Origin of the sequence: Sulfoacidibacillus ferrooxidans (genome assembly GCF_022606465.1) — a bacterium.
GTDB classification, from domain to species: domain Bacteria; phylum Bacillota; class Bacilli; order Alicyclobacillales; family SLC66; genus Sulfoacidibacillus; species Sulfoacidibacillus ferrooxidans.
In genome coordinates this window covers 57,672-115,342 of record NZ_JALBUF010000006.1, presented here as the reverse complement: position 1 = coordinate 115,342, position 57,671 = coordinate 57,672, and the positions used below count along the sequence as shown (strand labels likewise).

Annotated in this window: 53 protein-coding genes (2 of these 53 cut by a window edge); 36 read left to right on the top strand and 17 right to left on the bottom strand. The window is 43.1% G+C overall.

The features are described from left to right. A protein-coding gene (gene glmS, locus MM817_RS10365; protein WP_241714555.1) for a glutamine--fructose-6-phosphate transaminase (isomerizing) crosses the window boundary here: on the top strand, positions 1-1,055 show its 3' portion. Its footprint begins 775 nt before the window's first position; only the last 1,055 of its 1,830 coding nucleotides appear in the window; its start codon lies off the left edge, out of view; it ends in the stop codon at positions 1,053-1,055. Between the two features lie 153 nt (positions 1,056-1,208). Beyond that, a complete protein-coding gene (gene helD / locus MM817_RS10360) occupies positions 1,209-3,500 on the top strand; it encodes an RNA polymerase recycling motor HelD (RefSeq protein WP_241714545.1) in 2,292 nt (763 codons plus the stop codon). A gap of 19 nt (positions 3,501-3,519) precedes the next feature. On the opposite strand, the gene MM817_RS10355 is transcribed toward helD, so the two are convergent. The 5 genes from MM817_RS10355 to MM817_RS10335 form a co-directional block, all read right to left on the bottom strand. Continuing rightward, positions 3,520-4,152 (bottom strand): MarC family protein, encoded by a 633-nt coding sequence (locus tag MM817_RS10355; RefSeq protein ID WP_336605164.1) that lies wholly within the window; start codon positions 4,150-4,152, stop codon positions 3,520-3,522. A 16-nt stretch (positions 4,153-4,168) separates the two neighbouring features. Further along, on the bottom strand, positions 4,169-5,080 hold the full coding sequence (locus MM817_RS10350; RefSeq protein WP_241714543.1) for an acyl-ACP desaturase: 912 nt from the start codon (positions 5,078-5,080) through the stop codon (positions 4,169-4,171). Between the two features lie 270 nt (positions 5,081-5,350). Further along, the gene (gene msrB / locus MM817_RS10345; RefSeq protein WP_241714541.1) at positions 5,351-5,782 is read right to left on the bottom strand and encodes a peptide-methionine (R)-S-oxide reductase MsrB; all 432 of its coding nucleotides are present in this window, start codon (positions 5,780-5,782) and stop codon (positions 5,351-5,353) included. 52 nt (positions 5,783-5,834) lie between these two features. Further along, positions 5,835-6,845 carry an LLM class flavin-dependent oxidoreductase gene (locus MM817_RS10340; protein ID WP_241714539.1) on the bottom strand — a complete coding sequence of 337 codons (1,011 nt, stop codon included), beginning with the start codon at positions 6,843-6,845 and terminating at the stop codon, positions 5,835-5,837. 212 nt (positions 6,846-7,057) lie between these two features. Next, positions 7,058-9,061 (bottom strand): protease pro-enzyme activation domain-containing protein, encoded by a 2,004-nt coding sequence (locus MM817_RS10335; protein WP_241714537.1) that lies wholly within the window; start codon positions 9,059-9,061, stop codon positions 7,058-7,060. Between the two features lie 315 nt (positions 9,062-9,376). Between MM817_RS10335 and MM817_RS10330 the strand changes: the two genes are divergently transcribed. From MM817_RS10330 to MM817_RS10280, 11 genes are all read left to right on the top strand, one after another. Beyond that, the gene (locus MM817_RS10330; RefSeq protein ID WP_241714522.1) at positions 9,377-9,985 is read left to right on the top strand and encodes a type II secretion system protein GspG; all 609 of its coding nucleotides are present in this window, start codon (positions 9,377-9,379) and stop codon (positions 9,983-9,985) included. 117 nt (positions 9,986-10,102) lie between these two features. Beyond that, positions 10,103-10,840 (top strand): prepilin peptidase, encoded by a 738-nt coding sequence (locus tag MM817_RS10325; protein WP_241714513.1) that lies wholly within the window; start codon positions 10,103-10,105, stop codon positions 10,838-10,840. Positions 10,841-10,894: 54 nt separating this feature from the next. Beyond that, positions 10,895-11,920: a type IV pilus biogenesis protein PilM gene (pilM, locus tag MM817_RS10320; protein WP_241714511.1), complete on the top strand. Its 1,026-nt coding sequence runs from the start codon at positions 10,895-10,897 to the stop codon at positions 11,918-11,920. Continuing rightward, a complete protein-coding gene (locus MM817_RS10315) occupies positions 11,920-12,750 on the top strand; it encodes a PilN domain-containing protein (protein WP_241714509.1) in 831 nt (276 codons plus the stop codon). The genes pilM and MM817_RS10315 overlap by 1 nt, the downstream gene beginning before the upstream one ends. A gap of 11 nt (positions 12,751-12,761) precedes the next feature. Continuing rightward, positions 12,762-13,397 (top strand): hypothetical protein, encoded by a 636-nt coding sequence (locus MM817_RS10310; RefSeq protein ID WP_241714507.1) that lies wholly within the window; start codon positions 12,762-12,764, stop codon positions 13,395-13,397. Between the two features lie 27 nt (positions 13,398-13,424). Continuing rightward, positions 13,425-13,841 (top strand): prepilin-type N-terminal cleavage/methylation domain-containing protein, encoded by a 417-nt coding sequence (locus tag MM817_RS10305; protein WP_241714505.1) that lies wholly within the window; start codon positions 13,425-13,427, stop codon positions 13,839-13,841. A gap of 85 nt (positions 13,842-13,926) precedes the next feature. Next, positions 13,927-14,751: a PilW family protein gene (locus MM817_RS10300; RefSeq protein ID WP_241714503.1), complete on the top strand. Its 825-nt coding sequence runs from the start codon at positions 13,927-13,929 to the stop codon at positions 14,749-14,751. Positions 14,752-14,776: 25 nt separating this feature from the next. Continuing rightward, positions 14,777-15,310: a hypothetical protein gene (locus MM817_RS10295; RefSeq protein ID WP_241714502.1), complete on the top strand. Its 534-nt coding sequence runs from the start codon at positions 14,777-14,779 to the stop codon at positions 15,308-15,310. A gap of 95 nt (positions 15,311-15,405) precedes the next feature. After that, the gene (locus tag MM817_RS10290) at positions 15,406-17,061 is read left to right on the top strand and encodes a GspE/PulE family protein (protein WP_241714500.1); all 1,656 of its coding nucleotides are present in this window, start codon (positions 15,406-15,408) and stop codon (positions 17,059-17,061) included. Between the two features lie 45 nt (positions 17,062-17,106). After that, positions 17,107-18,159, top strand: a complete 1,053-nt coding sequence (locus MM817_RS10285; RefSeq protein WP_241714498.1) for a type IV pilus twitching motility protein PilT — start codon at positions 17,107-17,109, stop codon at positions 18,157-18,159. Positions 18,160-18,184: 25 nt separating this feature from the next. Then, positions 18,185-19,393: a type II secretion system F family protein gene (locus MM817_RS10280; RefSeq protein ID WP_241714496.1), complete on the top strand. Its 1,209-nt coding sequence runs from the start codon at positions 18,185-18,187 to the stop codon at positions 19,391-19,393. Between the two features lie 86 nt (positions 19,394-19,479). On the opposite strand, the gene MM817_RS10275 is transcribed toward MM817_RS10280, so the two are convergent. Then, on the bottom strand, positions 19,480-20,691 hold the full coding sequence (locus MM817_RS10275) for an NHL repeat-containing protein (RefSeq protein ID WP_241714486.1): 1,212 nt from the start codon (positions 20,689-20,691) through the stop codon (positions 19,480-19,482). 75 nt (positions 20,692-20,766) lie between these two features. Here MM817_RS10275 and MM817_RS10270 point away from each other — a divergent pair, with 75 nt between their 5' ends. Beyond that, positions 20,767-21,168 carry an outer membrane protein assembly factor BamB family protein gene (locus MM817_RS10270; protein WP_241714485.1) on the top strand — a complete coding sequence of 134 codons (402 nt, stop codon included), beginning with the start codon at positions 20,767-20,769 and terminating at the stop codon, positions 21,166-21,168. Positions 21,169-21,333: 165 nt separating this feature from the next. Beyond that, positions 21,334-21,636, top strand: a complete 303-nt coding sequence (locus tag MM817_RS10265; protein WP_241714483.1) for a rhodanese-like domain-containing protein — start codon at positions 21,334-21,336, stop codon at positions 21,634-21,636. 115 nt (positions 21,637-21,751) lie between these two features. Here MM817_RS10265 and MM817_RS10260 read toward each other — a convergent pair whose 3' ends face one another. Beyond that, positions 21,752-23,050, bottom strand: coding sequence for an MFS transporter (locus MM817_RS10260; RefSeq protein WP_241714481.1), 1,299 nt, complete (start codon positions 23,048-23,050; stop codon positions 21,752-21,754). A gap of 135 nt (positions 23,051-23,185) precedes the next feature. Here MM817_RS10260 and MM817_RS10255 point away from each other — a divergent pair, with 135 nt between their 5' ends. The 6 genes from MM817_RS10255 (at position 23,186) to MM817_RS10230 (ending at position 29,372) form a co-directional block, all read left to right on the top strand. Continuing rightward, complete coding sequence (locus tag MM817_RS10255; RefSeq protein ID WP_241714479.1) at positions 23,186-24,340, top strand: hypothetical protein; 1,155 nt, start codon at positions 23,186-23,188, stop codon at positions 24,338-24,340. Between the two features lie 173 nt (positions 24,341-24,513). Beyond that, positions 24,514-26,874: an AMP-binding protein gene (locus MM817_RS10250; RefSeq protein ID WP_241714477.1), complete on the top strand. Its 2,361-nt coding sequence runs from the start codon at positions 24,514-24,516 to the stop codon at positions 26,872-26,874. 41 nt (positions 26,875-26,915) lie between these two features. Beyond that, positions 26,916-27,425 carry a hypothetical protein gene (locus MM817_RS10245; RefSeq protein ID WP_241714475.1) on the top strand — a complete coding sequence of 170 codons (510 nt, stop codon included), beginning with the start codon at positions 26,916-26,918 and terminating at the stop codon, positions 27,423-27,425. Then, the gene (locus MM817_RS10240; RefSeq protein ID WP_241714473.1) at positions 27,422-27,937 is read left to right on the top strand and encodes a hypothetical protein; all 516 of its coding nucleotides are present in this window, start codon (positions 27,422-27,424) and stop codon (positions 27,935-27,937) included. The genes MM817_RS10245 and MM817_RS10240 overlap by 4 nt, the downstream gene beginning before the upstream one ends. A 13-nt stretch (positions 27,938-27,950) precedes the next feature. Continuing rightward, positions 27,951-28,811, top strand: coding sequence for a methyl-accepting chemotaxis protein (locus MM817_RS10235; RefSeq protein ID WP_241714471.1), 861 nt, complete (start codon positions 27,951-27,953; stop codon positions 28,809-28,811). Positions 28,812-28,814: 3 nt separating this feature from the next. Beyond that, entirely contained in the window at positions 28,815-29,372 is a 558-nt protein-coding gene (locus MM817_RS10230) for a hypothetical protein (protein ID WP_241714461.1), read from the top strand. Here the strand turns inward: MM817_RS10230 and MM817_RS10225 are convergent, their stop codons facing one another. Beyond that, positions 29,373-30,854 (bottom strand): bifunctional metallophosphatase/5'-nucleotidase, encoded by a 1,482-nt coding sequence (locus tag MM817_RS10225; RefSeq protein WP_241714459.1) that lies wholly within the window; start codon positions 30,852-30,854, stop codon positions 29,373-29,375. It abuts the gene before it with no gap. Positions 30,855-31,014: 160 nt separating this feature from the next. On the opposite strand from MM817_RS10225, the gene MM817_RS10220 reads away from it, so the two are divergent. The 6 genes from MM817_RS10220 to MM817_RS10195 all read left to right on the top strand — a co-directional run bounded on the left by MM817_RS10220 (position 31,015) and on the right by MM817_RS10195 (position 38,307). Beyond that, a complete protein-coding gene (locus MM817_RS10220) occupies positions 31,015-31,776 on the top strand; it encodes a 3-hydroxyacyl-CoA dehydrogenase (protein WP_241714457.1) in 762 nt (253 codons plus the stop codon). A gap of 24 nt (positions 31,777-31,800) precedes the next feature. Next, positions 31,801-32,784 carry an MBL fold metallo-hydrolase gene (locus tag MM817_RS10215; protein ID WP_241714456.1) on the top strand — a complete coding sequence of 328 codons (984 nt, stop codon included), beginning with the start codon at positions 31,801-31,803 and terminating at the stop codon, positions 32,782-32,784. 192 nt (positions 32,785-32,976) lie between these two features. Next, on the top strand, positions 32,977-33,555 hold the full coding sequence (locus tag MM817_RS10210; RefSeq protein WP_241714454.1) for a DUF4912 domain-containing protein: 579 nt from the start codon (positions 32,977-32,979) through the stop codon (positions 33,553-33,555). A 33-nt stretch (positions 33,556-33,588) separates the two neighbouring features. Then, positions 33,589-36,393, top strand: coding sequence for a 1,4-alpha-glucan branching protein domain-containing protein (locus MM817_RS17275; RefSeq protein WP_241714452.1), 2,805 nt, complete (start codon positions 33,589-33,591; stop codon positions 36,391-36,393). Then, on the top strand, positions 36,390-37,145 hold the full coding sequence (locus MM817_RS10200; protein WP_241714450.1) for a nucleotidyltransferase family protein: 756 nt from the start codon (positions 36,390-36,392) through the stop codon (positions 37,143-37,145). Before MM817_RS17275 ends, MM817_RS10200 begins: the two co-directional genes overlap by 4 nt. Before the next feature lie 151 nt (positions 37,146-37,296). Continuing rightward, entirely contained in the window at positions 37,297-38,307 is a 1,011-nt protein-coding gene (locus tag MM817_RS10195) for a glycoside hydrolase family 15 protein (RefSeq protein WP_241714442.1), read from the top strand. 84 nt (positions 38,308-38,391) lie between these two features. Here the strand turns inward: MM817_RS10195 and MM817_RS10190 are convergent, their stop codons facing one another. The 7 genes from MM817_RS10190 to MM817_RS10160 all read right to left on the bottom strand — a co-directional run bounded on the left by MM817_RS10190 (position 38,392) and on the right by MM817_RS10160 (position 47,523). Next, positions 38,392-41,601 carry a BTAD domain-containing putative transcriptional regulator gene (locus MM817_RS10190; protein WP_241714440.1) on the bottom strand — a complete coding sequence of 1,070 codons (3,210 nt, stop codon included), beginning with the start codon at positions 41,599-41,601 and terminating at the stop codon, positions 38,392-38,394. A gap of 121 nt (positions 41,602-41,722) precedes the next feature. Further along, positions 41,723-42,973, bottom strand: a complete 1,251-nt coding sequence (locus tag MM817_RS10185) for a prolyl oligopeptidase family serine peptidase (protein WP_241714438.1) — start codon at positions 42,971-42,973, stop codon at positions 41,723-41,725. Between the two features lie 2 nt (positions 42,974-42,975). After that, on the bottom strand, positions 42,976-43,833 hold the full coding sequence (locus MM817_RS10180) for a branched-chain amino acid ABC transporter permease (protein ID WP_241714436.1): 858 nt from the start codon (positions 43,831-43,833) through the stop codon (positions 42,976-42,978). Positions 43,834-43,928: 95 nt separating this feature from the next. Beyond that, positions 43,929-44,795 carry a branched-chain amino acid ABC transporter permease gene (locus MM817_RS10175; RefSeq protein WP_241714434.1) on the bottom strand — a complete coding sequence of 289 codons (867 nt, stop codon included), beginning with the start codon at positions 44,793-44,795 and terminating at the stop codon, positions 43,929-43,931. Beyond that, a complete protein-coding gene (locus tag MM817_RS10170) occupies positions 44,792-45,526 on the bottom strand; it encodes an ABC transporter ATP-binding protein (RefSeq protein ID WP_241714432.1) in 735 nt (244 codons plus the stop codon). Before MM817_RS10170 ends, MM817_RS10175 begins: the two co-directional genes overlap by 4 nt. Further along, positions 45,510-46,268, bottom strand: coding sequence for an ABC transporter ATP-binding protein (locus MM817_RS10165; protein ID WP_241714430.1), 759 nt, complete (start codon positions 46,266-46,268; stop codon positions 45,510-45,512). The genes MM817_RS10170 and MM817_RS10165 overlap by 17 nt, the downstream gene beginning before the upstream one ends. 25 nt (positions 46,269-46,293) lie before the next feature. Further along, positions 46,294-47,523 (bottom strand): substrate-binding domain-containing protein, encoded by a 1,230-nt coding sequence (locus tag MM817_RS10160; protein ID WP_241714429.1) that lies wholly within the window; start codon positions 47,521-47,523, stop codon positions 46,294-46,296. 372 nt (positions 47,524-47,895) lie between these two features. Here MM817_RS10160 and MM817_RS10155 point away from each other — a divergent pair, with 372 nt between their 5' ends. The 4 genes from MM817_RS10155 to MM817_RS10140 all read left to right on the top strand — a co-directional run bounded on the left by MM817_RS10155 (position 47,896) and on the right by MM817_RS10140 (position 50,880). Continuing rightward, positions 47,896-49,290, top strand: coding sequence for an MFS transporter (locus tag MM817_RS10155; RefSeq protein ID WP_241714427.1), 1,395 nt, complete (start codon positions 47,896-47,898; stop codon positions 49,288-49,290). A gap of 161 nt (positions 49,291-49,451) precedes the next feature. Next, positions 49,452-49,676 (top strand): aminopeptidase, encoded by a 225-nt coding sequence (locus tag MM817_RS10150; protein WP_241714425.1) that lies wholly within the window; start codon positions 49,452-49,454, stop codon positions 49,674-49,676. Positions 49,677-49,702: 26 nt separating this feature from the next. Further along, positions 49,703-49,882, top strand: coding sequence for an aminopeptidase (locus MM817_RS10145; RefSeq protein WP_419723385.1), 180 nt, complete (start codon positions 49,703-49,705; stop codon positions 49,880-49,882). Positions 49,883-50,013: 131 nt separating this feature from the next. Beyond that, positions 50,014-50,880, top strand: a complete 867-nt coding sequence (locus MM817_RS10140) for an aldo/keto reductase (protein WP_241714423.1) — start codon at positions 50,014-50,016, stop codon at positions 50,878-50,880. A gap of 100 nt (positions 50,881-50,980) precedes the next feature. On the opposite strand, the gene MM817_RS10135 is transcribed toward MM817_RS10140, so the two are convergent. Next, on the bottom strand, positions 50,981-52,579 hold the full coding sequence (locus tag MM817_RS10135) for a fatty acyl-CoA synthetase (RefSeq protein WP_241714421.1): 1,599 nt from the start codon (positions 52,577-52,579) through the stop codon (positions 50,981-50,983). A 122-nt stretch (positions 52,580-52,701) separates the two neighbouring features. On the opposite strand from MM817_RS10135, the gene MM817_RS10130 reads away from it, so the two are divergent. The 3 genes from MM817_RS10130 (at position 52,702) to MM817_RS10120 (ending at position 54,772) form a co-directional block, all read left to right on the top strand. Then, positions 52,702-53,625, top strand: a complete 924-nt coding sequence (locus tag MM817_RS10130) for a TIGR01777 family oxidoreductase (protein WP_241714419.1) — start codon at positions 52,702-52,704, stop codon at positions 53,623-53,625. Positions 53,626-53,692: 67 nt separating this feature from the next. Further along, positions 53,693-54,118: a rubrerythrin family protein gene (locus tag MM817_RS10125; protein WP_241714410.1), complete on the top strand. Its 426-nt coding sequence runs from the start codon at positions 53,693-53,695 to the stop codon at positions 54,116-54,118. A gap of 66 nt (positions 54,119-54,184) precedes the next feature. Then, the gene (locus MM817_RS10120) at positions 54,185-54,772 is read left to right on the top strand and encodes a DUF3501 family protein (RefSeq protein ID WP_241714408.1); all 588 of its coding nucleotides are present in this window, start codon (positions 54,185-54,187) and stop codon (positions 54,770-54,772) included. A gap of 73 nt (positions 54,773-54,845) precedes the next feature. On the opposite strand, the gene MM817_RS10115 is transcribed toward MM817_RS10120, so the two are convergent. Further along, complete coding sequence (locus MM817_RS10115; protein ID WP_241714406.1) at positions 54,846-56,384, bottom strand: phospholipase C; 1,539 nt, start codon at positions 56,382-56,384, stop codon at positions 54,846-54,848. Between the two features lie 224 nt (positions 56,385-56,608). Here MM817_RS10115 and MM817_RS10110 point away from each other — a divergent pair, with 224 nt between their 5' ends. After that, positions 56,609-57,256, top strand: coding sequence for a hypothetical protein (locus MM817_RS10110; RefSeq protein ID WP_241714403.1), 648 nt, complete (start codon positions 56,609-56,611; stop codon positions 57,254-57,256). Between the two features lie 20 nt (positions 57,257-57,276). Further along, positions 57,277-57,671: the 5' portion of a class D sortase gene (locus MM817_RS10105; protein WP_241714402.1), read on the top strand. The gene runs 208 nt beyond the window's last position; 395 of the gene's 603 nt are visible here — the first part of the coding sequence; the start codon lies at positions 57,277-57,279; the stop codon falls past the right edge of the window.

The window sequence follows — 57,671 nt, the reverse complement described above, 5'->3', positions numbered from 1 at the left end:
AACCAAAGGCAGTGCGCGATACACTCAGTGGTCGAGTGACAGAAGATAGCTCTCGTGTCGTTCTTTCTGAACTTGGATGGACAGAAAAAGAGATCAAACAAATTGATCGCATTCATATTGTTGCGTGTGGCACATCGTATCATGCTGGACTTGTTGGGAAAGCAGCAATTGAGAAGCTCGCACATATTCCTGTGGATGTTGAAGTGGCTTCTGAATACCGCTATCGAGATCCGATCATGACTAAACACACATTAATTCTCGTGATCTCACAGTCTGGAGAAACTGCGGATACGTTAGCAGCCTTGCGTAAGGCAAAAGAAAATGGTCATCGTGTGGTGGCTATCACTAATGTAGTGGGTAGTTCTGTAGCACGCGAAGCTGATCATGCTATTTTTACATGGGCTGGCCCGGAAATTTCAGTGGCATCGACCAAAGCATATACTACGCAATTGATCGCACTCTATGTATTTGCGATCTACCTTGGGCAGTCGCTTCAAACTGTTGATTCTGATGTTTCTGCAGAGTTAGTTCGGGAGCTGCAGACATTACCTCGCAAACTAGACGCAGTGCTTGAGACTGCACCACAGATTGAGGAGATCGCGCAAGTATTTGCAACCTGGGATGATGCTTTTTTCTTGGGGCGTGGTATCGATTATTTTGTGGCGCTAGAGGGTGCGCTTAAGTATAAGGAGATTTCTTATATTCATGCGGAGGCCTATCCTGCAGGTGAATTAAAGCACGGGACTCTAGCGCTTATCGTAGAGAATGTGCCGGTCATTGCACTGGTAACTCAAGATGTTCTATATGAAAAGTCGCTTAGTAACATCAAAGAGGTAAAAGCTCGTGATGCCTATGTTCTAGGTATTGCCTGGGCTGGCGATGAGGAGATTGGCAAATCTGTTGATCGCGTATTGTATGTTCCGCGAACACTGCCCTTTTTTGCGCCTGTCATGTTAATCGCACCGCTCCAATTGCTCGCGTATTATGCGTCTGTTGCTCGTGGAAATGATGTGGATAAACCGCGCAACTTAGCCAAGAGTGTGACTGTTGAATAGGATTTCTGTAAGGTAACACATGACACATCTAAGTGTGCTTTAATCGCTTGACTGTACCCGCAGTGACAAATGACTTGTTACTGCGGTTTTTTTATCTAGCTGCAAGTTGTGTATAGTTAGGTAGTCAGCTTGATCAATAGAAGGGAGATATTTATGGCTGCCACAGAACATCCCGATTATGAAATAGAAAAAAATTGGTTAGCTTATACCAGGACATACATCGATCAAGTGATGAGAGATAGTGAAAAACATACGGAGAAATATAAAGCTAATATAAAGGAAGCTATGGCTGAGCTAGATGATCTAGATAGCAGTCAAAGTTACATTAACATCCTAACAAATACGCAGTTTTTACATGTTTCTGAACAAAGTTTCCGGCAATTAAGCAAAGTTCATGATCGACCTTATTTTTGTCGCATTGATTTTATACCTGAGTCGGAGAATCAATTTCAAAAATTATACATAGGTAAAACTTCGTTATTTCGCCTTGAAGATTTTGCACCTATTATCGTGGATTGGAGATCTCCAATTGCGAGTGTGTACTATGATGGTCGGATCGGTTCGGTCTCATATGAGACCCCACACGGAGAAATGCATGGGGAATTGTTATTAAAACGACAATATACAATTGAAAAAGGAGTTCTCTTAGAAATTCGGGATATTGATATCACTACGCGCGATGAGCTCTTACAAGCTTCTTTGTCCGCTTCATCGGATAGTCGATTGACAGATATCATTGCGACTATTCAGGCGGAACAAAATAAGATGATTCGAGCGGATATCGATCGTCCATTAATTGTACAAGGCGTAGCTGGAAGTGGCAAAACAACGATTGCTTTGCATCGAATAGCTTATTTTATTTACACCTATGCAGAACGATTTTCACCCAATGAGTTTATGATTTTAGCGCCCAATAAGCTATTTCTGCGCTTTATCTCAGAAGTTCTCCCAGAACTTGGTGTAGAAGATGTAAAACAAACTACTTTTATCGACTTTATGTGGGAATGCATCGGTAAAAAATATAAACTAATAGATCCAAATGAAAAACTACTCTACCTTCTTCAAGAAGGACGTCAGGGAGTTGAACTGGATAAAGTGTGGGCATTACAGTGGTCCGCAACTTTCAAAGGATCACCTGCTTTTAGAGAATTAATCGACGACTATCTGCAACATATTGAACAGCAGTTTATTCCCAATGGCAATCTGCGACTTGGTCAATATGTCATTTATACGGAAGCAGAGGTTAAAGATCTATTTGTCCATCAATATCAATATTTACCTATGTATCAACGTATTGAAAAAATTAAAAGGGTTTTATCGGCTCATTTAAAATCAAAATCGAAAATCATCATTCGTAAAACAGCTAAAAACTATGAAGATCAGATTGAGGATGCTCTCGACCAGATCATGGATCCTAAAGAGAGACATGAAACGGTCGTTCGATTGATGGATGAAAGAGATGAAGTGCTTGCCGACTTGCAACTACAGGTCAAAGTGATCGTTAAAAAATATATGGTTGGCATGCCAAAATTGGATGTATATCGGCATTACATAGAATGCATACGGTATGTATCGGGGATCGAGCATAAAGAGGTTGAGCGCGGCAGTATTCGGTGGATGTTGCAAGATACGTTGCAGCGGTTAGAGAAAAAACAGATAGAAATCGAAGATTCAGCCGCTTTGCTATATCTACAACAACATTTATATGGCGTTAAGCATGTACATATTAAAACGGTGGTGATTGATGAGGCACAGGATTTTAGTATTTTCCAACTGATCGTTTTAAAAGAAATTATTCATACGGAATTATTTACAATTCTCGGTGACTTATCACAAGGGATTCACTCATATCGATCATTGCATCACTGGGATGAAGTCATTAAGTATGTGTTCCCAAGAGCCAATTATCTGCAATTGGAACAAAGTTATCGAACGACGATAGAAATCATGCATTTTGCCAATGCGGTTATTTCATTGGGAAGATTACATGGGCAAGCACTAGCTACTTCAGTAGTGCGTCATGGTCCATTGCCAGAAGTACAATCATGTGTAGATATACGATCTTTAGTACATATGATCCAAGATGAAGTTGTGCGCATCCATGAGGAAGGAATGAAATCGATTGCTGTGATCGCTAAAACCCCAGATGAATGCCAAAAAGTGAAACGAGAATTTGAATGCATGGGGAATCTATCGACCATTGTATTAGGTGAAGATGAGGCGATGCAGCCAAACTGCATCGCCATCGTACCTGTACATATCGCAAAAGGTTTGGAGTTTGATGCGGTATTTATTGTGACTGTAGACGAGCAATTTGTAGCGAATGATATCGATAGTAAGCTGCTCTATGTGGCGTGCACCCGAGCCCTTCATCGATTATTTCTATTTCAATTAGGGAGTGGCGGGTATCCAACTGAAGATATCGATCGTTCCCTGTATCAGTAAGGTGCAATCATGAGCACATTCAGTGTACTAAACCAGGGAATAATCCAGTGAGTCCTTCAACTGCCATCTGTACGGCAATAACGGCTAGTAATAAGCCCATAAGACGAGAGATGACATTGAGTTCGGTTTGGCCCAGATGTTTACTAATGGATCCAGCGTAGTAAAAAATAATAAAGGTTCCAATGAGTACTATGCTAAATCCTATGAAGACAGCAACGGAATTTTCGATGATATTCGGTCCGGCAGCAAGTGCCATGACGGTCGCAATAGTTCCAGGTCCAGCGATAAGTGGTGTAGCTAGTGGTGTGACTGAAATATCGTCTTTATCTGCGCTATCTTCCGACTCTGCTGAGTTTGGCGCATGTACATGAGAAGGTTTTGCATGCAGGAGATTGTAAGCGATCCCAAAAATAAGAATGCCGCCTGCTACCCGAAAAGCGTCAACAGTGATGCCAAACAAGCTAAATATAACCTGGCCCAGGACGAGGAAAATCATTAAGATCAGAAATGCAATTCCAATTGCTTTTCGCGCGGTCTTGCGTTGCTCTGATAAAGATTGACCGTCAACGAGCCCCATGAAGATAGGTAAATTACCGAGAGGATTCATAACAGCGAAAACTGAAACGAGAGCATGGATCGTGTAAATAATCAACAGCTATACAACCCCTTTAGTATAGCCCCTTACTCGCCAAGCGTTCGCTAATCCGTCGTAACTTTACTGTGTAATCGAGCAAATCTTGTCTGGCAGTTTCTGCTTCAGCTCGACTTGGTCTGAGATCTGCAATAGCCCAAAACTGAACAAGATAGCTAAATACTTGGTTGAAGTAAGATACGGGACCATAATTAGCTTGCTTTGAAATAACATCCATTCTTTGTTTGAATGAAGGCATGCGAAGACCAGGCATAGAAAAACTGGTCATAGCTTTGTGAATGTAGAAAACGAAGTTATGATCTGCACCCAAATACCCTTTTACGGCATCGCGGTAAAAGGCAAAGTGAAGCGTTTCATCTTTCGCGATTCTGCGTAGTAGGCGAGTGAGTCGTTGATCAACAGCATTTGCTGCTTTTGCAACATTGTTGTAGAAAACCATGGTGGCAAGTTCCTGCACAGTGGTATAGACCATTGTCTCCATGGCTGTGTCAAAGTCTGGTGAAAAACCGCCTTCAACAACTACTTTTCTTAGCCTGTGGAGTTCATGCGGGTCAGCATTGCGAGTGATAATGAGATAAGTCTCTAGGAGCGAAGAATGTTGGTCTTCTTCTGATACCCAAGTGTGAATAAAGTCCTGTAAAACTTGTAGCGATCCTTTAAACGTATCAGCTAAGTGATGGTAAAAGAAAGGAAGATTCACTTCTGTTAATAGCGAAGTTTCAACTGCAGTATAGATCGCAGAAGGAAGCGTCCGCTGTTCGATAGACCAAGGATCTGTAAGGAATGAACGACCGAGTTCCCAAGGAATGAATTCGTGATAACTCCAGTCGATTGCCGCAGCCCGTTGACGATGTTTTTTGTAAAGATCAGTGAAATACGGTTCTAGGTGTGAATCAAAAACATTCAGCTTATAATTGTGGAATGGCATGAGTTGTCGTTCCTCTCGAATGTTTCACTACGATAATGAATACATTACCCACGTAAATGGGTTTCATTGGTGATCGCATTGCTTTATTACAATTGTTAGCGGGATCTACGGTAACAATACGTACTACAACTATTGTACATGAAAAAAAGAAGATGTGATATAGAGAAAAAGGGGAGGGTTATGTACTGCGTCTAAGGAGTGGACAAATCATAAGTATCGTGTAGCGAATCTAATCGTTTTTGATACGTTCACTACACGATATAACCTACTCTAATTAAATAGCGAGAGAAACTCTGCATATCCTTCTCGTTCCAAATCATCTTTTGCAATAAAACGTAACGAAGCTGAGTTAATGCAGTAGCGCAAACCACCTAATTCTTGTGGACCATCTTCAAATACATGCCCTAAGTGCGCATCGGCAGTTTTGCTGCGAACTTCAACGCGAACCATGCCGTGTGTTCGATCTGTTTTCTCCTCAATGGTTTCTTCTGAGATTGGTTTTGTAAAACTGGGCCATCCACATCCGGAATCAAATTTATCGCGTGAAGAAAAAAGAGGTTCACCAGACACTATGTTTACATAGAGGCCTTCTTGATGATTATCCCAATATTCATTGCGAAAAGGAGGTTCTGTAGCGCTGTGTTGTGTTACTTCAAATTGCAGTGGTGTTAGCTTGCGTTTTAATTCATCTTTATCCATCATAGTATGACTCCCTCTCTATATTGTAAGGATCCATGTAATGAATGCTAATTCATTACACAGTGGGTGTAAGTCCAAATGCAGCGGCTAATAGTTCGTGAGAATGAATGCGATCGGCTAACTGGTGCGTTGTAGTTACAACCATCACTTCATCGGTTTGATAGGCAAGTGCAAGGTCCTCGATTTGGCTCTTTACTTTTGCCGGACCACCGACAATCATGCGTTTACGATTTTCTTGTACAATGGCCAGTTCGTATTGACTATATGGGTATGCTTGCGCCATCTCTATTGTAGGAGTACCTTGTGAGCGCTGTCCAGTGACAAGCATGATCAGGGCAAGATCTAAGCTAGAAGCAAGTAGTTCAGCTTGTTCATCCGTGTCTGCACAGAGGACAAAGATGGCCACACTGGATTCGGGTTTGTCTCGCAACAAGGATGGTTTAAAGTGTTTCTGATAGGAGCGTACAACATCGGCTCCGCCATCTCCATTAATAAAGTGGGCAAACATATAAGCTGTCCCCTTTTGTGCGGCTGTATGACCACTATCGTCACTGGATCCAAGTAGCCACATTTCAGGTACGGTATCGATGACAGGGGATGCGCTGAGCCCTCCGAGACGATGATCTGCTGGAAGTGTATCTGTAAGATAAGCGATCAGATCATCAATTTGTTGGCCATAATGTGCTTGTCTGACTTTTCCTTCTTGTAGAGCAAGTGTGGAGCGAGGCATGCCACCTGGTGCTCTACCCAATCCGATATCGATGCGATGAGGATAGAGAGCTTCTAACATGCGAAAATTTTCTGCCACTTTGTATGCGCTATAGTGCGGTAACATGACACCACCTGATCCAATTCGGATGGTGTTTGTTTTAGCTGCCAGGTGAGTCATCAGAATTTCTGGCGTGGAGCCTGCCAAAGACGATGCATCATGATGTTCTGAAACCCAGAAACGATGGAATCCTAGGCGCTCTGCTGTTTGAGCAACTTGTATCGTTTGGTTAATGGCTTCTCTTGCATGACTACCATATGCGATGGGGGATTGATCAAGAATGCTTAACTTTATCATTGTGTCACCTGCTTCTTAGATCTTGTATCATATTGTAACAAGCAGATGTGGACGGAGTAAAATATACACAGGAGCTTGGCTATTATTTAGTATATTACTATAGTAATAAAAGTGCACGCGGTATAGAGAATTGTCAGAGAGTGTTCACGTGAAATCATGACAGTGACCCCCGTATCCTATACGGAGGGTCACTGTCATTACGGTCACGATGGTTACTGCCAAGTAATTACTACATCTTGTGGGTTCACATTGCCAGCGGTGTTGTCTGCTGCAGTAAAGTCTACCGATTCTGCTGTTGGATCACTGACTGTGAATGTGGCTTGCCCATTAGCATTCGTGGTTGCATAGCCACCATTTGAAATCGTTGCGTTTGTACTATCTGATGTTAGGACTACTTGTTGCCCGGAAATTCCTTGACCGCGCGTATCTGTGACGGTGACGGTGACGGTGGTTGATTGTCCTTTAGGTAAAGAAGTTTGTGCTGCGCTCATATTTTCAAACATCGGTAAGGGGCCTTGAATGGCTGTAATTAATCCTGCAACGTTTGGTGTTCCCCAACCAGTGACAGCACTCCAGCCAGGTCCGGCGTTATAGGCACCATTTGTCCCTTGCGTAATATCATAGAAAGAACTAGGATAGGCTGTTGTTTGTGCAAGAGAATAGATCATTTGATTCATATTGCCCATGCGCTTCCCGATGGCTTGATCCATGAGTGCTGTAAATCCGGCCCACTCAGGTGCTGCAAATGATGTTCCGCCCCATCCGTTTTGCCATGCTCCTTGGTAATAGATTTGGTAACCAGTCTCAGGATTTGCATTGAGTGCAACGTCAGGGACACCACGCATACGAGTTGGATCGGGAATCCCGGCATTTAACTGCCAACTTGGTTCTGCAAAGAAGGTACTATATCCTCCGCCAGATCCACCTGTATCAGACCCAGCTACAGGGAGGTAGCTCCATGCAGTTTCGCTGACGCGACTATCGTCTGCAAGTAGCAGTGTTGTGCCGCCAGCTGCTGTTACGTAAGGGCTAGTTGCAGGAAATAAAGCAACTGGTGATGAGGAATTTGGGTCACTATAAGCGCCTGTATCGCCTGAGGCTTGCAAAATCGTTTGTCCTTGCAACACAGCCTGTTTAAAGACATCGTTTAAAGCGTTCATATAATCAGTAGTCATATCATCTTCTGGTGCGCCCCATGATGAGGAGATGACATCTGCTGTATCTTGACTAACGATAGCTTGGAAAGTTTGCAACATACCCGCATTACTCGGGGTATAACCAACATATTCGTCAATCGTAGCACCTGGTGCCATAGCACCAGACTCTGAGCTATCTAAGGTTGACTCATCGGAACCAATGGTATTTCCTGTGGATGTGGCCCAATCGACATCGGTTACATGAAGTGTAGGCATAGCGGGTAGATTGGTGTTCTGCCAAAATGTCTCTGTGTCATTAGGATTGAATGTGGAAAGTGTCATGATGCCGATGGTTTCGCCCTGTCCTAAGTATCCATCTTGATAAACTTGGTTTACATTGTAGGCAGATTGTATGTCGTTTGGTAGATAATCTAAGGGTGTACCGCCTTCGTCCGGATACTGTGTCGCAGATGATCCAACATTTGAACCTGTGGCCCTTGTGAGAAGGGGATGTACGGTGGGTTCATTGGTCATGCCAGCTAATACTTCAATTTGAGAGGCAATAGCAGAAGGTAATTTTGGTTGTGATTGTGCTCGATAGAATGTTTTTGCACCATATCCTGGAACATTTGCTTTGATAGTCTCAAAAGTGACACCAAATGCTTTTTCCATTTGACTTGCATTGCCTGATACAGTGAGGCTAAGACCACCTGGCTGTTCTTGTACCTGCAATCCAAATGCTTGTAAATAGGCAGTGACTGTACTCATTTGCTGATTGCCAAATTTCGCTGCAAATTCTTCAGGTGTTAACTTAGTGCGATCTTGAATCGGTGTATTTAGCATTTGGTGGACCGCTTGAGTTAAGCCTGCTTGAGGTTTGAGGACGATCGATACAAACATCTTTTTTTGTCCGTTTACTTGGCCAAGCTGTGTGGCGTTTGCTGGCATGGGTAGCAAATCAGACGGCACGACAACTGAATTGGTCGCTGCAAATGCACTAGTGGGTAGACTAATCAAAGTCGTGCAACCTAGTAATGATATGGATGATAGTGTTGCAAGTAGTTTTGTTCGTGCCTTCATAATGGATTGGCCCCCTCAAACAGTGGTAGTGTGTTCACACCCAATTAATTCGAGGGGTCTATGGTATTTATGACGGTCTATTTTAAATTCGTTGAATAAATACATTACATAAATTATTGGTGATTCACACAGGCTAACTGAACGCACATGCGTACATGCCTGCAGATAAGAGTCTTATAAAGAGTGAAATACAATTACATGTAGTAGAAAAAGACTATTTACATGGTCAACTATGATGACGCATAATAGAATAAGAAAAAGATAGAATGCGGGTAGTGTAGCTATCTAGCTTATTATTGAATAGGGGTTAAGGATATGCAGTCTAAGAAGATAAGGAAACGACTGAAGGATTATTTGGTGCAGTTAAACGCAGTGCGATCCTTTAAGCAAGATGAAGGGTTAACCTTAATAGAATTACTGGTCGTCGTCGCAATTTTGGGTATTATCGCCGCGATTGCGATACCATCTGTATCTGGCGCTATGACAAATGCGAAGATCGGTGCCACTGAAGCAACCATGAGTACCATTCAAGAAGCTCTACAAGCTTATGACGTAACTAATGGCGCGTATCCCACATCATTATCGGAATTATCAACGCAAACAAGTTCGGGAATTGGTGGACCAGTCATCAGTGCACAAAGTTTGAATGATGGATGGGGTATTCCTATTACATATGAATATGTGCCCAATAGTCAAGGGGAAGGGGCATCGGCTTATCTTTTATATTCGGATGAGGGATCTCCTTCTGCTAATTCAACTCCGCCATCATCATCACCATCTAGTACAAATGTAATTTGGGCTAGAGGTGGAACAGCAACAGGAACAGGAACAGGAACAGTGTCAATAGGACAAACGCCTACTACTAGTAATTATTACTTGCCTACAAACATATCTCCAATTAACTGGCAGGGTAGTGCACAATAAAGTTCATGATCGAGGATTGACTTGATCTAATTGTATCATCGTCTAAGTTGCTGGAGTCAGGTGTTTTTAGACCGTTTAGGAGTTGTATAACAGATTAATATCTTCATTGCAGGGATTATGGGCTTATACGGCTTGATCTTTGGATCTTTTTTTGGAGTCGTTGGAACACGTGTGCCAAGAGGGGAGTCGATAGTCACTCCCCCTTCACATTGCTTGACGTGTGGGCATAAACTCACTCCCTTTGAACTCATCCCAGTACTATCATGGTTTTTGCAAAAAGGCAGATGTCGCAGGTGTGGTACGCATGTGTCGATTTTCTACCCTATCGTAGAAGTTATGACAGGTATATTATTTTGCATTACTTGGATGCAAATGGGCTTAGTTCCGGAGTTTTTTATATCAATTTTTGCAAGCAGTGTATTTATTGTGTTATCGATCATTGACTATGAATCATATCGTTTGCCTAATATCATCGTCATGCCAAGTACCCTCGCACTTTTACTCGCTCGTTTCTTTATTCATCCACTTGGTTTTTTCTCTTACATAAGTGGTGCCCTCATTGGTTTTTTACTAATTTATGCAATTATTATCTTTAGTAAGGGCGGAATGGGATTTGGCGATGCGAAGTTATTTTTATTTGTTGGATTCTATGTAGGTTTTTCGCAAACTATCTTCACCCTTGTTCTCGCCTCACTTCTAGGAGCGCTAATGGGTGTATTGTTCATGATAATGGGTCGCTTACAAAAGAGAGCAGTTATTCCGTTTGGACCATTTATCGGGTTATCGGCAATTGTCGTACATCTCTATGGTACACCGTTCATCACCTGGTATATGAAACTCATTATTCTACATTAGATGTTATTAGTGAATGATTTATATGGATTATAGAAATGAAAGGATGGTACGAACATGTCATTTCTTCACATGAAGAGTTGGCAATCGGGTGCACTGGGGCTCGATTTCGATGGTAATGTCCTTGTACTATCAGAATTAAAGTCACGTTCCAGTGGGGCATTTCAAGACTATCATGCCAAACGTGTGGTGTGTCGTTATTTGCAACAAGGGGGTTTTTGGCTTGATGATGGACAAGCAGAGATGCTAAGAAAGTCGCTTTTGCAAATTGTAAAAGATAACAAATGGCGTGGGAGAAAGGTGGTATTATCTGCTCCCTCCGATCACTTACTATTGCGCCATTTGTCGCTACCATCCATGCCTAAACAATCTTTAAAGATGGCTATTCATACGGAACTAAAATATTCGATGCAACTTCCATTTGATGATCCTGTCTATGACTATGCTCTTTCTGCTCATGATCATGTCATGATACGAAATGATGGGGAGCAGGATGTCATTGTGATGGCTTTACCAAAAGATGAAGTGATGCATATCAGTGATATAGTGCGTTCATGCGGGTTGCGACCTATCCGAATGGAACCGGTTTTACTCGCAGCACAACGCATGCTGAGTATGGACGCTGTTCGAACCGGGATTTATGCGATTTTTATGTTGCGCACGTATGGTGTAGAACTAGGTGTTTTTGATGAAAATGACCTTGTGTTTTTGCGACAGGTGAGGATGTTGCCATCTGATTACGGACTACAATTAGATACTCCATGGGAAGAACAGCAACTGTTGGGGTATGCATCAGATCTTAGCCATGAAGTAGAACGGTCATTTAATTTTGTTCATTATAATGTGCTAGCCACTGATTTTCGTATTGAAAACCTCTATGTTTTTGGTAACACGGTATATAAAGAAGAAATTATACTGGCATTACAAAGCCGCCTAGAACAGACTGTTCACACAGTGACACCACCGCTCGTGATTGGCGATACATGTATAGTAGATGGTATGCGGCAAGAGGACAATGAACTAGATATGGTATTACATCGTGGTGCGACAGCTATAGGTCTTGCCTTATCGGAGGCTTTGTAATGCGCATTAATTTATTGCCCCCTTCGCCACCTGCCGTGCGAAGACGCGTGTTTGTTTTTTGGGGTGTATTGGCTTGTTTGTTGTTATGGGCGTTAGAATCTGGACTTTCTTATGATCAAACGATATCTACCACAGCAGTGACTGTAAAGGAGTATGAGGCAACACAAAGCATGATACATCCGCTCGAGCAACATGTGGCAACAGAGCAAAAAAAGCAGTCTTTTGATGCATTGATACAGTTGGTTACAAAACTTGATGATTCTTTACCTATACCCGAAGAGGCAATAGAAGAGTTACAAGGGAAATTGCCGAAATCCGGAATACTTGGAGCCATTACTTATTCAAATGATACACTTTCCACGACTGTTTATCTCAATTCTTATCAGCAAGCAGCAACGCTATTAACTGCGCTATATGATGATCCAGCTTTTGTTCAGGTGCAGGTAAGTAGTGTAACGGATACTATCAGTAGCCAGCTGACATCACATGCACAGGGTCATACTATTAATATGGGGAACTTGAACAGCCAATCTATTCAAACAGCCATACAACATGCTCTTGTTGCGGGAACATCAGGTAAGAACGCTAATATATCTTCTCCTTTGAGTGAATATCAATCGCAAAATAATGAAACCAATTTTGGGGCCGCTTCGAACTCTGTACTAAATCATCCTGGACAGGCTTCTCTAACTATATCATCTATGCAAAATAGTCAAATAGGGAGCGACACGCAAGTGACGATTCGATCTAACCCAATTCCACCAATTCAAATAGCACTATCTATGCAAGTGGATGAACAGCAGTTAAAAATGATGGTAGCAAAGGGTTAGGAGGAGGGGATGTGAAATTTAATTTTGTGTATATATGGGGAATTTTATTTAGCTATAAAAAAGAGTTGACAGCATGGCTTATTGTTCTTTTGATCGTTTTTATATTTTCAGAACTAAATGGACCTGCAACTATTGAACTACAGCAGAAACAAAATTTACTTTTTCAGGCCAATAATCAGCTGCAAACGATGTCGGACATGTTACACCGAATGGAGTTTCATGGAGTTAATCAGGACGAGCGTAAGATTGATGCATTGCCAACATTTTCTGATATCCCAGGTGTTTTGATTACAATAAACAACATTGCTCAGAATACGGGCATCACAATTACTGCTTTTGATTTTAGCAGTGATAGTTCGTCCCCTTATACAAGCAATGTCCCAAGTGCCTTGCAGTCTGCCTTGGATCGTTTTTTTTCTGCCTCCTCGGCGAATACAGGTCAAAATGATGTGCCTATTCAAAGTTTGCCGCTTCAGTTGACTGTGAATGGGACACGCCATCATCTACTGCAATTTATTAAGGATCTAGAGCATGAGAATCGCCCAACATCTGTAACTGAAATTAATATACCCAATATAACGCAGTCTTCACAATCTATTGTAGCAACGATCAATTGTGACGTGTATTATCGTACGGGGATCGAGTAGTTTTACTGCAGGGATGGTGAGATGTAGATGCACAATGTAAGAGATCTAAGTCGTATAATAAGGGAAGATAGACTTTATGATATGTGCAGTGATGTGGGGTTGACACTTGTTGAAATCCTTGTGGCAATTTCCATTCTTAGCATTCTTGCAATAGGGTTTCTTGGTTTTGCTATTCAATCATTACAATCTGTTTCCTATAATGCACAGCGTGTACAAGCATTAGCTCTTGCTCGCAAGGTGGGAATTGAGTTGCGTGATGGAAAGGTTGGGGTTTTGTCGCAATCATTATCAGACAGAACAATAAGTATTAGAGGGATAACTTACACGTGGAACATTAAAAGTGGATCCCCAATATGGGATGATCCACTGCTTGCACCCTATAGAATATGCGTTTCGTGGAAATTAGATTATCAGGTAAGTCTTGATGAGTACATCCAAAAATAACTCCAATGTCTTTGCGATGGATGAATCGGAAGAACGGCTAAGTTAATACACTGCAAGGGAATGGGCGTGTAGAAGGAGGGGAGTGATGAAAAACGTTAAAATACAAAGGACTCTATTGTATGCATTTTTTATAAGGGTATCTAGAAAACAAATGGTGAAATCAGAAAAGGGAATGACGTTAGTTGAACTTTTGCTAGCGCTTTCTATCAGTGTCCTTGTGCTAAGCGCCTTATTCTATGTAACATCTGATGTAGCTATATGGTTTTCAACAGTTACGGGTCAATCCAGTATCAATCAAGATGAATCAACGTTAACGACGATGATGCAACAACTTTCGCAAGATACAAAAAGTGTTCAGATTGAAAGCTCTACTTCGGCGCTTTTTATAATGAATAAGGGATTAGATAATCAAAATGCAAGTTGGTCTTATCCTCCTTTTATACCGTTAGCATTTAATCAGTCAAACGCTGATACTCTTTGTTGTGAATATGATCATGGAACTTATAATTTTGTGTTACTATCCAATATAACAGATGGTAAACAAGTTACATTTGACTTATATACTAGTAACTTTCCTGTTTCTTTTCATTACATATCGCCAACGGAATTTGAATTGACCATTGCACAAGGATCCCAATTGCAGAGTGTTAGTGAAACATTCTCCGTTTCTCATGTCAGCCAAAGTAATAAAGGACAAGGACAAGGACAAGGACAAGGACAAGGACAAGGACAAGGACAAGGACAAGGACAAGGACAAGGACAAGGACAAGGACAAGGACAAGGACAAGGACAAGGACAAGGACAAGGACAAGGACAAGGGAATATATTACGGAGTCAATTTCGGAAATTTTTTATATTATCTAATAATTTATTTACCAGCATATGGAGCGGATTAACATCGTGGTTTTGATTTAGGGAGGTGGGGATGGTGCCTGATGATTAAAAATGATATGTTCTTAAGAAAAGAAGAGGGATCTGCATTAATTAGCGTGCTTTTATTTTCTGCAATTTTATCCATTCTTATTAGCACCGTGTTAATAATCAGCTTAGATTCGCAAAATTCTTTTCGTTCTGCACATGACCAAACACAAGCTTTGTATAACGCACGCGCTGGAATAGCGGATGGTGAGTATCAATTACGATATATCTTTCATGAATTAAATCATGGTGAGTATGCTGACCTTTTTAATAATTTGATTGTCTATTTACATTCAAGTGCGGAGGATCGGTCTTCACCATTGGTAATCTCTCGTATACAGGGAAAATGGAACTGTACTCTTACCAGAATACGTGTCAATTTTATAGGTGAGAAGAACATGGATATCAAAGGACTGCTAACATCTGAAGGTATGGACCATGGTTATTCAGTCACTTTAGAAACCATGGTTACAGAACATATTTATATAAATGATAAAAAAATCCACATTAAAATGATTGAAACTAATCCAGTTATTTTACAAAACAGGTGAAATGAATGGGTAGAAAGCTGATCTAGTACTTATAAAGGGGTTTTTCCGAATGATGTCGAATACGAAAATATCAAGATGGGACGAAATGGAGTCGAATGATCTTGGCGCGTAAACGATTAGGTGACCTGTTATTTGAATCTGGATTAATTAGCAAGGAACAGTTAGCAGAAGCGTTAAAACAACAAAAAGTGACGAAGGAACGTTTGGGAGATGTATTGATTGGATGTGGATTCATAACTGAAAAACAGCTCATTGAGGTTCTTGAGTTTCAATTAGGCATTCCACATGTGATATTAGCTCGTGAAAAAATAGATGCATCTTCATATACACTCATTCCTGAGTCGATAGCAATTAAATATCTAGTTTTACCACTACGCAAGGAACGTAATAAATTACTTGTGGCGATGGCAGATCCGCTTGATTACTATGCAATTGATGATTTGCGCATGTCTACTGGATTTCAAATTGAACCGGCAATTGCCGCAAAAGATGAATTGCGTTCATATATTGAACGACTCTATGGGATGAAAGGGTCACTCGCACAAGCACAGTTGACTACTACAATCGATGTTGCGACTGATGCGGAACTTGTTGATGAGGACTCTCCTGTTGTACGGCTTGTCAATCAATTATTAAGTCAAGCCACAAAAATGCGCGTGAGTGATATTCATTTTGATCCGATGCAAGATGGGCTTTCTATTCGTTTTCGTATTGACGGTACGCTTCGCCAGGAGCAAGTGCTACCGAAACAAATGCAACAAATAGTTACCTCGCGCATCAAAGTGATGGCGAACATGAATATTGCAGAACATCGCTTACCGCAAGATGGACGATTTCGGATTCAGTTAGGTTCTCGTGAAGTGGACATACGTGTATCAGTTTTACCTACTCTACATGGTGAAAAATGTGTATTACGCATTTTGGATTTATCATCAGGGTTGCAAAAAATTGAGGATCTTGGTTTTAGCGAACAGTATCTAACTGCTTATCGTCGCATGTTATCTTCGGCAAATGGACTTGTGCTGATTACAGGGCCTACTGGAAGTGGCAAGACGTCCACTCTTTATGCAGGTTTGTTGGAACGTGCATTACCTGAAGTTAATGTCATTACAATTGAAGATCCAATTGAATATCAACTTAACGGGGTTAATCAAGTGGCTGTCAATACGGCGACTGGTCTTTCATTTGCTCGTGGGTTACGTGCTATTTTAAGGCAAGACCCAGATGTTGTCATGGTAGGTGAGATTCGCGATTCGGAGACGGCTGAAATTTCCATTCGCGCGGCACTAACTGGCCATCTTGTATTGTCTACGCTTCACACCAATGATGCGGTGTCAACTGTTGCACGATTCATTGACATGGGGATTGAACCGTTTCTTGTTGCATCCTCGTTAACTGGAATCATTGCACAACGTTTGGTGCGTCGTGTTTGCTCTGAGTGTAAGGAAGAATGTCTGCCTACTGAGTTTGAACAGGCTGTTTTAACTCGATGTAATATAGAAACAGGAAATTTTGTTTGTGGAAAAGGGTGTGCAGCTTGTGGTAGGACAGGTTATTATGGGCGTATTGCCATTTATGAGGTTCTTGAAGTGGACGACATGTTGAGAAGTTTGATCGTTCATGGTGATGAAGAAAACATGCGCATTCATGTAAAAGAGCGAGGGTTTCAGACATTACTGCAAGATGGATTAGGAAAAGCGGCAAGTGGACTTACAACTATTGCAGAGGTATTACGTGTCGCATTGCGATAGATTCATATTAGAATGTATCACAAAAATTGCGAAGGGGTATAAAATGTGAGCCGAATCATCGAATTATTAGAGGCCGCTGTGAAAAATGAGGCATCCGATTTACATGTAACAGTCGGATCACCTCCAGTATTTCGTATTACGGGAGATTTGCGTATTAGTAAAGAAATGGCGTTTTCAGCACAAGATACCGAAGCAATGCTACGTGAGCTATTATCTTCTGATCAGTGGACACAACTTTTATTGCATGGAGAAATTGATTTTTCCTATAGTCTTCCTGGAGTGTCGCGGTTTCGTATGAATGCCTATCGGCAACGTGGTTGTTATAGTCTCGCTGTACGTATGGTACCAACCATCATACCAGCGTTTGATCGACTAGGCTTACCAAGCATGGTGCGTACTTTTGCTGATCGTCAACAGGGATTGGTTCTTGTTACGGGTCCGACTGGTAGTGGCAAGACGACGACGCTTGCTGCACTTATTAATTATATTAATCAAACACAACAACGACATATTATTACTCTTGAGGATCCAATTGAGTATTTGCATCGCCATGGGCATTCAGTAATTGATCAACGTGAAGTGGGCGTTGATACGATGTCTTTTGCAAAAGGGTTACGTGCTGCATTGCGGCAAGATCCAGACGTTTTGCTTGTTGGAGAGATGCGCGATCTCGAAACGATAGCCACTGCAATTACGGCAGCAGAGACGGGGCACTTAGTATTTGCTACTCTACATACATCCGATGCGCCACAATCAATAGATCGAATGATAGATGTATTTCCTCCTCAGCAACAACAGCAAATTCGTATTCAGTTAGCAAGCGTGTTGCAAGGAATCGTGTCACAGCGGTTAATTCCCACAGCAGATGGTAGTTCACGAGTGGCTGCTGTAGAAATTTTAGTGAATACACCAGCCATTGCAAACTTAATTCGCTCAGAGAAAATTCACCAGATAAAAACCATGTTGCAGACTGGCAAAATGCACGGTATGCAAACAATGGAAATGAGCTTGCGTGATTTAGTACAAAGTAAACACATCACTGAAACTCAAGTTCGCCAGCTTGCATCAGAATGGGTGGGTGGCTTGACTGTACTATAAAAAATTCGCGAGGTGTAAATAAGATATGCCAGACTACGCCTACAAAGCACTTACGCGAGAAGGACGGAGTATCCGTGGTGTTAAGAAGGCACAAAATGAGCAATCTGCGATTCTTGTGTTACGTGATGAAGGTATGTATGTTCTTTCGCTACAAGAGCAAGTCGATGTATGGTGGAAACACGATATTTATATCGGACCCAAAGTGTCACTTAAGGACTTTACAGCGTTTTGTCGTCAGCTTGCGACTTTAATTCGTGCGGGTGTTGCAATTTTGGAGAGCATCAAAATTCTCACTCAACAAAGTGAGTCAAAACCTATGCGGCAAGCATTAAAACAAATGAGTAGTACACTTGCAGAAGGCATGTCTTTTTCTGCATCAACTGCGGAGCATCCAGATATTTTCCCGCCAATTTTTATTAACATGGTGCGGGCTGGAGAGGTAGGAGGTAATCTCGATGAGATTCTGGAACGAATCGCCTTTTTTTTTGAAAGGGAAAATGAAACGAGGGAAAAGATTAAGTCTGCATTGACTTATCCTATCGTTGTTGGGATTGTTTCAGTACTTGTCATGATTTTTTTGCTCGTGAAAATCGTACCCTCTTTTGTCAGCGTGTTTGCTTCATTTCACAAACAGCTTCCTTTGCCAACGCGTATTGTAATGGATGCTAGTGCTGTGATTGAACGCGGGTGGTGGGCTATCCTTATCATCGCAGGTGCAGTTTTTGGGACACACTTATATCTGAAGAGAAAACCATTCTATCAGAGATTAAGTGATCAAATGAAGTTACGTACCCCTGTTTTTGGTATGCTCATAAAAAAATCTCTTATCGCGCGGTTGTCGCGAACGATGAGTTCGTTAATTAAAAGTGCGGTTCCTATTTTAGAAGCAATAGATATTGTGAGTTCGGTAGTAGGCAATCGAGCAATTAGTGAAGTGCTAAATGAGGCTAGTAATAATTTGCAAAAGGGTTCTACCATGTCTGGCCCAATTGCAAACAGCAAACTATTTCCTCCATTAGTATCTCATATGATAGCAATTGGTGAAGAAACGGGTAATTTAGATTTTATGTTTGATAAAATAGCTGACTTTTATGAAGCAGAGGTATCAACGTATGCAGATCGTCTTAAATCGTTGATTGAGCCAATGATGGTGATCATTCTCGCAGTTATTGTGGGGACGATCGTTATGGCAGTAATTCTTCCTGAATTTTCGTTGTATAATACCATCAGTTAACTACAACTTATGGTTCACTAGAATGGGGGGTATTGTGCCTGAGCACAATACCTCCCATTCTAGTGAATGACTCAATTTCTGAATGCTTAGTGACCTGCACTAAGCATGTCGAGCGTATTCGTATTATCATCTGTAAAGTAGACGACTAGATGGCCATCTGCATTGGTACTCGCAGCGACTCCAAAGAGTGCAGAACCTGCACCTGTTTGTGGATTGACTGGGGTACGGTCTAAGGTTCTAACTCCTACCACATGGGCAAGTTGTGGTCCTTGTGGAAGATGGAGCATACCTCCGTTTTGCAAAAGCATGGGCGGTTGCGGCATCTTGTTTAGTGGATGGGCTAACGGTGCAGGCATGGTTGGATTCAGTCTAAGTTCCACTAATTGATTATTTCCTTGATTGACGATAAGTAGATCTCCGTTTAGTGGATTTAGCGCTATACCTGCTGGCATATTGAGTGGTGCACCTTGGTAAACAATAGTACCCGTACCTTGATTGATGGTATCTGGACCATTCCACTGATAGGCTCTTACAGAGTTATCGGCACTATCCGTTACATATAACGTATGCGTTTTGGCACTCCATACCATGCCTTGGGGCCCTGATACGTTGGATGCGGTTGTGCCGTTGTGTGCTAAACCACTTGCAATAACTGCAACTTTTGTATCTGTACTAAATTTTGGTGGGCTAAAACCATACATCGCTTCGATGGAACCATTTAATACACTTGTGACAAAAAAGGCTGGTGGCACAACGGTGCCATTTGCCATGGTATAAGATCCTGCAAATGCTTGGCCCCACGGTCCTTGTATAGAAGGATTTGTAATTACACTATATCCGTTAGGGAATGCAGTTCCATTTGGTTTAATGACTTGAACGTTCCCAGTTGTACTAGATTGACCAAAGTTTGCAATCCATAAAGGGCCAAGCGGAGAAAATGCCATGCCTGCAGGTCCATTTGCATCGCTAAAAAAGGGAACGGGCTTACCATTGACGATTTGTTCAATTGTAGTACCGGCACCATTTACGCCAGCTGCATTGGAAAAGTTAGAGACGAATAAACCGCCTTTCGGACTGATCGCAACACCATAAGGATTTTGATCGCCATTGCTTGGGTCGACTGTAGAAGAGACTACACTAATTGTATGTAAACCTCTAATGGTCTGATCGTGATGTGGCATCGGTTGCGGTCCGACAAAGGCAAACGCGGAACTGGTGGAGCCTAGTAGTGTTAGACTTGTTAGCGCGATGGATACAGTCCATCGATTCTTTACTGTTATCGCATGTTTGGTTTTCATGTATCTTCCCCCATATCAAATGTGTCTTCACTTAGTATTACGAAACAATATGTGATTTGGTTTTGATATGAATACATGTTCTATAGTAGCGGTTATCCTGTTGGTGCGACTTTTACTGGGGGTATGCTCTATGCAGATGGAAAAGCAGTCATCCGTGGATATGGATTTTCAGGTGTAGATGCTTTTCGTGCTACAACTGGGAAACCGCTATGGGAAGATGCAACACTAGGTGAGGTCATGTCTACCCCGGTTATCATTGACGACACCGTGTATTTTGCAACGGGTGGTGGACATGTTGAGGCCGTCAATTTATTTACTGGTCACTTATTGTGGAAAACAAGAGTGCGTTCATTCACAAATATGGATGCATTAAATGATGATGTTAACCCCCATCATGGGCAAACCATAATTATCGTTGGTGGAACAGATCCTGGTCATCTGTATGGTATCGACGCTGATAATTGGGATATTTGGTAAACAATTAGGGGACCAGGTGCTCTTAATCCACCATTATCTTATTTTATCGATGATCATGAAAAAAATGTGTCTGTACATTAGTCGTATATTGTCACAAAAACGATGTTCCACCATACTCTAGGGGGTATATAAGGTTACGAAATGTGCCAAAGGGGGATTTGGTGGATGGTACGGCAATGGTCTAGTAAAGATGTATTAGAGCGCCTTCGCAATGGACGCCCTTTGCAAATTATCGATGTGCGGGAACCCTTTGAATATGGCCATGGTCATATTCCTGGTGCGCGATCAGTACCCCTATCGCAAATCGGTGGGAGGATGCACGAAATTCGCCGTGATGTAGAGACTGTAGTGGTCTGTCAGAGCGGCAATCGCAGTCGTAGCGCCTGTGATTTCTTGGCGCGTCAGGGATATACACAGATTTTTAACCTTCAGGGTGGCATGTCAAGATGGAATGGTCCAACCCAATAGATGTGGTTATGAAGTCTTAGGGATAAATCAAACGAAGAGCCTATCAGTGCGATAAAGTTAGCACTGGAGGGCTTTTCGTTTCGTCTTTTGTCCCTAATTCTTTTTCATAAGCAGGTCAATGCAATTCATTAAGATGTCTTTGCTTGTCAGGGTGATGGAATAACAAGACGACCACTACAGAAGAGAACGACAATACGGCAAGTAACCAAAAAGCATTTGCAAAGTGTCCGGTCGAATTGACCACCCAGCCAGTGATCATAGGTGCTGCAAAGCCTGCAATAGCAAAAAATGTATCCATAACGCCAAGAGCCGTCCCCGTGCGTTCTCGTGCCACGTCAACATTGATGGCGTAAAAAGTCGAGTTGGAACTCATGCTAAATGCAACAGCGAGTGAAATAAAGATCATAGCAACAGTTAGATCGTGTGTAAAAATGACGGGAATGATACAAATGGCAGCAAGTAATTGCGATATCCATATCGGATGTGATCGCGATTTACGAAGGCTTCCTGTTTTTTTGAGGATCGCATCCGATAGATATCCCAATGTCCACAATAGAATTGCCGCAAGCAACCAAGGCAGGATACTGAAAATTCCAACTGAACTGAGATTTAAGTGATATGCTTGCTGTAAATAGGTGGGAAGCCAAGTCATAAAGAAAAACAGATAATAACCAAAAACAAAAAATGCCCAGTCATTAGCTAACAATGTAGGATTAGAGAATAAAAATTTCCACAAGCCTACAACCTTTTGAGTCTGGTGTAACCGCATACTTTTTGAGTCTTCTTTTTGCATAGGAAGATTTTTACGAATGTGTGCTAACTCTAGCTCATTTACATGCTTGCTATGCTCAGGAAAGTCCCGAAAGAAATAATACCATATCGGAACCCAGATTAAACCGAGTATGCCAAGAATGACAAAGGTACCTCGCCATGACGTATGAATGATCAACTGGGTGACAATAGGAGCACCGATGGCAAGTGCTAGTGGTACGGCTACTAGAGAGTTGGAGAGTGCAATAGCGCGCTCATCTTTAGACAGCCAGTCACCTACTGCTCTATTTATCGCAGGAAAATTTGGTCCCTCTGAGACACCTAATAGAATACGCATTGCATAAATCATAGTAAAATCGATTGATAGTCCTGTTAGGCCGATGGATAATGACCAAAGGAGCGATGACAAAAAAAGCACGGTACGAGCACCACTACGATCAACCCATATTCCCCCAAAAAATGTTGTGATCATATAGCCGATGCCGAATGCACCTAGAATTGCCCCATCTTCAATCGAATTGAGGTGAAATAGTTTAGATATATCTGGAATTGCATATGAAATAGCAGATCGATCAATATAATTAATGATCGTAATAAAAAATAGTAAAAATATGATTATCCAGCGAAATCTCGTCGGTCGCATCTAAATCCTCCTTGTTAAAATCATATGATTTCATTGCTATAATGGGTAAATTATAGCGTTTTATATCCATATTGTCACATGATAAGTTCAGAAACATTCTTCCATGATAAAATACTAGAGATGGAGGGATGAGTGATGAATCGGTTTCGGATATTGGTTTTTTGTAGTATAGCACTATCCATGGTAATCACAGGATGCGCAACCGTAGAGCCCACACAGAGTGCAGGAGCGAACTCCCCACAAAGCTCAGTTGTCTCGAAAACACAGAGGATGAAAACAACAACTACTTCGTCTGGATCAACAAATGTTCCCGTGGAGATGATGGGGCTTGCTGGAAGTTTATACTCTACTGTTTCATGGCCATTTAAGGGTGAACATGTCGTTACTAGTGATGGCATGCAATCTGTCAATTTGACTGATCATGGATTTACTATAGGTGGGGTATCCTGGTTATGGCCTTCTACAGATCAAAACTCAGCCCATTATATCGTTGTACCTACTACCATTAAAGGTAAGCCATTTCTTGTATGGTGTCATTTAGCCTCGTTGCGTACGGTTCCAACACCAGTGACAGGTAGTTATACGGTCAATCAATTAGAGGCTACAGGGCCATCACAACTGTGGATGACGCCCTGGCGTAAGAGGGGAGGATCTCTGCAGAAAGGCGCCATCTTAATTACTAATGATATCCCACCTGTATGGAGCACCACAGGACAGTACGTCTTTCCACGGCATAAAAATGAGACAGGCATTACAAACCTCGCGGGTGGTGCATATACAGGATGGTTTCAATGGGGATCGGTAAAACATCCACCTATAGTAGCTAAACCCAATGGATTAGTAGAGCCTACGGTTGCTTTTCCAGTGGCGCTTTATGCAGCTCATAATGGAGTCGTACTCTCGATTCGAACGCAGATGTTATTTGCTAACCAAGGAACCTCGACGAATTTATACGATATCAATCTCGCACAGCATAAAATTCACGGATTAGCAAGCTTAACTGCTGGTGGTGGTTTGTTTTTTTCCATGCGTGTGGTCTCTGGACTGGTCTTAACAAGTGAAGCTAGTGATCTGGCGACAAGTGGTACGTTTCAATATGCTGCATACGCTTATAACGAACAAACGGGAGATCGAACATTGATCCATGATTCACCTTTTAATTCACTCAATGGTTTTCAAGACTGGTCTATAAAAGGTGATCAGATATTGGATGCAGATGGCCAATTGGCTGCACGGATAAACATACCACAAGCTCTATTGCTGCAACCTGCGGAGCACGCATTTCGCTAGTTGAATCTAACAAGATCCCTTTGGGAACAAATCATTTAACTTTTCTAAAAAGTACGGTCACAAAACTGACTGTGTAGTCGAAAAGTGTAAGTAACTCGCACGGATGAAACTGCCGCAATGGTAGCAGTTAGTCGTCGAATGATGATAGGTGACCAAAGGGGGGAACCTTCGCGATGAATCTTGTGCAATTACTGTATCAGTCAGTTCTTCGTACACCAGATCATGAGTGTCTTCGCTTTAAAAAAAATGGTGTATACGAATCGCTTACGTATAAACAAGTGTTTGAACATGTAATGGGTGTTGCACATGGGCTACACCGACTTGGTATTAACGCCGGTGACAAAGTGGGCATCATGGCAGAAAATTGCCCGGAGTGGACAATAAGTGACTTTTCCATTCTTGCACTTGGCGCTGTCGTTGTCCCGATCTACCCAACTGTTCCAACGCAACAAGCTACATTTATCCTGCGCAATGTGGACGTCACATGGGTCATCTGTGGTGATACACATCATTTGCACACCATTGCGCAGGATTTTCCAAAGCAACTAGTCGGTGCTGTACTGATCAGTGGTGATGTACCTGCAGACATGGAAAAGCCAGTTCACTCTTTTTCGGAAATACTCGCACTTGGTCGTCAAATCATGGGAAACGATACTGGGTCTACTGCCATTGATTTTGATGCGATCTCACCAAAGGAACTTGCAACTATTGTTCATACTTCAGGTACTTCTGGTGTACCTAAGGGCGTTATGTTATCTCATCGCAATATTACTTCTAATGTGCAATCCGCATTATCCGTTTTATCTGTTCAGTCAACAGATATCAGCCTCTCCTATCTTCCGTTATCTCATATTTTTGAACGCACAGTTGGACAATTTGCACTTTTGTATTCTGGGGCAACTATTGCATATGCAGAGGGAATTGAGTCGATACGCGACAATTTACTCGAAGTGCATCCTACGATTCTTGTGACTGTGCCCCGCTTGCTAGAAAAGGTTTATGCAGGTCTATTACAAAAGCTGGATTCATCTCCTGCACTCATTCGTACATTATTACAACATGACATCCAAAAGACAGTTGCACACAAATCCTTTTCAGGAATTGTAGCTGAGCGTTTGGTCTTTTCAAAACTGCGGGAAGGTCTAGGCGGTAGGATTCGCGCGGTCGTTTCAGGAGGCGCAGGGCTTGCTAAAGATATTGCGGAATTTTACATCCGTGCAGGCATCCCCGTGTATGAAGGATATGGGATGACTGAAAGTGCCCCTGTCATTGCGGCGAATCCATTTGGAGCTGCAAGGCCTGGAACTGTTGGGAAACCATTACCCGGTGTATCTGTGCGCCTCGATGAAGATGGAGAACTGCTGGTTCGCGGTCCCAATGTGATGATGGGCTATTATGGGCAAGAAGACGAGACTATGAAAACGCTGACATCTGATGGCTGGCTCAAAACGGGTGACTTGGCAGAGATGGTAGACGGTTATATCCGGATTGTGGATCGCAAAAAAAATATTCTTGTGCTTGCGACAGGCAAAAATGTCGCGCCATTTCCTATTGAAAACGCCATCACGTTATCTCCTTATATTGCTGATGCAGTGCTAATTGGAGATGGCCGTAAATATGTGACCTGCCTTGTCGTTCCTGATTTTGTAGCTCTCACGGATCGGGCGGATGAATGGGGGTTGTCAAAAGATCATCCGGAGGCTTTTGTGGATGCGCGACCGGTGCAATTATTGTTACGTGATGAATTGCGAAAATCAATCGCTCCATTTGCTGATTTTGAACAACCAAAGCGCGCAAAACTTTTGCCACAACCATTTAGTTTATCCTCTGGTGAACTGACGCCCACGCTAAAAGTGCGCACAAAACTGATCTTAGAAAAATACAAGAATGAAGTAGAGGCGATGTATGAGGGGACGGATTACCTCGACATCTTTGGATCGGATGATCAGCATATCGTTCGAGTAGCAGATGGTGAACCCACTTTGGAACAAGCCACAAAACCTCAGCGGCGGATGTGGTGGATCATTCCTACTGCAGTCGTGATGGCCGCACTGTTATTTGGCATTGCCAAAGCCTATGCTTTTCATCTCCCGCCTGAATACAATTTGCCAGCAAATATCGCTCAAATCGGTAAAAACACACATAAAATTAATCAGGAAAATGCCAAGTTGGTACGTGAGATGGGGGCAGTAAGTGATCTCGACAGCACAACGCCTAAAATAGCAGATCATTTAAAAACAATTGGCTCGGGGTTAAATCACGAGAATCAAAACCTGACACAGCTCACCACGCTTAGTCAGCAGGAAATTGCTCTAAGTAAGAGTCTCTCAGGTGTTGCAGATCATTTGCATCAAAGTTTATCTAGTGTCGATCAAAGTTCTTTAGATCAGTCTCAATCAGTGGCAGAAATGGCGAGATTAACTCAAGCCATGGATCAAACAGCGGCGCAACTCACGTCGACGAATACGGAAATTTTAAATAAATTACATCAGGCATCCTCAGATACATCAGAGATATCCCGCGAAATGCCTTAATTGCAGGCAGCATCCCTGCGCAAAGAGGAGGTCACACCGCGATGTTTTTAAAAATCATTGGGATCATAGGGATACTCGCTGTTTGTGGTGGGTTAGGGTTGACGATACCAACAACCATTCAGTTGGCTAAAATTGATACGAGTCTCAATCGCAGTTTGCGTTCGACCGAACAGCTTGTCGCTGTACAACAAGCTGTAGTGCAAAAGAATAAAAATTTAGATCAAGTATTGACTTTGACTAAACAACTCAACGCAAGTTTGCTACCGACTGTTACGACTACTAGTCAATTAGAGAAAAACATTGCTGATATCGATGAGTTAAATCAAGTGACACTGCACACCAATGATGAGATGAAATCGTCATCAAGTATCAGCGGACAAAATCTAGGAGACATCGCTGATTACATGCAAAGTTTATTGCGTTCTATTAACACGCTAGCAACTTCTGTTCATTCACTCAATCAGGTGGTAGCAAGCGATCAAACCAATCTTGACCAAATGCGTACAGCAACAGCGCAGATGGATCAAAAAGTACCAGGGGTGGCAGGATGAAGCTAACCATCATTGGACTCGCAAAAGTAATTGTACCCATTGGCCTCATCGCACTTGGGGTCAATGGAGGCGTAGAAGTAGGACTACAGCACGATATGGCAGCTAAGTCAGTTGTACTCCATCAAGAAGTAAAGGATGCACAAGTGTTATCTGCTCAGTTACCTAAAGGGCTCAGTGGTCTAACTGCGTTACAACAAACGACGGTGCATATGCAAGGTAGTCTAGATATCGTGCAATCACAGACTGCTGCTATGGCCACTGGCCTTGTCACTTTATCGCAAGAGGTGGCAGGTATTCAAGAAGCCATACACACGATTTCTGGCAATGTAAAGGGATCGGATGTCACGGTGCAACGTATTGCATTATCTGCACAGAAAGTATTGACAGCTTTACAGAGTGTCCAAAAGAGTAATGGTCAAGTAGTTTCACATCTTTCCCATATGATTTCTGACGAACAGCAGATCAATCAAAGTTTATCCGATATGAATGAGAAAACGCAGATGGTACCTTAATGGGGGGATCGCAATGAAACAACGATGGATATCACAACGCGTTGGCTGGATCGCTTTCTTCACTGCGATTTGTTTAGTTACAGGTGGTAGTGTTGCTTATGCATCCACATCTCGTTCTGAACACCTTACAACAAAGGGCAATTTATTTACGCTTGTTGGAACATTGCGAGGCACAACTAATCAAATGCTTGCCAATACAGCAACGCTTGTGAGCAAGGTGCAGACAGTGGAGGGGCAATTGGGGCAACTCAACGAACAAAACCAAGTACTACAAGATCAAGTGCAAACCAATGAACAACTTGCAGAGCAGCTGACTACACAGACAAATTTGACACAACACGGTATCGCATTGATGCAAGAGATTTTAGGTCATGAAAAAGAAGCACAAGGTATTGCCGCAACCGTGGCCTCACAATCAGACCAATTAGCCGTGACATTGGGAGAAAATACGCAATCGCTACAACAACTAGTCGGAGATCTACAAATAAGTAACGGGCAATCGGTGCAACTGTACGGAAAGCTTGGGGAATTATTATCTCAATTGGCTGAAGCCAAACAGGAATTTAGACTGTTTGGTCAACTAAACCAATTGTTACCTTCCATTACACATTCAATTGGCGGGATTGGATCGGTTTCTAAAACGGTGGGGACACTTACGCATGGATTAACCGGTTCTCTGATTCCATCTGGCAATGGGACTGCCACTCATGGTATCACTGGCACGATAACGCATGGTGTACAAAGTCTGACACGTGGATTAACGGATCAAACATCGGGTGAAAACAGTAGCGGAAGTTCTAAAACCAGTACCGCTTCTGGAGGAGGTTTGTTATCGGGAGTCACAACAGGCGTGCAGTCATTACTTGGAGGATAAATCGTGCAATTGTATCAAAAAGAAGGGGGGATATCGGTGCTTCGTTTATTGACCATTTTAAGTGGTATGGGATCATTGCTAGGTGTCACGTTATTTGGTTATAGCATGACGCAACAAACAGCTATTCAGGGTCAGATGGATAACACGATGTTGACTATCAATCAAGCACTTCATCAAACAGCACCTCTGGTTACTGCTACGTCTAAGGCTCTGACCCCACTTGTTGCTACTACTTCTGCACTGATAGCTATCGAACAGCGAGAACAACAAACGGTAGGTAGTATTATCCAGATGAATGAGCAGTTGCAAACGACAGGTAATACGGAGCAGGCAATTGTTGTAGGTTTGCAACAATTATACTCTGTGTCATCGGCCACCAGTCAGTCTATTTCAGCCGTAGCTCGTGTCAATGGTGGATTACTTTCACAAAGTCAGTCATCAGCTGTGCAAGCGCACACAGAGGCGGATCAGGTGACACAGCTGAACGACCAGACTGGGGTAGCCATCTCGCAATTGAGTAGTCTTAATCACAAATTATCTCTATTGAAGCTATTGCCGTGATTAGCCCAAGACAAATTTGTCGTGTGTGAGCGAACAATCTATAGGGCCATGCGCAAGTCCTTTTCGAAGGACAGCATGCAAGTCGAGTGGTAGGACAGTCCATTGACCGGGAAGATCCTTCTTAATCTGTTCCCCTGCGATCACGACATGATAGAGTGTATCTGGTTGCAGGGGGTGCGATCCAATCTCAATTTCTTGTACTCGGTATCCATCTGGATTGTTGATTCGCGCAATCACATGCATACCAAGTTGACGGGTCACATAGCCACCTTTTTGAGACATGGGGGTGGTCATCACATGCGTTAACCACAGTTCAACAGCTTCACGGATTGCTAACCCTGTCATGTCAGAAGCAAATAACTGGACAGGAAGTGGAACCATGTCCCACAGATCTTGTTCTGTGATTGGACCTGCTACTTTTGGTGGGCAAAAACGCCATGCACGTGAGACGTAAACATCAGCATCATAAGCTTCTTTCATACACTGTAAGATCATGTTGTCCATCGTAGATTCAAAGGTGAGCATACGATTGAGATCTGTTGTGACCGCACCAAGTATGGGTGCGAGGGTGTCGATATGTTGTGCGATCAGAGATTGCAATTGCTGTTCAACATGTTGATCTTTTGGGATAGCTTCATCCATGACGTGTAGTTCGTAAGTGTGTTTTTTATGCAATGTACCACTGCGATCCGGTGTGAGGGTGATGTTCAATTCACCTATGAACGATCCACTGAATCCAGCCTGAATGATGAGCGTTTCGTCATGTGTACGGTCGCCAGGAACAATAGCGGGTTGCCATAGACGATCGTGTGTATGCCCGCTAAAGATGATATCAATGCCTGGATTTCCTTTTGCGATGGCAATATCTTGGGGTAATCCCATATGTGAAATCAGACAAACTAAGTCTGCCTTGGCACGGACTTCTGGCAATAATAGCGGTAGTTCATCTTGTGCGATCCCATCTGTAAATTCGAGATTGCCTGAGAAAGAGGGTGGCATAGAGTCATCGACAATGGTGGCGGCTAGTCCAAGCATAGCGATGCGAATACCATTTTTCTCTATGATTCCATAGGGAGGAAAAATTCGCGTATGGGTTCCCTTTTGGTAGACATTTAGAGCATATAGAGGATAATGTAATAAGTGAGAGAGTTCTAGAAAATGATCAGGACCATAATAATATTCCCAATGACCTCCATTGCTCGCATCAATGCCAAGCTCGTTTAAAAAGGGAACCATGGCATTTCCTTCGTCGATTTGCGTAAAGTAACTACCAAAGAAGGCGTCACCGCAGTCGATGACCAGTGTTTTTTCTGGAGCTACACGCTTTCTTTGTTTCAAAAAATGGGCGATTCGAGAAATTCCTCCGATTTCTTGATGGATGGTAGGAGTACCAGCTTTCCAAAATAGCTCAGCATGAGCAACAAGCTGCCCATGTAGATCATTTAACTGCAAAAATGTTAATTCAATAGATTTTGACGCCAAGTAGTACACAGTCCTTTCAGCCAGTTCTATTTGTTGGATAATTCATAGTGTGTATCAGAATTCATACGTCTATTCCTCATGGGGCAAATCGCATGATGAGTGAATGGAAGAATCCATCATAAAGGGGGGAATGCTAGTGTGTTGACACACTAGCGCCAATATGGACATCGCTTTAAAGACATTTCTTATAACAGGTGGCGGATCAGGACTTGGGGCTGCAACTGCTACTCTCTTTCGGCAAGCGCATGCTCACATCGTCATAGCAGATGTGCATGAAACTCTTGGTCAACAAGTAGCGGATGATATTGGAGCCACATTTGTACATACGGATGTTACTTCTGAGGAAAGTGTAAAGCATGCAGTGGAAGTGGCACTGCAACGGTATGGGGCTATACACGGAGTTGTCAATTGTGCAGGGCTTGGCATTTCTTCGAAAGTGATAGGAAAACAAGGGCCACATGCACTCAGCCAATTTCAAAAGGTTGTTGAGGTTAATTTGATTGGTACATTTAATGTAATGCGTCTTGTAACAGAAGGTATGCTACAAAGTGAAGCGGATGTTGAAGGTCGGCGTGGTGTACTGATTAACACGGCTTCTATAGCTGCATTTGATGGACAGATCGGACAAGCTGCATACGCTGCTTCCAAAGGTGGAATTGTGGGGATGACTTTACCCATCGCCCGAGAATTAGCGCAGTATGGTATTCGCGTGATGAGTATTGCGCCAGGGATCTTTGACACACCGATGCTAGGACAGTTATCAGATGATGTTCGCCGTTCACTTGGATCTCAGGTTCCTTTCCCAAAACGCTTAGGGCAACCGCAAGAGTTTGCTTTGTTAGCCAGACATATTGTAGAAAATGATATGATGAATGGAGAAGTCATCCGATTAGACGGTGCGATTCGCATGGCACCTAGATAAATATATGTAAAAGGAGAGTTTCTTTTGACGTTGTCGCCCGTACCTGGATTTCCCTATATCGATCGGTTGACACTCCCGATTCCTACGCCTTTGCAACATGTACATAGTTATCTTGTTCAGGATTCACATGGCTTTACGATCATTGATACGGGATTTCACACAAAAGAAACAGAACAGGTGTGGGTCTCTACTTTGGAGGAAAAGGGCATAGGTTTTGCTGATATTAAGCGAATCATTTTGACGCATGCGCATCCTGATCATTCCGGTGCCGCTGGATGGTTGCAAGAGAAGTCGGGTGCAACTGTCTATGTACTAGATAAGGAAGAAGAACTCATTTTGCGTCATGTAGAACATCAAGATCACTTTAGTGCAGATTTGATCGAATACTTTAGGCCTTATGGATTACCTGTTGTGCAGGATGATGGCATTCACGAAAGAGAATCGCACATGGCGACATTGATTCATCCAGCACCAAGGGATATTTCGTGGTTGCACGAGGGAGATACAATTTCTTTATTTGATGAACCATTTGACATCATGTGGGTTCCTGGGCATAGTCCCGGTCAAATGATGTTATATCATGAACCACAAAAGTTATGTTTCGCTGGTGATCACGTACTTATGGGTATTACTCCAATTGTTGGCGTGTGGGCAAAGAATGACGAACACGCGTTACATGATTATCTACACTCGCTACACAAAGCAGCGCACATCGACGTACAGTTAGGTCTTTCGGGGCACCGTGAATCCGTTACAGCCTGGCAAAAGCGGATCGCAGATATTCTTGCACACCATGAGTGGAGGCTAAAACGCATCGTAGATTCATTGACGCAGCCACATACAGCTTGGGATATGATGTTGCGTGTTTTTCGTGTAAGGCAGCCAGAACAACTTCTGTTTGCATTAGCGGAGACGGTTGCACACTTAGAATACATGGTGCAACAAGGAACTTGTATCAAACGGATGAGCGCTGGTATGTATTTTTTCGAGAAGGCGACGCAAGAGTAAAGTGATTGATGGGACCTGATCATACAGGCGAGATCGTACATGTAGAGTATTTGATCTACATGTACGATCTCGCTTTTTGCATGTGGGCACTTCATTTATTTTAAAGAGAAAAGTATGCAACTTTTTATCATTGAAACATATACATGAAAACAGCTACGTGAGTAGTTATCTCATCTGGGAGTGGTTTATGTAGTGATATTTTCACAAGTTGAAATAGATAATTTGGAACAAAAATGGAAACGAAAGTGGCAAGTTCATCGACTCGAAGTCATGGTGAGAGATGCGACTAGCCTATTTGCTTATTGGGAAGTGGGTGATGTGCAAAAGGCATTACTGTGCGATCATTTCACAAGGACATGGAGCGAGTTTCCCCTCTTTCTTCGTCTTCACGATGTCACGGATCTACTGTTTGATGGGTATCACGCGAACGATACAAGAACAATTGTGATTCATCCGGAAGAAGATCACTATTATTTCCACCATGTACAGCCTAATCGTCACTATACTGCAGATGTATGTACAGAGACTGAAGATGGTCACCTCTTTACTATGATGCGTTCACATGTTGTTTGCACCCCTCCTGTAGGGCCCAGTCAAAATCATCAACACGCCATGATTTGTTTTGATCGACCGCACGCATTATCGCAAGAACATTCAAAACTGCCACATGGTAAGGAATCGAACATGGGCACATCCAATTGCGTAACCACGCCTGTGTCTTTTGAAACATTTGACGGGTATTCGCTGTTACAGGACAAATACAGTAAGTAAGGTTTGATGTATTGAGAGGGGTTTGCATAACAAGTGAAACAGGGGTACCTATGTTTAGTTCTACATGCACATTTGCCATATGTTCGCCATGTAGATGATCACAGTTATTTAGAAGAGCGTTGGTTTTTTGAAGCATTAACCGAAACGTATATACCTATAGTGCAAGTGCTTGAAAGGCTTGTTCGAGATGAGATCAATTTTCGTATGACACTCTCGATATCGTCAACGCTGTTGTCGATGTTGACCGATGAAGTGATGCAATCAAGATATGTCCATTACTTGGAGACCTTGATCAACCTGGCATTAAGTGAAATAAAACGAACAGAACAAGACAAAGACCTCTATCAGCTTGCTTGTTATTACTATGAGCACTTTACAGAGTTGTTACTCGATTATCAGGCATGTCAAGGCAATTTGGCCGGTAGACTGCGCGTGCTTCAGGAGCAAGGTATGGTTGAACTTCTTACGTCTGCTGCTACACACGCTTATTTACCGCTTGTTCACACGCGAGAAGCTATTCGTGCCCAATTGAAGACAGCACTCGATCTACATGAGAAAACATTTGGGCGTAGGCCGCGCGGAATATGGTTACCTGAATGCGGATATGAGTCGAGAATCGATGAAATTTTGCGGGAGTGTGGCATCGAGTTTTTCTTTACAGATACACACGGGGTCGAATGGGCACAACCCATTCCTATCTTTGGTACTTTATCACCAGTATTGACGCCTATGCGGGTAGCTGCATTTGCGCGCGATGCACAATCAGCAAAGCAAGTATGGAGTTCCATCGATGGTTATCCTGGTGACTTTGATTACCGTGAATACTATCGTGACATTGGCTTTGATTTAGCTATGGAACACATTCATCAGGGGATTCACCCAGATGGAATTCGAGTCAATACGGGGATCAAATATTATCGCATTACGGGGTTAACAAAAGATAAAAAACTATATGATCCGCAACGGGCTTTAGACAAGGCAACGGGTCATGCCACACATTTCTTGTCGAGTATACGTCAACAAATATCTGAAGCACACACAACTATGGGACGAAAACCGATCGTTGTTTGCCCCTATGATGCTGAATTGTTTGGACATTGGTGGTATGAGGGGCCGCACTGGTTGGATCAAGTATTGAGACAACTTGCAGAGGAGCAGATGGTAATTCAACCGCTTACACCTTCTGAATATTTAGAGGAATATAACGATTTTCAAGTCTGTGAATTACCGCTATCATCGTGGGGCCGTGCAGGTGCATCAGATGTATGGCTACAGGAGGAAAATGTCTGGGTATATCCGGCACTCCATATAGCAGAACGGCGAATGATCGAACTTGCTAATCGTTGGAATGAACCATCTAAAGAACAGAGGGTTGCATTAAATCAGGCTGCGCGTGAATTAATGCTCGGGCAAAGTAGTGATTGGGCTTTTATCATGGATAACAAAACCATGGTTGACTATGCCATTAAACGCACGAAAAAGCATGTGAACGCTTTCACGATGTTATATGAAATGTTAGTGCACGATGCAATCGATTCTCGTGTTGTGCAAGCGATGGTGGAAATGGATCCTATTTTTCCGGATGTTGATTATCAGGTATACCGATCACAGGTACAAAAGCATACAGGTGCTCCATCTGTTCTTTTCTTATCATGGGAATTCCCACCATTGACGGTAGGGGGACTTTCGCGGCATGTGGATGATCTATCGCGACATCTGGTAACAAGCGGATGGGATGTGCATGTGGTCACTGTACAACCAGGAGACTGTGCAGCTGATGAAATCGTGCATGGTGTGCATGTCTATCGAGTAGAGCCACTGCAACCTGATGGTGAACAATTTTTTCACTGGGTGATGCGATTCAATTTGCAGATGCTTGAACGGTGTCAGGCATTATTTGAACAGGGGCTACAAGTAGATGTGATTCACGCACATGATTGGCTTGTGCATGATGTTGCGAAAGTACTCAAAAAGCAATATCAGTTGCCGCTTATTGCAACAATACACGCAACGGAACATGGGCGTAACGGGGGAATCCATACCGAACTCCAAAACCGAATCCACCAGGTTGAACATGATCTGATTAGAGAGGCGCAACGTGTCATTGTCTGTAGCGATTATATGGCGCATGAAGTCATTACTGTATTTTCGCTACAAGATGTTGAGGTTGACAAGATCGTAGTGATCCCAAACGGTGTTGAGAGAATGAGGTTTTTGGACGATGGAGTGATCACACAAGTGAGTGACATACATGCTGTGAATGATCAGCACCACATTGTTTTTATCGGGCGGTTAGTCCGAGAAAAAGGTGTTCACGTTTTGCTTGAAGCAGCTCCAGACATTTTTGCTGATTTCCCCAATGCGGTGATCGTGATTATGGGAAAGGGACCTATGCAAAGAGAGCTACAGGAACAAGCGCAACATGCAGGGATTGAATCACGCGTGCGCTTTCTTGGATTTGTTTCAGATGAAACGCGCAATACGTGGTTACAAGAAGCTTCAGTTGCTGTTTTTCCAAGTCTTTATGAGCCGTTTGGCATTGTGGCGCTAGAAGCGATGCGTGCGCACACTCCAGTTGTTGTCGCAGATGTTGGCGGATTGTGCGAAGTAGTATCACATGAACAAACGGGACTGACTTTTTTTGCAGGCAATCCTCATTCATTGGCACATCAAGTGAAGCGTTTGTTGCATGACAAGGCATTGGCGCAGCACGTGATCGATGAGGCAAAACTGATGATTGAAAGAGAATACGATTGGAATGTACTCGCTAAGAATACCATTCATGTTTATGAACAGGTACTGGATGCTACTATATCGAGAGAGGCGGCGGTGAGATGAAAGCAGTGATCATGGCAGGGGGATTTGGAACTAGACTGCAACCATTGACTCGCCATATGCCAAAACCTATGTTGCCGTTACTTGATCGCCCGACTCTTGCCTATATTGTGGATTGGCTTACCTCCCATCACATTGCTGATTTGATGGTGACTACGTGTTATCTGCCAGATGTCATAGAGAAGTATTTTAGAAATGGAGAAAACTTTGGCGCGCGTATGCATTATTCATTTGAAGCTGATCCCTTAGGAACAGCTGGGGGAATCAAAGCGGTTGAAAAATTTTTAGATGAGACGTTTGTCGTCATGAGCGGAGATGGGATGACCGACTTTGATTTGACAACAGCGATTGCCCATCACCGCAAGACAGGGGCTTTAGCAACAATATTGTTAGTCTCTATGGATTGTCCACAGGGATATGGCGTAGCTCAGGTCAATAGCCAAGGGCGTATTGAGAAATTTATAGAAAAACCACAAACTTGGCAACAGGGTGAACGTTATTTGATCAATACAGGGATCTATATACTTGAGCCTGAGGTGTTGAACTTGATACCGGCAGGGGTTTCGTGTGATTTTGGTCGAGACGTATTCCCGATGCTACTGGCATTGAAAATTCCCCTACACGCTTACGAGGCGAAAGGGTATTGGTCAGATATTGGAACACTACGACAGTACTACCAAACCCAGTTGGATATGTTGAGTGGACAGGTGCATGTAACGTTACCTAGTGAAGTGAAAGTGTTAGCCATGAGTTAGATGGATGGGATTCTAAATATAGGATGTAAGGTCACCTCTACTTAAGTAGAGGTGATTTTAATGTAAAATCAGGCTTACTATTTGGGGGATTGCTGCGTACATTACATAGAGTAAACTAAATAAACGTACCCGTTACCAGGGGGGAGTATCCATGGAAGAGGAAGCGTTACAAGTACTTGAGGCACTCGTTCAACCAAATGGTCTGTATGTGGCCAGTAGTACACCAGATTATCGCTACGTGTGGATACGTGATACGTGTTATGTCGCTTTTGCTTACCTGCAAAAAAAGGATGGACACTATGAACAAATTTACTCTACGCTACTTGACCTGTTTAAAAAATACAAATGGAAAATCGAATATCATGCGGAGAAACGACCAGAGGCTACTTTTGAATACATTCATCCACGGTATGACCCAGACCGTCTAGAAGAATTACATGAGCCATGGGGCAACGCACAAAATGATGCCATTGGGCTATTTTTATTTGGTATAGGGGAAGGCTTGCGTGTAGGTAAGACAATGTTTCGCGATGAAAGTGATCGGGAGATTGTACAGCTCCTTGCCAAGTACCTTGTTAATCTAGAGTTTTGGCAGGATGCGGATAATGGCATGTGGGAAGAATATGCGGAGCTTCACGCGAGTAGTATAGGTGCTTGTGTGGCTGGATTAATGGCAATTTCCCCATATGTCTTGGTGGATCAGACGGCCGTGCGGTATGGGATGCATGCACTCATTGATTTATTGCCCCGTGAAAGCGCTACAAAGGAATGCGATCTGGCGCAATTAAGTCTCATTTACCCCTATCAGTTACTCCCCATGGAGTTGTCGCGTGAGATTGTGGCACAAGTAGAGAATCAACTTTTGCGACAAAAAGGAGTGATTCGGTATAAAGGAGACCAATATTTTGCAGAAGAAGGGTCAGAAGCGCAGTGGGGATTCGGATTGCCTTGGTTGGGGCTGTGTTATTTGATTGTTGGGGATGTCGAGAAAGCGCATTCTTACCTTCTGTGGACAGAGAGTATCATGCCTAAACCAGGGATCTTACCAGAACTGTACCTTGGTCAATCAGGCAGTCCCAATCAGCATACTCCACTTGCGTGGGCAGAAGCGATGTATGTTCTATTGCATGAGCAAGTGAGTGAGTGGCGTAACAAAGTATAAGAACCTGCCCCCTTTTTGAACAGGCTCTATAAGTAGTATCGCTACGATCTACATCGCAGTGGTGATATAGATCGCAGCGGTGCGCTATCTTTGTTGGAATGTATCCCTTTTTATGAGCTGTTGAAACTTTGTTGTCGTAGAGGTAGAAACGTCGATATCCAGTTCTCTGCGTAATGCACGTTGGCACAATTGATATGTTTGAACGACCATGGTGCGATTGCCAAGTTGCGCATGCACCTTCATTAAATCAACGTAGGCTTCTTCCCATGTTGGTTCTACTTGTAGTATGCGGTCACAAGTTTGAATCGACTCATCGTATTCTTCGGATTCGATGCACAGTTGAGAGTAACGAGTGGCTGCTTGGAGGTAAAGCAAACGCAATCGCTCTCTTTCATCGTCGCACCAAAGTTCGTATCGAGACTCTTCCAAATAGGCCCCTTTATACAGTTGTAACGCCGATGAGAGAAGTTGACGTATACGATGATTGTCGCGTGTTTGTTCAGCTTCCCGAATTTTTTGTACAAAGATGTCCCGGTCTATGGATAACATGGGATGAGAGGTTAATCCGTAGAGATTTCCTTGCCGAATAATAAATGAGGTTGTTCCGCGTCCCGTTCGATTGGGTTCTAATGCAGCAGATAAAACGTTGAGGGCCACTTTGAAGTCTCGATCTGCCGAGTCTGGGTTGAGACCGTCCCATAGCCGGTCACATATCTCTTCTTTATGAAATAGGCTGCCACGGTATGTTAGAAAGAATTGAAACAATTGGCGAGCCTTTTCACGTTGCCATTCATGTCTAGTGACCTGTTGAAAGCCCCGATAGACTTCAAATGATCCGAATGTCTGTACATATAATGTGTATCCTGGATGGCGAACTAATTGATTAGAGTCTAATAATTCTAATAATCTCGTGGTTAATTCATGCTCACTATCTGGTGTTTTTTGGTGTGCCATCAGCAATGGTACGATTGTTTGGGGATCTTTCATGCCAAACAATGTGGGTTTGGATAGCAATTGGGTTCTTCCTAAGGAAAATTCAGATCGTAATAGTTGATCTAATTCGCTGTGCCATCTCATATCCTCTTGTGCATGCATAGCAAATATGATCCATAGTTGTGCAGCATTTCTCATAAATGGATCTCCGCACTCTGTGAATGCTTGCATGGCATGCGTTAGTTCAGTGATCGCTTGAGTAGTATTGTTATGGACTGTACAGACTTGACCATATGCAGTGCGGACAAGGTTTTCCATCCATCGATCGCCGACCCGTGATGCTAGAGAAATACCTTGTTCAGCATATAGTTTTGCTAAGGGAAATTTACTGTGGTATCCGTGTGCAAAGCACAGTCCTAAGAAAGCTTCGGATTTGCCTCGCGCCACATCCATTTCATCCATTAAGCTAATAGCAGTCTCATACGATCTCAATGCATCATTTTGTAGTGGTTGTGCCAAATGCTGTGCGTGTCCTAATCGAATAAATCCAACGGCTCGAACAAAAGGTGCTTTTAGCGAATCTGCTATCCACCTACCTCGTTCTGCCTCTAATTTAGCAGTACTAGGATCGCCAAGCATGGAACAAACTAAAGAAAATAATAGAGAAGTTTCTCGATGCGAGAGTGAAGTGCGTTTCTTAGCATCATGTTGAATCATTCGGTTCCTTAGGTGTGTCATTGCTGCTTCTACTTGACCTGTGCGCAGCAAGAGCCGTAAGTCACTGTTATTGGCAGGTAATCCAGCGCCATTCCACAGTAAAAAATGGTGAAGGCGTTTTGCCCGGTGGGGCTTTCCTCCATTGAGTGCGTTTTCAAATGCTAGTTGAATGAGAGTAATTCTGATTTTCTTCAAATAGCGTGGCACAGTAGCTCGCGCTTCACGAATGAGCTGTGCGGCTGGGTAAGGTTGGGTCGTGTCCAGATAAATTCTGATCATCCCAATCAAAGCTTCAGCGACCATCGTGTGATCACAGGTATTCTGTGCGACTTGCTTGCATTGTTCAAATCCAACTTTTTCCTGTGCAAATCGATTGCTAAGGCGATCGATATCAGCTTGAGCCCAAATTAATTGTGCAGAACACGCATAAGAATCAGGTGAAATTCCTTCGATCCATGTTTGTACCGTCGATAGTTGTCCTTTTTCTAGGTAGGTATGAATAAATGGGAGTAAACGTTGGATGCGGTCCGGTTCATCTATAATATCGAATATATATCCGATCGCTCTGCTCTCATCTCCGTTTTGTTGGTACCAGGTGATTACTTGGTCCAGCAAAGATTTTCTTTGCTGTGGGTGCAAACTACATAATAGATAATCTCGAACTAAAGGGTGTAATTGGTAGCAGTCTGATTCTGCTGCAAGCAAGATATGCCCACGATGCTCCGCTTCGATTAATATTTTTTTACTATCGTTACGTTGGAGAAGCGCATCACAGATGTTTGGATGAAGTGTGGTCATCACACTGGTTGAACGAAAAAATTCTATTTCGGTGGAGGATAACCCTACTTCAAATAAACGACCTATGGAATCAAGTAGTGTTGTTTGATTGACGAGTAAATTTTTTAGTTTGGCAAGTGAAGGTTCATTGCGCCATTCACGTAACAAGAGAGAGATAACAAGAGCCATACCACCTGTGCGCTCTACTAAGTTATGTATCTGTCGGTCGGTTAAGCTGGATTCTTCATGTTCGGCGTTCAACCGAAATAAGGCGGCGACTTCATCTTCATTGAAGGCTAGATCTCGTTCTTGGATCATAAGAACATCATCGTGTAGCATTAATTGTAAAAGGTATGGCAACGTGGGGCGTGATCTTGTCACAATGACGACGTGCAGATGGTGTGGAATGTCTCGCAACCATGCATCCATCCACGATATCAGGGCAAACTCTCCATCAATCACCTGAAAATCATCAAGTACGAGAATCGTTTCTTCGACAATATAATGCGAAATGAGTGAAGCAGCTGAAACGGCAGATGCCATCCAAGTAACAGGTGATTGACTAGAAAGAACCACTGCCTCAAGGTCCTCTTGGGCAGCGTTTGTAGGCAATATAGACTCTAGGATACTTCGGACAAATAGTGAGGTATCTCTGTCTTCCGTTGATAAGGTTAGCCATCGACGCTGCAATCCACTTTGCGATAGATAATTTGAAACGGCAGTTGTTTTTCCGTATCCAGCACCGGCCTTCACCACTGTGGCAGGGTAATCAGGAATATCTGAAAGGAGGTTCATGATGCGTGGTCGTGGCATGTTTGCTCGTCGCATACGTGGTGGTTGCTTCCGTTCAAAACGTGCTACTCCCATGTTCTTCGCCTCCACTGTACTATGTTTTCGGACAATATAGATAGTCTATATCTAATTCTACACGAGTGTTGACTATAAAGTCATGAATAGTTTTTTTATTGACTCATGTAGTCATGGATGGTTACAAATAAAATAATTTCTTTTGTACGGAGTCTAACACATCTCTGTTACCAATTGAAAATAATTGGAAATCAGGTGCGAATTCATGGATAGATTGGTAACACTGCGATTGTGGAGGATCGATCCCATTTTCAACCCATTTTTCAAGGTGCTGTAAGGCGGCCTCATAAAATGGTTGAACAGGTTGTTGGCCACCTTTTTCAATGCGCAGTAGTCCATCTACGTGATTTCCGTTTGCAATTTCATAGCTCCGATGGATACTACCTGCCCCAGCATTCTTAACCAACTGAGCATAGGCCTCTGCGTGATATCGATAGGGGATCAGGCAGTCTTCATTTCCTGCGACAGATAATAAAGGTTTTCCGATCTTACCGGAATTTTGGATAGGTGCAATATGTGCCGTCAATTGGTCAAGTCGCTCTTGCCAAGGATAGTCGGCTAATGATTCTGGATGGCTGAGCCACTCATTAGACCAAGGTCGTTGAAATGGTTCCCAATCTGGATCCATCTGAATGCCATAGAGCCATAGAGAAACCACCCAATACGTAAGAAAGTAACGGTGCCATTGAAACTCAGAGGCGGGATGGAGGCCTGCATCGAGTAATTTTTCATATGCTGCGCTACGTTCCCACTGCGTCCAATCTCCCCGCCAATTGCGATAAATAGGATAGTTTGCGACATAGATCGGTAGTGTAGTGAGTAAATGGCGGTGGTCAGCCCGCCATAGCACTCCTTCCCATTCTACTCCACCGTCAAATAAATCATGATGGCGTTCTAGCATGAAGCGAGTTACAAATCCACCGTTGCTAAGCCCTGAAATATAGGTTTGCGTAGGTGAACTCTGATATTTTTCTTTCGTTAGTCTTGTCGCAAAGTCAACTAAGTCTACGTGGACTTGTTCCCATTCTTCCATGGTTCGAGATAAATCGCGCAGTGTTAACCCTGGAGTTGCTTTGTCGCAGGCGGCATATGCGTATCCCCGATACAAGGCGATATCTGATAACAATAAGTCAAGTGAATATTCATTACGTGTAGCAGGTGTTGCTCCTATTAATAACTTTCCATTCCAATGCTGCTCCGATGGTAAGCGAACCAGGGCATTTGCTCTTCCTATTTTACCTTGCCATAGAGTTCCTGGAACGGCAGTATGAATGCTTGGAGTTCGATATACCAGAGCATCTGCATCTGCATGCACACCACATCCACGGGTGGTGAGGTCCAAAACTTCTTTAGTATTATGTGTAACGTCCATGGCTATCGTCCTTTCCATTTCATAAGGGAGCCGAGAATTCCCTTTGGTAAAAATCGAACAACTACGATGTAAAGGACGCCAAAAACGATTTCGGAATGACTAAACAGTGGGTTTGAACCGGCTAGATTGGATAGTTCATTTTGTGCTAAGATAATAATTCCTGCGCCTAATAAACCGCCGTACAGTGTGCCGACGCCACCAATAATCGTCATGAGTAATACTTGAAGTGAAACGGAACTCACATCGTATACGGATGTGCTCACAAATGATTCCACAATGACATATAAACCGCCTGCAAGTGCTGCAATCACGCCCGATATAAAAAATGCAGCCGCTTTATAGCGAAAAACTGGATATCCGAGGGCTTTGGAACGTCCTTCATTTTCACGTAGGCCACGCAAGATATCGCCAACGGGGGAATGAACAAAACGATGTAATAAAAAGGTAATGACAAGTAGGCTTAGTGCGATTAAATAGTAAACAGAAAGGTTGCTGTTTAGCCATTGCGGCGTTAATACAGTTAATCCATCGTTTGAATTTGTTAGTGGTCTAAGAGGTTGAGAACCTGCAAGGACAAAAAACACTTGTCCAACGGCCAGTGTAATCATAGCAAAGTACGTATGTCGAACGCGTAATGATATAAATGCTACGATAAAACTCAGGACTGCGGCCAGCACAATGGCAACGAGAAAACCAAGCATCAAACCGGTTGTGCTACCCCCAGTCTTGGATAGTACAATGGCGACTGCATATGCGCCTGTTCCAAAAAACATCGCGTGTCCAAAAGAGACAATGCCTGTATACCCAATAAGCAAATCATATGACATGGCAAATATGCCGAATGCGAAAATTTGTTCCATCAAAGTTGCATTTCCTGCGGTACCAAACATGTATGGAAAGAGGAGGATGAAGAGAATGAAGACTAGAATAGCTGGTATGCGTATGGATGAGCGCACTAGTCAATCTCTCCTTCACCAAATAGTCCTTGTGGTCGAATCAAAAGTATAGTTGTCATCAACAATACATTGGCTAATACAGCAAATGATGGGGTGTAATAGCTCACAATGGCTGTTGCCAATCCTATTAATAAACTCCCAACTAATGACCCTATCAAACTGCCAAGACCACCTAAAACCACGATAATAAATGCGTTTAATTGCATATCTAAGCCCATCGATGGCGTTACAGCACCGTAATATGGTCCGGACAAGGCACCTGCAAACCCAGCGAGTGCAGCACCAAGAATGAATACTACTGTAAATATGCGGCGAATTGGAATGCCTCTTGCTTCCACTAATGCGCGATTATCAACACCTGCTCGAATAATAAGTCCCAAACGAGTTTTGCGTAAGATATACATAAGTAGTCCAAATACGATCGCAGCCATGACAATAGTAAAAAGAGGGTATTCAACAAGAATGACATGACCAATGATCCATGAGTGATTAAGAAATGGCGGTGCTTCAGATAATACAGGGTCTCGTCCAAATAGAATTTGTATGATTTCTGTTAACACAATGAGAATTCCCATCGTGACAAGAAGTTGTTGATTGCCATCCCCATATACGGCAGAAATTAATCCAGTCTCCATTAACCATCCGAGTAACCCACCTACGAGAGTTCCAATTAGAAGCGACCATATGAATTGATGTGATGCACTGTACATAAAGGTTGCTGCATAAGCTCCCCACACAAAAATGCCACCGTGTGCAAAATTAATTACACGTAAAAGACCAAATATTAAGGTGAGTCCAGCCGCCATGAGGAAGTATAGTGCGCCAGTTGATATTCCATCTAAGGCAAGCGTGAGAAAGACATTCATAGACCCATCCCATCTTTCGTTTGTAATTGCAGACCCAGATAATGTTGCAATAGATCTTCTGATGATGCGAGTGCTTGCATGTCTCCTGTATATACGGTTTGACCATCATCTAAGACGGTTACGTAATCTCCTGTGCGCTTAGCTAAGAAAAAATTTTGCTCAACTAATACAATCGTCGTTTCCGTTCGAAGTTGAACGAGCGCATCACCAATTCGCTCAACCAGTAGAGGAGATAGACCCTTACTTGGTTCATCGATGAGAACGAGGTTTGGTTGTGATACGAGAACTGATGCGAGTGCCATCATTTGTCTTTGACCACCGCTAAGTGTTCCGGCTTGGCGATTCCAAGCGACAGTGAGGTCCGGGAATAAATCGCGCATATCGCTAAGACGTTTTGCAGTTCGTGCTTCTCGATTTGGCATAGAGATAAGCAAATTTTCTTCCACAGTGAGATTCGCAAAGATATTTGCATCTTCTGGCATATAACCTATCCCTTTACGAGCAATTTGATAGGTTGTAAGATTGCTCAAGTTTGTGGAGTCCAACTGAATCGTACCTTTTAGTGGGCGAACATAGCCCATAATGGTTCGTAAGGTGGTTGATTTTCCTGCTCCATTGCGACCCAAGATGACATTGATCGCATTCTTTTGAACAGACAAGGAAACACCTTGTAAAATAGAGAATTGGCCAATATTTGCATACAGATCCTTCACTTCAAGCAGTGCTTCCATGTGATCCTCCCAAGTACGCCTGTGTGACTTCTGGGTTCTTCATCACTTCCGATGGCGAACCTTCTGCAAGCACCTTCCCTTGATTAAGAACCATGATGCGATCAGAGAGTTTCATGACGACGTCGACTTTGTGTTCAACTAAAATAATGGCATATTGTCGAAGTGATTTAAGCTGCTCAATTAAATCGAGCATTTTGGGTGCCTCGGTTAAACTCATCCCTGCAGTAGGTTCATCTAAAAGAAGAATACGTGGTTGCAAGGCCAACAACATCGCGAGTTCTAGTTTGCGTTTGTCGCCATGAGAGAGTGACTTGGCTATGATGGGTGCCACATGTTCTAAACCGACTGCACTCAACGTATTTTTGGTCGCATCCAACACATCTGAGCGCGTTTGCCAAAGCCAGTCACGCACATGTAGTTTGCGTGTAGCTTGAACTGCGAGCCTCACATTTTGTTCCGCTGTTAAATTAGGGAATAGGTGAATCGCTTGAAATGACCTGCCGATGCCTGCACGCGCGCGGCGATCTGCAGACCATGTTGTAATGGTCTGCCCATCATATCGTAATGATCCAGATCGAATGCGAAGTTGACCTCCAAGAGCGCTTAGTAAGGTTGTTTTTCCGGCTCCATTTGGACCAATCAATGAAAGAAACTCACCTGGGTCGAGTGTTAGTGAAACGTTTTGAACCACGAGATGATTGCGATATCCAACTGATATTCCATCCGCCTCCAATGTTGCCACCTACAAAACCTCCACCGTCATTGATTTATTGCCCGTTATTCAGTACGGGTGGAATCGTTTCGTTTGCTGTAATTACTTTTAATAGTGTGGGTACTGGATAGTTAAAACCAGGCTCATTTTTGAGGACCACACTGTACTGATTTTGTAATGCTTGATGGTCAGATGCTCTGAATCGATATGTGCCTTTAGGCCCTTGGAATGTCATACCGGAAAGAGCAGCAGAGAGTGCATTTCCATTGGCGTTACCATCTGTTTTCTTAAGCCCATCCACGATTGCAATAGCAGCTGCCATCCCATCTGGATCAAACAAATCAGGAACAGTATGGAATTCAGACTGATCATGTGCTATCAAGTAATTATTTATGGGATTATGAGGCAATGTGTAAAAGTAAGTAGTAAAGCCATGCATTCCCGCAAAGTTGCCGAATAATGCTTGAATGGCCGCGATATTTGGTATCCCTGTGACCACAGTAATTCCTTGTTTTTCTAACTGCATATTCACAATTGAATTCCAAGGTCCTGGCGCACCAGCCCATGTCACAAATAGATACTTTGGATGAGCCTGTAAAATTTTCGTGAGTTGAGGGGTGAAGTCCGTTGCAGTAGGATCGGCATATACATTAAGAATATCTTTTAATCCCGCTTGCGTTGCTAGTTGTTGAAATGCAGCTACAGAGTCATAACCAAATGCATAACTCGGAGCAAGCTGAGCGACTGTAGCACCTGGGGTGCTAATGGACATGACCGCCGCTTTGGCTTCCATATAGGAGTTTGGTGAGATTTTAAAAATATATTTGTTGTAGTGTTTACCTGTGATGCTGTCGGCAACGGCTGGCCCTACCATGTATACAGTTTGATATTTTTGCGCGAGTGGTTCCATGGCTATGGCGCTTGCACTATTCACGCCGCCTGCGAGTACATTGACTCCATCGCTTTGAAGTAAGTTTTTTGCATCAATGACGGATTGTGTTGGCGTGGAGTCGCCATCTGACCAAATTACTTGAATAGGATGTCCATCAATTTTGTCCGTCCCACCTGTTGCATATTGTAATCCAATGGTGAAACCGCGTTTCCACTCTTGACCATAATCTGCAAGTGCTCCTGAAAGTGCCGTAACAACGCCAATTTTAATGGCACTGTTACTGGGCCCTGATCCTGTAGCGGATGGAGTTGAATTTGTTCCGCAGCCTGCCATTAATGAAGCGACTACGGTGGCAGTCATAACAATGCCAGCCCATTGATAACGTGTACGCATGTAAATGCCCCCTTTTCTATTGTGAAAGCGCATACCTAATCTGTTTGAAATATATCATTTATTAGTCACGAGAGAGTCACAAAAGGAACTCATAGGTAAGTAAGTGGGAAGTTGAGCATTTCAATGTCACATATCGTGTGACTTTTTTGTGACTGAAATATGGTACAGTACTAGTACACGGAATAAGAATGCGTTTTCATACTCTGGTGCATCTGGGAACCGGTGCATGAGTAATGGAGTATCTTTGCACTGAAAGGAGATGGTTTGACGAACATGAATGAAAGGGCTTACAAAGCAATGTAGCAACGCTGCATAGAAAGATGGAGAATAGTTGAGAGGTATCATTGAATTACCAATATAGGAGGGATCAAAATGTCAACTGCACCTAAAGTAACAGCAGTGAATCCACTTGCACGGTTAGAAAGAATCCCGATTTGGCCACACGGTTCAAAACTGTTGATTATGCTCGGTCTAGGCTATTTCTTCGCATTTTTTGATATTACAAATGTTGCTTACGGTATTCCAGTTATCACGCAGCAGTTTCACGTATCTACTCTTTTGGTTTCTCAGTCAATTAGTTTTAGTTTATATGGTTACATTGTGGGTTCCCTTATTGTGAGTGTGATTAGTGATTATTACGGGCGTAAAATGGCTCTTATTACGGGTATTCTTCTCTATACCGTAGGCTCGTTCGGAACCGCCCTTAGTCCTAATGTAGATGTTTTAATTGCTTTTCGCTTTGTCGTTGGTATGGGTATTGGAACGATGATCTCGCAAGTTTCTACGTATATGGGTGAAATATCCCCTGCTGCACTTCGTGGGAGATTTACCGGTCTAGCTAATGTATTTGCTTTTGTGGGTTTGGCGGCTGTACCATTTGTAGCTATGGCGATTGTGCCGGAATTTTCATGGGGATGGAGAGTACTTCTTTTTATCGGGGGATTTGGTGGAATTTTCATGCTATTTATGTCCAATGCACTGATTGAATCTCCACGGTGGTTGCTCATTCATGGACATCATGATCAAGCGATCGCTTTAGTTGACAGGATTGAGAAACAGGCTATGGCTAAAATGGGTGGCAAGTCCCTTCCTCCAGTCGTTGATATGCCATTAGAAGAAAAGGCACATGGATTCCCACTGCTATCTTTGTTAAAACCGCCTTATTTAAATCGAATGATCATTCTTCTTGTGTATTGGTTGTTATGGTACGTTGCTGACTACACATATTTGGGATTAGCTCCGACGTTTCTAGTAGATAAGGGGTACAATTTAGCAAGCAGCATTGATTTTTCAGCCATTTCTAGTATTGGATTCGTCGTTGGTGCACTCTATGTTCTATGGTTCGGTGACAAAGTGGAGCGTAAAATTTCATTGATTATTTCTGGAGTGATCGGTGGATTGGCTATGATTCTCGTTGCCTTTGCTTCATCACCTGCGATGATCATTATTGGTGGATTTCTCTTCACGACAACCATTGCTCTCTTGTCAATTCTTGGTTACATTATCACGGCGGAACACTTTCCCACGCGGTCTCGTAGTTCTGGGCTTGCGATGTGTGATGGCATTGGTCACTTTGGGGGTGCCATATCTGCACCGCTTGCACTGCTTATTTACGGAATCTATGGGTTTACGGGGGCATTTTTGTTAATGGGCATAGCCACGCTCGCATCCCTGATTTTTATGGGATTTACAGTTCGGGCAACAAGAAAGTCACTAGAGCAAGTAACTGACGTCACTTTTGAGGATGTGTCAGGAATCCAGTTATAATTTATATCCAAACTTTATCGCTCAGAGAAGAGTACGTATAGGGTCAGGTGAGCACGATACACCTGACCCTATTAGATTTGTTGGATATAAGCAACGTATGTAAGCTGATATGGTGTATATTTGCATAAGAAGCCAATGTGTCGTATGAGGAGAGTGGTTTTATGAATGAATTTCAAGAACGGTTAGCAAAATATGCTGAACTCATTGTGAAGCTCGGCGTAGATGTTCAGTCCGGACAAGAAGTTCTTATTCGCGCGCCCTTATTTGGAAGTGAACTCGTTCATAAGATAACTGAACTTGCATATGCACAAGGAGCTAAACGTGTTCATGTGGAATGGGAAGATGCAGAACTTGATCGCTTGATGAGAATGCAGCATGCCATGTAGCGTTAGGCGATGCATACCCACTTTGCATAGAGGGTGGGGACGGAATGACAGCGGAAGAATTAGAAGTACACGGACTCAATACAAGTGTAGTGCACGTGGACTTTATGATTGGCTCAGGTGAACTGGATATCATTGGCGTGCGCGAAAATAGAGAAAGCATCCAAATTTTAAAGGCGGGACGATGGGTGATTGAATCGTCGAACTAAGTTTTTCTTAACCATCGTTTAATGCTAGTTGTGCACGACAGTGTTTTTACAGGAGATACATAGTGTATAATGCAGTAGTAAGGTTGGTCAACGTTTCATGTAATGAATGATCTTCGAGGAGGCAATAAATCATGTCGATTCACGGTGTAACAGCTAAAAAGTCCGGTAATTTTGCTATTGGGGGAGACCTGCCTGTTCATCGTTTAGGATATGGTGCCATGCAGTTGACGGGGCCAGGGATATGGGGTCATCCTAAAGATCCACAAGAAGCTATACGTGTACTTCGGCGCGCAGTGGAACTTGGTGTGACCTTCATAGATACGGCTGATTCGTACGGACCATTTGTTTCAGAAATGCTTATTAAGGAAGCATTACACCCATACGCAGCGGATGTTGTGATTGCCACAAAGGCTGGACTCACACGATCAGGACCTAATGTCTGGCGACCCGTGGGACGGCCGGAGTACTTGCGTCAGCAGGTCGAATTGAGTTTGCGACATCTTGGTCTAGAACGCATTGATTTACTTCAATTACATCGCATTGATCCGCAGGTTCCTCTTGAAGAGCAAGTGGGCGAACTGGCACTCTTACAACAAGAGGGTAAGATTCGTCATATTGGATTGAGCGAAGTGAGCGTTTCTGAGTTGGAACAGGCACAGCAAACGGCTCGTATTGTTTCGGTACAAAATCTGTACAATCTCGCCAAACGGGATGCCGAACCTGTTCTTCAGTACTGTGAAATGCATCAGATGGCGTTTATCCCTTGGTTTCCTTTGGCCACAGGTCAGCTAGCCAAAGAGGGTGGGCCGCTTGATGAGCTGGCCAAGCGTCTCCATGCTAAACCTTCTCAACTCGCGTTGGCTTGGTTGCTAAAGCGGTCACCTGTGATGTTGCCCATTCCTGGCACATCGACTGTCTCTCACGTTGAAGAAAATATTGCTGCGGCAGAAATCGAACTGAGCGATGCTGATTATGATATGTTGACACAGTCAATATAAGTAGGTATATGCGATAAGCGTCGTTTAAAGAGTTGATTCATACAGAGAGCTTTGAGTTGAACGAGGAATCGCCCAGCTCTCTGTATGAATCATGCATGATTCACTTAGATGGTAATTGATGCTGGTCGCGCAATTCGCGTTTAAGAATTTTGCCACTTGGATTGCGTGGTAACTGCTCTACTTGAATGATGTGTTTTGGAATTTTAAACTTTGCTAACTTTCCTTTACAATGCTCTAGCAGGTCTTGAGGGTCAAATGACATGCCATCTTTTATCACGACGATTGCAGTCACGGCTTCAATCCAATAATCATCAGGTATTCCGATGACAGCAACTTCAAGTACTCCGTTATATTCGTAGATGACTTCTTCTACTTCGCGGCTAGAGACATTGACTCCACCGGATTTGATCATATCTTTTTTGCGATCGACAACAGTCAGATAGCCATCCTCATCGAGGTAACCTAAATCCCCACTATGAAACCAACCACCTCGAAATGCTTCTTGTGTTCGGATAGGATCATGTAGATACCCTTTCATCGCATGTGGTGTGCGGTGGACAATCTCGCCAATGGTCAGTGGCGGGACATTCTGATCATACTCATCTACGATCTTTGTTTCTACATTGAGTGCAGGTTTACCAGCTGAGCCCAGTTTACGTAGTTGATCTTCTGGTTGTAAAACGGTTGCAAGTGGCGCGACTTCTGTTTGGCCATAAAAGTTAAACAATCGGGTGTTTGGCAAACGCTTTGCCAATTCTTTTAAAATTTCCATGGGCATGATAGCTGCACCGTAGTAACCGTTGGTGATGGATGGTAATGATTGATCAAATGCGGGATGGCGAAGGAGTGCGATCCATACAGTGGGTGGACAAAATAGATGTGTGGCTTGCTCATCTTTTACTGCAGATAAGATGAGATCTGGGGCTGCCTGTTGCAAGATGATGCCGGTTGCTCCAAGATAAATGCCAGGGCCTAATAAGCAATTAAGTTGTGCACTATGGTAAAAAGGAAGCGCATGAATGATGATATCTTCACTTGTCATCGATCCGTCGACCATACAACTTACATATTGAGCGATGAGACTACTATGCGTGAGCATAACACCCTTAGGACGAGACTCGGTACCACTGGTATACAGAATTTGTGCGATATCTTCATCGTCTATGTCCATGTCTGGTGCGACGGTTGAGAAAGATTGACTGTAGTTTGTGAGCGCTTTCCACATGTGTAAGCGTTGATCTGGTTGGGTGTCGATCATATATCGGGCTAAAATAGAAAGGTTATTCGCAAGAGCGACAGCAGCGTCAAGAGACTCGGCAAACCCTGAAGCGGCAACTAGATGTGAAACTTCTGAATGACTAAGAATATAGGCCGTTTCATGAGCAGTGAGCATGTAGTTGATAGGAACGAGAATTGCTCCGAGCTTAGCTACAGCATATTTCACAATAACAAAATCAAGATTATTTTTTGATAAAATGGCCACCTTTAATCCATGGGTCACTCCATCAGCGAGCAATGCATTAGCCGTTTGGTTTGTTCGTTCTTCTAGTTCTCTAAATGTCACGCGTTGCTCGCCGTAGACTAACGCAATTTTGTTAGGATACCGTGCCGCACTTCGGCTAAGTAAGTCACCTAGTGTATTGCGACGAGCGCGTTGCAGGGTGTGTGAAAAAGCGGCAGAAGAATCTGATAATGTCATGTATGCACTACCTTTCTGTAACCTTTCTCTTATTAAAGATGATATTCGACAGGGAATTGATTTTTCCTTTGTGGTATATGTATGACTGGATTTCCTGAGTAGAGCATAGGGGGATGTGTATCGTGGAGTGTGTGATGGTGATTGGTGCTACTGGATTTGTAGGTAGACATGTGGTTCGTGAGCTGTTACTTCGTGGTCACGAAGTGGTGGTTGTGAGTCGCAATCGTGAACAGGCAAGCTCTGTGTTTGGCAAACACGTCTATGTCATGGCATACGATGCATTTGTAACTGCACAAGTGGCACCGAAAGATATCACTGTAATCGTGAACTTAGCAGGTGAATCACTCAATGCTTCGCGCTGGACGCGAAAGAGAAAGATAAGGATTATGCAGAGTCGATTGGCCACGACGGAAGCCCTTTCTCATTTTATTGCTGCTCAAAAGACGAAACCACGTGTACTTATTCAAGCTTCTGCGGTTGGCTATTATGGAGTGAGTACAACAGCTACGTTCACTGAAGACTCTGCATCTGTGGGCAATGATTTTTTAGCTTCTGTAGCCAAGGCATGGGAAGAGCGCACACAAGCTGTGCAGTCGCAGGGTGTGCGAGTAGTATTGGCGAGATTTGGCGTTGTGCTTGGAGCAGATGGTGGTGCGCTAGAAAAAATGATGCTGCCTTATCGACTTCATGTGGGCGGGAAAATAGGATCTGGTACGCAGTTTGTGTCTTGGATTCATATGGATGATGTGATTGGCATGATCATGTGGAGTATGTCAGTTGAAGATGTATTCGGCCCAGTCAATATGACGGCTCTGGAGCCAGTTACGATGGATCGCTTTGGACAAGTATTGGCACATGAGATGAAAAGAAAACACTGGGCAAGTGTTCCTTCAATTGTTTTGCGATTGTTCATGGGGGAAATGGCAGACATGGTATTACTAGGTCAGAGGGTTCTTCCTGACAAGGCTATTAAGCATGGGTATACATTTTTATTTCCGGATCTACAATCTGCACTCAGTCAGTTGATTCATCCAAATAGTAAGTGAAAAATGTCCATATTGACTTGATTATTTTGTCCACATGAGATATTGATATTCTAAGGAGGGTGATAACATGGGAAAACTACAAGGAAGTAAGACGGCTGATAATTTACGAGTGGGATTTGCTGGGGAAGCGCAAGCCAATCGTCGGTATTTGTACTTTGCAGATAAAGCAGATCTAGAAGGTGCAGTAGAGGTTTCCAACTTGTTTCGCAGTATTTCAAACGGAGAAACAAAACATGCGTTTGGACACTTTGATCGTTTACGAGATCACGGCGAGGGCGATCCAGTTACGGGGTTTCCAGTGGATGATGCAAAAGAGATGTTAAAGTCCGCGATTGCTGGGGAAACTTATGAATATACGGAGATGTATCCAGGATTTGCGGCAACAGCGCGCGAAGAGGGTTTTGAAGAGATCGGTGAGTGGATGGAAGTAATGGCAAAAGCTGAGCGTGTTCACGCACAACGTTTTCAAAAACTACTCGATTCACTTGAATGATCCATTGATCGCGATCTGCCGCCAGTATTTATTTTGACGGCAGATTGCAAGTTGGGGTGTGATAAATTGGCAGCTAGTATCTCAATGAAGGATGTCGTTTCGCTTCATACCTATAAGTTGGGTCGCGATGAATACGTGCGCAAAATGATAGAGTATAAGCGCAGGCGTCGCGTAAAGGTCAGTGAGTACATGTCCTTATTGTTTGAAAATCGCAAAACCGTTCTATTCCAAATTCAAGAGTTGGTGAATGCCGAGGATTTGGAAGATGCAGACGAAATAAAAGAATATATTGATATTTATTCACCTATGTTACCAGGCGAAGATGAATGGTCTGCTACGTTATTCATTGAAATGGATGACTTGACACAGTTAGAGGATAAACTCAGACAACTAAAGGGTATTGAACATGCGTTGTTTATAGAAGTAGGCACAGAGGTAATCCCTGCTATTTTTGAAGAAGAGCATACGGAAAGGGAGTTTACCACAAGTGTGCATTATGTGAAATTCCCTTTGACACCAACAGCAAAACAGTATGTACTTCATGAACCAGCATCGTCTAGTCATATTAGCATCGTGTTAGACCATGCCAACGTACATTTAGAGATTGCACTCACTGAAGATACTATTGGCTCTTTACAAGAGGATATTAGATAAAAGGTAGCTTGCATTGTCATAAGAGCGTTATGACAGTGCAAGCTACCTTTTTATATTGTTGTAGTAGTCTTAGTTAAGATTTCTTTGGCCCATTTGGCGTCATACCCACATCGATCGTTGTTACACCAAAGGAATGATTGGGACCTGTCGCAAAGATGCGGTAATATCCTGTAGTTGGGAAGGTGAATTGTCCTGTAGCCTCACCGTTCACAAGTGTTACTGACCGAGGCCAACTGATGGCAGTTTGGTTGACTTCTTTTGGTGTAACCATGCGTAGTGTTACTTTTCCAGAAAGCGAGCGATCATCGAGTAAGCCAGCTGTTTTTGCAAGGATGGTGAGTGTGATGGCTTTGCCTTGTGTGGCACTCAGATTTTCTGCGGGATAGTCTGCAATTTGCAATGTATCAGTAGGTACATGAGGAAGTACGATTGGTGCAAGCGGTTTTTGATGGAAATTAAAATCTGTGAGTAGATCATTCCCTTGTGCATCTCTTTTGGTCAGTGGAGGTAGGCCCCACAGGTGTTCCATAAAGCTTAGAATGGATACATTTGTTGTGGTTTGATTGAATAAACCTTGACGCACCCACGGGGAAATAATCACCATAGGAGTTCTTGTGCCATATCCGAAACGATAGGGTTGTGGCGGTGTGACATGGTCCCAATAGCCGCCGCCTTCATCATAAGTAATGAAAATGGCTGTGGACGACCAGTCAGGACTTTTCATGAGCGCAGTAACGAGTTGACCTACCCATGCATCACCTAATGAAAGATCAGTGGGTGGATGCTCGCTGTACATCCAACTAGGTACGACAAAGGAGAAGTTAGGCAAGTTTCCAGTCTTGGCATCCTCTACAAATGCATTGGTATTAAATACATGCGCATTCCATTCTTTTTTGTTTTTGCGAAGAGGAGAATACCACATCGAATTCCAATGTTTAACAAACCCGTTACCTAGATCTGTCTGCGAATAATAATCACCTTGGAAGATCCCCCATGAATGGCCATGAGACTGCAGATCATTAAATATGGTCGGAAAAGTAAACGTGAAGTTTGGAGGGGTGTCGGAAATCCACCCTTCCGTGGTTCCAGCGATGGCGTATTCGCGGTTTGGCTGTGTAGGACCCGTGGCTGGTTGAAAGTTTCTCTCGGCTAGCGAAAAATGTTGAGCAAGCGCCCATTCGTTTGGCACATCAGAGCGACCGAAGGTCGTAATGCTTGCGAGTCCGTTGAGAGGGAAAACAGTGTAATAGTTCATTTCGCCATTGTGCATCATCATGACTTCTGGCGCGCGGTTATGATCGATGTCTACTGTATCACCAACATTTGTACCCGCTTGAATGGGTGCTACCTCAGGGGCTTCATAGTTTCCATTAGGGTTTGGTAACTTCAAGCCTTGGGGAATGCCATTTGCATTAGGATAATGGCCAAATAGATTGTCAAACGTATGGTTTTCCAACATGATCTCTACCACATGTTTGATAGGTGTATGCATGGCCTGAGGTGCTTGATAGACACTTGCATAAGTCGGGCTTGCGTTCAACAATCCTCCCATGGCAGCCACTACTGAGAGTGTTCCTACGGTAAGCGTGGTCAGCGGTTTACGCATTGACATTCTTTCCCCCTTTTGAAAATGACCCATCTTTCTAGTGTGTGGTCTTATCTCATATACTAGTGATTCATTGTTGAAAAACAGTAAATTTCCGATGAATGTATGATAAATAGTAGTGAATATGGTGTGATTTATTTTAAAATAATTGTACCGGATAGAAAACTAGAAGGAGCTTTCTAACGTTATATAGAATGAAGATAGATCAATGATATAGGGGGTCTTTAAAAATGAGACAACATAAACATGCGATTCGCAATATCGCACTAACTGTAGCTGCTTTAACTGTCGGTGGCGTAGCACCTGCTTTTGCAAGCACGGCACCAGACTTTACAAAACTGGGTTTTCCAACGGTTGTTGCATCGACTACAGTTCAAGTAGGACAAGCAGCCACTTTGCAGTATGGGGAATTAACAGTGAAAATTCCTAAAGGTGCTTTTTCGCAAACAGTTAAATTCGAATTGCTCGAAGGTCAACTATCGAACTTCTTAACGAATGTACCTAGTGGTCAAACACCGCTCGTAGATTTTGCATTTAAAGTGGTCAATACACAAACCAATCAACTTGTTGCTAAATTCCATAAACCGGTTATTATTTTATACTCGGATCAAGCCATCACATTAAGCAGTAAATATTGGGATATAACACCAACTGGCAAATATGTAGCTAATCCATTGCCACCTAAAGTAGTTGGCAGTACTTTGAAGCATGGCAATGCAGCAGCAGCAGTTGGTTGGGTCATTACAGCTCCTGCAACTCCTGTTGCTAACACGACAAAACCAGTAACAGGAGTTCCGCTTGAAGATTGGTTAGCTGTTGGTGCTGTATTAGTCGTGGGAGGTAGTGTGTTACTAGCTACGAAAAGAAAATCTTCCTAAAATTAAGGGGGATGAATCTTATGCGCAGAAACAGGACCTATCTTGGCGGCGGCATGATTGTCGTCGGAGTAGCTATGATGCTTCTCGTTCCCATTTTCTTTTGGCAATCTCATGCAGGGGCTAAGGCATTGCTTCAAGCGGCTCCTGCACCCATTCATATCGTCCTTTCACAAAAGGAAGGGGTGCTCTTCCCGGCTCCTGCAAAAACGATTGCATTGCCGATGGTAGGGACACCGATTGGTTCCCTATCCATCGATTCTATTGACTTGCAGGCACCCATTGTTGAAGGGACTAGTGACTGGCAATTGCGAGATGGTGTTGGTCATTTGGGTGCTACACCACTCCCTGGTGAAATGGGGGTAAGTATTCTCGCGGGTCATAATGTCACTTTTTTTCACGAAATTGGCCAATTACA

Excerpts from the sequence above, each read along its gene's own strand:
- helD (WP_241714545.1), top strand. The coding sequence starts at position 1,209 with ATGGCTGCCACAGAACATCCCGATTATGAAATAGAAAAAAATTGGTTA.
- MM817_RS10350 (WP_241714543.1), bottom strand. The coding sequence starts at position 5,080 with ATGCCATTCCACAATTATAAGCTGAATGTTTTTGATTCACACCTAGAA.
- msrB (WP_241714541.1), bottom strand. The coding sequence starts at position 5,782 with ATGATGGATAAAGATGAATTAAAACGCAAGCTAACACCACTGCAATTT.
- MM817_RS10340 (WP_241714539.1), bottom strand. The coding sequence starts at position 6,845 with ATGATAAAGTTAAGCATTCTTGATCAATCCCCCATCGCATATGGTAGT.
- MM817_RS10335 (WP_241714537.1), bottom strand. The coding sequence starts at position 9,061 with ATGAAGGCACGAACAAAACTACTTGCAACACTATCATCCATATCATTA.
- MM817_RS10330 (WP_241714522.1), top strand. The coding sequence starts at position 9,377 with ATGCAGTCTAAGAAGATAAGGAAACGACTGAAGGATTATTTGGTGCAG.
- MM817_RS10325 (WP_241714513.1), top strand. The coding sequence starts at position 10,103 with ATGGGCTTATACGGCTTGATCTTTGGATCTTTTTTTGGAGTCGTTGGA.
- pilM (WP_241714511.1), top strand. The coding sequence starts at position 10,895 with ATGTCATTTCTTCACATGAAGAGTTGGCAATCGGGTGCACTGGGGCTC.
- MM817_RS10315 (WP_241714509.1), top strand. The coding sequence starts at position 11,920 with ATGCGCATTAATTTATTGCCCCCTTCGCCACCTGCCGTGCGAAGACGC.
- MM817_RS10305 (WP_241714505.1), top strand. The coding sequence starts at position 13,425 with ATGCACAATGTAAGAGATCTAAGTCGTATAATAAGGGAAGATAGACTT.
- MM817_RS10300 (WP_241714503.1), top strand. The coding sequence starts at position 13,927 with ATGAAAAACGTTAAAATACAAAGGACTCTATTGTATGCATTTTTTATA.
- MM817_RS10295 (WP_241714502.1), top strand. The coding sequence starts at position 14,777 with ATGATTAAAAATGATATGTTCTTAAGAAAAGAAGAGGGATCTGCATTA.
- MM817_RS10290 (WP_241714500.1), top strand. The coding sequence starts at position 15,406 with ATGATCTTGGCGCGTAAACGATTAGGTGACCTGTTATTTGAATCTGGA.
- MM817_RS10280 (WP_241714496.1), top strand. The coding sequence starts at position 18,185 with ATGCCAGACTACGCCTACAAAGCACTTACGCGAGAAGGACGGAGTATC.
- MM817_RS10275 (WP_241714486.1), bottom strand. The coding sequence starts at position 20,691 with ATGAAAACCAAACATGCGATAACAGTAAAGAATCGATGGACTGTATCC.
- MM817_RS10270 (WP_241714485.1), top strand. The coding sequence starts at position 20,767 with ATGTTCTATAGTAGCGGTTATCCTGTTGGTGCGACTTTTACTGGGGGT.
- MM817_RS10265 (WP_241714483.1), top strand. The coding sequence starts at position 21,334 with ATGGTACGGCAATGGTCTAGTAAAGATGTATTAGAGCGCCTTCGCAAT.
- MM817_RS10260 (WP_241714481.1), bottom strand. The coding sequence starts at position 23,050 with ATGCGACCGACGAGATTTCGCTGGATAATCATATTTTTACTATTTTTT.
- MM817_RS10255 (WP_241714479.1), top strand. The coding sequence starts at position 23,186 with ATGAATCGGTTTCGGATATTGGTTTTTTGTAGTATAGCACTATCCATG.
- MM817_RS10250 (WP_241714477.1), top strand. The coding sequence starts at position 24,514 with ATGAATCTTGTGCAATTACTGTATCAGTCAGTTCTTCGTACACCAGAT.
- MM817_RS10245 (WP_241714475.1), top strand. The coding sequence starts at position 26,916 with ATGTTTTTAAAAATCATTGGGATCATAGGGATACTCGCTGTTTGTGGT.
- MM817_RS10240 (WP_241714473.1), top strand. The coding sequence starts at position 27,422 with ATGAAGCTAACCATCATTGGACTCGCAAAAGTAATTGTACCCATTGGC.
- MM817_RS10235 (WP_241714471.1), top strand. The coding sequence starts at position 27,951 with ATGAAACAACGATGGATATCACAACGCGTTGGCTGGATCGCTTTCTTC.
- MM817_RS10220 (WP_241714457.1), top strand. The coding sequence starts at position 31,015 with ATGGACATCGCTTTAAAGACATTTCTTATAACAGGTGGCGGATCAGGA.
- MM817_RS10200 (WP_241714450.1), top strand. The coding sequence starts at position 36,390 with ATGAAAGCAGTGATCATGGCAGGGGGATTTGGAACTAGACTGCAACCA.
- MM817_RS10195 (WP_241714442.1), top strand. The coding sequence starts at position 37,297 with ATGGAAGAGGAAGCGTTACAAGTACTTGAGGCACTCGTTCAACCAAAT.
- MM817_RS10190 (WP_241714440.1), bottom strand. The coding sequence starts at position 41,601 with ATGGGAGTAGCACGTTTTGAACGGAAGCAACCACCACGTATGCGACGA.
- MM817_RS10185 (WP_241714438.1), bottom strand. The coding sequence starts at position 42,973 with ATGGACGTTACACATAATACTAAAGAAGTTTTGGACCTCACCACCCGT.
- MM817_RS10180 (WP_241714436.1), bottom strand. The coding sequence starts at position 43,833 with ATGGAACAAATTTTCGCATTCGGCATATTTGCCATGTCATATGATTTG.
- MM817_RS10175 (WP_241714434.1), bottom strand. The coding sequence starts at position 44,795 with ATGAATGTCTTTCTCACGCTTGCCTTAGATGGAATATCAACTGGCGCA.
- MM817_RS10170 (WP_241714432.1), bottom strand. The coding sequence starts at position 45,526 with ATGGAAGCACTGCTTGAAGTGAAGGATCTGTATGCAAATATTGGCCAA.
- MM817_RS10160 (WP_241714429.1), bottom strand. The coding sequence starts at position 47,523 with ATGCGTACACGTTATCAATGGGCTGGCATTGTTATGACTGCCACCGTA.
- MM817_RS10155 (WP_241714427.1), top strand. The coding sequence starts at position 47,896 with ATGTCAACTGCACCTAAAGTAACAGCAGTGAATCCACTTGCACGGTTA.
- MM817_RS10150 (WP_241714425.1), top strand. The coding sequence starts at position 49,452 with ATGAATGAATTTCAAGAACGGTTAGCAAAATATGCTGAACTCATTGTG.
- MM817_RS10140 (WP_241714423.1), top strand. The coding sequence starts at position 50,014 with ATGTCGATTCACGGTGTAACAGCTAAAAAGTCCGGTAATTTTGCTATT.
- MM817_RS10135 (WP_241714421.1), bottom strand. The coding sequence starts at position 52,579 with ATGACATTATCAGATTCTTCTGCCGCTTTTTCACACACCCTGCAACGC.
- MM817_RS10125 (WP_241714410.1), top strand. The coding sequence starts at position 53,693 with ATGGGAAAACTACAAGGAAGTAAGACGGCTGATAATTTACGAGTGGGA.
- MM817_RS10115 (WP_241714406.1), bottom strand. The coding sequence starts at position 56,384 with ATGTCAATGCGTAAACCGCTGACCACGCTTACCGTAGGAACACTCTCA.
- MM817_RS10110 (WP_241714403.1), top strand. The coding sequence starts at position 56,609 with ATGAGACAACATAAACATGCGATTCGCAATATCGCACTAACTGTAGCT.